Source organism: Micromonospora sp. RL09-050-HVF-A (genome assembly GCF_019374995.1).
GTDB classification, from domain to species: domain Bacteria; phylum Actinomycetota; class Actinomycetes; order Mycobacteriales; family Micromonosporaceae; genus Micromonospora; species Micromonospora antibiotica.
On sequence record NZ_JAGKQP010000002.1, the window covers coordinates 3170383 to 3228053 of the forward strand.

General features: G+C 72.3%; 47 protein-coding genes and 1 pseudogene (1 of these 48 running past the window's edge). 22 read left to right on the top strand and 26 right to left on the bottom strand.

What is annotated here, in order from left to right:
• Positions 1-88 precede the first annotated feature (88 nt).
• Positions 89-1072 carry a B12-binding domain-containing protein gene (locus tag J7462_RS13685; protein WP_219464403.1) on the top strand — a complete coding sequence of 328 codons (984 nt, stop codon included), beginning with the start codon at positions 89-91 and terminating at the stop codon, positions 1070-1072.
• Between the two features lie 10 nt (positions 1073-1082).
• Here J7462_RS13685 and J7462_RS13690 read toward each other — a convergent pair whose 3' ends face one another.
• Entirely contained in the window at positions 1083-1595 is a 513-nt protein-coding gene (locus tag J7462_RS13690; RefSeq protein WP_208568506.1) for a MarR family winged helix-turn-helix transcriptional regulator, read from the bottom strand.
• Positions 1596-1688: 93 nt separating this feature from the next.
• On the opposite strand from J7462_RS13690, the gene J7462_RS13695 reads away from it, so the two are divergent.
• Entirely contained in the window at positions 1689-2822 is a 1134-nt protein-coding gene (locus tag J7462_RS13695) for a PP2C family protein-serine/threonine phosphatase (RefSeq protein WP_219464404.1), read from the top strand.
• Positions 2823-2879: 57 nt separating this feature from the next.
• Here J7462_RS13695 and J7462_RS13700 read toward each other — a convergent pair whose 3' ends face one another.
• From J7462_RS13700 to J7462_RS13730, 7 genes are all read right to left on the bottom strand, one after another.
• Positions 2880-4367 (bottom strand): sugar transferase, encoded by a 1488-nt coding sequence (locus tag J7462_RS13700; RefSeq protein ID WP_219464405.1) that lies wholly within the window; start codon positions 4365-4367, stop codon positions 2880-2882.
• 218 nt (positions 4368-4585) lie between these two features.
• The gene (locus tag J7462_RS13705; protein ID WP_219464406.1) at positions 4586-6328 is read right to left on the bottom strand and encodes a VWA domain-containing protein; all 1743 of its coding nucleotides are present in this window, start codon (positions 6326-6328) and stop codon (positions 4586-4588) included.
• 168 nt (positions 6329-6496) lie between these two features.
• Positions 6497-7528, bottom strand: coding sequence for a lactonase family protein (locus tag J7462_RS13710; RefSeq protein ID WP_219464407.1), 1032 nt, complete (start codon positions 7526-7528; stop codon positions 6497-6499).
• A 108-nt stretch (positions 7529-7636) separates the two neighbouring features.
• On the bottom strand, positions 7637-8239 hold the full coding sequence (locus J7462_RS13715; protein ID WP_208568448.1) for an ATP/GTP-binding protein: 603 nt from the start codon (positions 8237-8239) through the stop codon (positions 7637-7639).
• A complete protein-coding gene (locus J7462_RS13720; RefSeq protein ID WP_208568447.1) occupies positions 8220-8609 on the bottom strand; it encodes a DUF742 domain-containing protein in 390 nt (129 codons plus the stop codon). The genes J7462_RS13715 and J7462_RS13720 overlap by 20 nt, the downstream gene beginning before the upstream one ends.
• Positions 8599-9021: a roadblock/LC7 domain-containing protein gene (locus J7462_RS13725; protein ID WP_219464408.1), complete on the bottom strand. Its 423-nt coding sequence runs from the start codon at positions 9019-9021 to the stop codon at positions 8599-8601. The genes J7462_RS13720 and J7462_RS13725 overlap by 11 nt, the downstream gene beginning before the upstream one ends.
• On the bottom strand, positions 9021-11363 hold the full coding sequence (locus J7462_RS13730) for a nitrate- and nitrite sensing domain-containing protein (protein ID WP_219464409.1): 2343 nt from the start codon (positions 11361-11363) through the stop codon (positions 9021-9023). The genes J7462_RS13725 and J7462_RS13730 overlap by 1 nt, the downstream gene beginning before the upstream one ends.
• Before the next feature lie 419 nt (positions 11364-11782).
• On the opposite strand from J7462_RS13730, the gene J7462_RS13735 reads away from it, so the two are divergent.
• From J7462_RS13735 to J7462_RS13755, 5 genes are all read left to right on the top strand, one after another.
• Positions 11783-12376, top strand: a complete 594-nt coding sequence (locus tag J7462_RS13735) for a hypothetical protein (RefSeq protein ID WP_219464411.1) — start codon at positions 11783-11785, stop codon at positions 12374-12376.
• A 13-nt stretch (positions 12377-12389) separates the two neighbouring features.
• Positions 12390-13508 carry a hypothetical protein gene (locus tag J7462_RS33625; protein WP_219464413.1) on the top strand — a complete coding sequence of 373 codons (1119 nt, stop codon included), beginning with the start codon at positions 12390-12392 and terminating at the stop codon, positions 13506-13508.
• A gap of 251 nt (positions 13509-13759) precedes the next feature.
• On the top strand, positions 13760-15418 hold the full coding sequence (locus J7462_RS13745) for a sodium:solute symporter family protein (RefSeq protein ID WP_219464414.1): 1659 nt from the start codon (positions 13760-13762) through the stop codon (positions 15416-15418).
• 31 nt (positions 15419-15449) lie between these two features.
• Positions 15450-15755 (top strand): hypothetical protein, encoded by a 306-nt coding sequence (locus J7462_RS13750; RefSeq protein WP_208568441.1) that lies wholly within the window; start codon positions 15450-15452, stop codon positions 15753-15755.
• A 73-nt stretch (positions 15756-15828) separates the two neighbouring features.
• Entirely contained in the window at positions 15829-16203 is a 375-nt protein-coding gene (locus tag J7462_RS13755) for a hypothetical protein (protein WP_219464415.1), read from the top strand.
• Between the two features lie 217 nt (positions 16204-16420).
• On the opposite strand, the gene J7462_RS13760 is transcribed toward J7462_RS13755, so the two are convergent.
• Complete coding sequence (locus J7462_RS13760) at positions 16421-18220, bottom strand: glycoside hydrolase family 6 protein (protein WP_219464416.1); 1800 nt, start codon at positions 18218-18220, stop codon at positions 16421-16423.
• A 548-nt stretch (positions 18221-18768) separates the two neighbouring features.
• On the opposite strand from J7462_RS13760, the gene J7462_RS13765 reads away from it, so the two are divergent.
• Positions 18769-19863: a hypothetical protein gene (locus J7462_RS13765; protein WP_219464417.1), complete on the top strand. Its 1095-nt coding sequence runs from the start codon at positions 18769-18771 to the stop codon at positions 19861-19863.
• Positions 19850-20587 carry a class F sortase gene (locus tag J7462_RS13770; protein WP_208568437.1) on the top strand — a complete coding sequence of 246 codons (738 nt, stop codon included), beginning with the start codon at positions 19850-19852 and terminating at the stop codon, positions 20585-20587. Before J7462_RS13765 ends, J7462_RS13770 begins: the two co-directional genes overlap by 14 nt.
• 100 nt (positions 20588-20687) lie before the next feature.
• Here J7462_RS13770 and J7462_RS13775 read toward each other — a convergent pair.
• Positions 20688-25762 (bottom strand): annotated as a pseudogene (locus J7462_RS13775) (NAD-glutamate dehydrogenase).
• A gap of 339 nt (positions 25763-26101) precedes the next feature.
• Between J7462_RS13775 and J7462_RS13780 the strand changes: the two are divergent.
• Complete coding sequence (locus J7462_RS13780; protein WP_219464418.1) at positions 26102-28063, top strand: penicillin-binding transpeptidase domain-containing protein; 1962 nt, start codon at positions 26102-26104, stop codon at positions 28061-28063.
• 62 nt (positions 28064-28125) lie between these two features.
• On the opposite strand, the gene J7462_RS13785 is transcribed toward J7462_RS13780, so the two are convergent.
• The 4 genes from J7462_RS13785 to J7462_RS13800 form a co-directional block, all read right to left on the bottom strand.
• The gene (locus J7462_RS13785; RefSeq protein WP_308290896.1) at positions 28126-29211 is read right to left on the bottom strand and encodes an arginase family protein; all 1086 of its coding nucleotides are present in this window, start codon (positions 29209-29211) and stop codon (positions 28126-28128) included.
• A gap of 65 nt (positions 29212-29276) precedes the next feature.
• Positions 29277-30200 (bottom strand): tetratricopeptide repeat protein, encoded by a 924-nt coding sequence (locus J7462_RS13790; protein ID WP_219464419.1) that lies wholly within the window; start codon positions 30198-30200, stop codon positions 29277-29279.
• Positions 30201-30311: 111 nt separating this feature from the next.
• Positions 30312-32000: a methylmalonyl-CoA mutase gene (locus J7462_RS13795; RefSeq protein ID WP_219464421.1), complete on the bottom strand. Its 1689-nt coding sequence runs from the start codon at positions 31998-32000 to the stop codon at positions 30312-30314.
• 122 nt (positions 32001-32122) lie between these two features.
• Entirely contained in the window at positions 32123-32461 is a 339-nt protein-coding gene (locus J7462_RS13800) for a hypothetical protein (protein WP_219464423.1), read from the bottom strand.
• Between the two features lie 330 nt (positions 32462-32791).
• Between J7462_RS13800 and J7462_RS13805 the strand changes: the two genes are divergently transcribed.
• Positions 32792-33295, top strand: coding sequence for a hypothetical protein (locus J7462_RS13805; RefSeq protein WP_208568431.1), 504 nt, complete (start codon positions 32792-32794; stop codon positions 33293-33295).
• Between the two features lie 194 nt (positions 33296-33489).
• On the opposite strand, the gene meaB is transcribed toward J7462_RS13805, so the two are convergent.
• Together meaB and J7462_RS13815 are read right to left on the bottom strand one after the other, a co-directional pair.
• Positions 33490-34425 carry a methylmalonyl Co-A mutase-associated GTPase MeaB gene (gene meaB / locus J7462_RS13810; protein ID WP_255598571.1) on the bottom strand — a complete coding sequence of 312 codons (936 nt, stop codon included), beginning with the start codon at positions 34423-34425 and terminating at the stop codon, positions 33490-33492.
• Between the two features lie 236 nt (positions 34426-34661).
• The gene (locus J7462_RS13815; protein WP_208568429.1) at positions 34662-35855 is read right to left on the bottom strand and encodes an acetyl-CoA C-acetyltransferase; all 1194 of its coding nucleotides are present in this window, start codon (positions 35853-35855) and stop codon (positions 34662-34664) included.
• 63 nt (positions 35856-35918) lie between these two features.
• Between J7462_RS13815 and mce the strand changes: the two genes are divergently transcribed.
• The 4 genes from mce to J7462_RS13840 all read left to right on the top strand — a co-directional run bounded on the left by mce (position 35919) and on the right by J7462_RS13840 (position 42189).
• Entirely contained in the window at positions 35919-36395 is a 477-nt protein-coding gene (mce, locus tag J7462_RS13820) for a methylmalonyl-CoA epimerase (RefSeq protein WP_208568428.1), read from the top strand.
• Between the two features lie 485 nt (positions 36396-36880).
• On the top strand, positions 36881-38146 hold the full coding sequence (locus J7462_RS13830; RefSeq protein ID WP_219464425.1) for a DivIVA domain-containing protein: 1266 nt from the start codon (positions 36881-36883) through the stop codon (positions 38144-38146).
• 177 nt (positions 38147-38323) lie between these two features.
• Positions 38324-40465, top strand: coding sequence for a hypothetical protein (locus tag J7462_RS13835; RefSeq protein WP_219464426.1), 2142 nt, complete (start codon positions 38324-38326; stop codon positions 40463-40465).
• A gap of 449 nt (positions 40466-40914) precedes the next feature.
• The gene (locus J7462_RS13840; protein WP_374197579.1) at positions 40915-42189 is read left to right on the top strand and encodes an AI-2E family transporter; all 1275 of its coding nucleotides are present in this window, start codon (positions 40915-40917) and stop codon (positions 42187-42189) included.
• Positions 42190-42412: 223 nt separating this feature from the next.
• Here the strand turns inward: J7462_RS13840 and J7462_RS13845 are convergent, their stop codons facing one another.
• The 4 genes from J7462_RS13845 to J7462_RS32965 all read right to left on the bottom strand — a co-directional run bounded on the left by J7462_RS13845 (position 42413) and on the right by J7462_RS32965 (position 46480).
• On the bottom strand, positions 42413-43213 hold the full coding sequence (locus tag J7462_RS13845) for an alpha/beta hydrolase (protein WP_219464427.1): 801 nt from the start codon (positions 43211-43213) through the stop codon (positions 42413-42415).
• 139 nt (positions 43214-43352) lie between these two features.
• Positions 43353-43679 carry a hypothetical protein gene (locus J7462_RS13850; protein ID WP_219464428.1) on the bottom strand — a complete coding sequence of 109 codons (327 nt, stop codon included), beginning with the start codon at positions 43677-43679 and terminating at the stop codon, positions 43353-43355.
• Positions 43680-43790: 111 nt separating this feature from the next.
• On the bottom strand, positions 43791-45575 hold the full coding sequence (locus tag J7462_RS13855) for a 3-hydroxybutyryl-CoA dehydrogenase (RefSeq protein ID WP_219470323.1): 1785 nt from the start codon (positions 45573-45575) through the stop codon (positions 43791-43793).
• A 437-nt stretch (positions 45576-46012) separates the two neighbouring features.
• Positions 46013-46480: an FHA domain-containing protein gene (locus tag J7462_RS32965; RefSeq protein WP_219464429.1), complete on the bottom strand. Its 468-nt coding sequence runs from the start codon at positions 46478-46480 to the stop codon at positions 46013-46015.
• Between the two features lie 193 nt (positions 46481-46673).
• Between J7462_RS32965 and J7462_RS13865 the strand changes: the two genes are divergently transcribed.
• Positions 46674-48173 carry an aldehyde dehydrogenase family protein gene (locus tag J7462_RS13865; RefSeq protein WP_219464430.1) on the top strand — a complete coding sequence of 500 codons (1500 nt, stop codon included), beginning with the start codon at positions 46674-46676 and terminating at the stop codon, positions 48171-48173.
• Positions 48174-48320: 147 nt separating this feature from the next.
• On the opposite strand, the gene nucS is transcribed toward J7462_RS13865, so the two are convergent.
• Positions 48321-48980 carry an endonuclease NucS gene (nucS, locus tag J7462_RS13870; RefSeq protein ID WP_219464431.1) on the bottom strand — a complete coding sequence of 220 codons (660 nt, stop codon included), beginning with the start codon at positions 48978-48980 and terminating at the stop codon, positions 48321-48323.
• Between the two features lie 71 nt (positions 48981-49051).
• Between nucS and J7462_RS13875 the strand changes: the two genes are divergently transcribed.
• Positions 49052-49669, top strand: a complete 618-nt coding sequence (locus J7462_RS13875; RefSeq protein WP_208568503.1) for a DUF4126 domain-containing protein — start codon at positions 49052-49054, stop codon at positions 49667-49669.
• A 66-nt stretch (positions 49670-49735) separates the two neighbouring features.
• On the opposite strand, the gene J7462_RS13880 is transcribed toward J7462_RS13875, so the two are convergent.
• Positions 49736-50332, bottom strand: coding sequence for a hypothetical protein (locus J7462_RS13880; protein WP_219464432.1), 597 nt, complete (start codon positions 50330-50332; stop codon positions 49736-49738).
• A gap of 737 nt (positions 50333-51069) precedes the next feature.
• Between J7462_RS13880 and J7462_RS13885 the strand changes: the two genes are divergently transcribed.
• The 3 genes from J7462_RS13885 to J7462_RS13895 all read left to right on the top strand — a co-directional run bounded on the left by J7462_RS13885 (position 51070) and on the right by J7462_RS13895 (position 53357).
• Positions 51070-51366: a DUF1540 domain-containing protein gene (locus J7462_RS13885; RefSeq protein ID WP_208568419.1), complete on the top strand. Its 297-nt coding sequence runs from the start codon at positions 51070-51072 to the stop codon at positions 51364-51366.
• Positions 51367-51612: 246 nt separating this feature from the next.
• Positions 51613-52515: an ABC transporter ATP-binding protein gene (locus J7462_RS13890; protein WP_219464433.1), complete on the top strand. Its 903-nt coding sequence runs from the start codon at positions 51613-51615 to the stop codon at positions 52513-52515.
• Positions 52515-53357 (top strand): ABC transporter permease, encoded by an 843-nt coding sequence (locus J7462_RS13895; protein ID WP_219464434.1) that lies wholly within the window; start codon positions 52515-52517, stop codon positions 53355-53357. The genes J7462_RS13890 and J7462_RS13895 overlap by 1 nt, the downstream gene beginning before the upstream one ends.
• A gap of 95 nt (positions 53358-53452) precedes the next feature.
• Here the strand turns inward: J7462_RS13895 and J7462_RS13900 are convergent, their stop codons facing one another.
• Together J7462_RS13900 and murA are read right to left on the bottom strand one after the other, a co-directional pair.
• Complete coding sequence (locus J7462_RS13900; protein WP_219464435.1) at positions 53453-54301, bottom strand: 3-hydroxyacyl-CoA dehydrogenase family protein; 849 nt, start codon at positions 54299-54301, stop codon at positions 53453-53455.
• Between the two features lie 128 nt (positions 54302-54429).
• The gene (gene murA, locus J7462_RS13905; RefSeq protein ID WP_219464436.1) at positions 54430-55869 is read right to left on the bottom strand and encodes a UDP-N-acetylglucosamine 1-carboxyvinyltransferase; all 1440 of its coding nucleotides are present in this window, start codon (positions 55867-55869) and stop codon (positions 54430-54432) included.
• Between murA and J7462_RS13910 the strand changes: the two genes are divergently transcribed.
• Together J7462_RS13910 and J7462_RS13915 are read left to right on the top strand one after the other, a co-directional pair.
• Positions 55868-56440, top strand: coding sequence for a cob(I)yrinic acid a,c-diamide adenosyltransferase (locus J7462_RS13910; protein ID WP_208568414.1), 573 nt, complete (start codon positions 55868-55870; stop codon positions 56438-56440). The two genes, murA and J7462_RS13910, sit on opposite strands and share 2 nt — an antisense overlap.
• The gene (locus tag J7462_RS13915; protein WP_208568413.1) at positions 56416-56838 is read left to right on the top strand and encodes a VOC family protein; all 423 of its coding nucleotides are present in this window, start codon (positions 56416-56418) and stop codon (positions 56836-56838) included. The genes J7462_RS13910 and J7462_RS13915 overlap by 25 nt, the downstream gene beginning before the upstream one ends.
• 106 nt (positions 56839-56944) lie before the next feature.
• Here the strand turns inward: J7462_RS13915 and J7462_RS13920 are convergent, their stop codons facing one another.
• Entirely contained in the window at positions 56945-57400 is a 456-nt protein-coding gene (locus tag J7462_RS13920) for a DUF2550 domain-containing protein (protein WP_208568412.1), read from the bottom strand.
• A gap of 12 nt (positions 57401-57412) precedes the next feature.
• Positions 57413-57671, bottom strand: partial view of a F0F1 ATP synthase subunit epsilon gene (locus tag J7462_RS13925; protein ID WP_219464438.1) — the 3' portion only. It continues 20 nt past the right edge of the window; only the last 259 of its 279 coding nucleotides appear in the window; the start codon falls outside the window, past its right edge — the gene reads right to left on this strand; its stop codon occupies positions 57413-57415.

Below are 57671 nucleotides of genomic sequence, written 5' to 3' on the forward strand. Positions count from 1 at the left end.
GGGCCGGGCGACCGGCGAGGAACCGGCCGGTACGCGCCGACCGCCACCGGAAGATCCTGGGCGGGTCACACCGGACGGACCGGGGCGGGTGGCCCCGGGTGTCGTCCAGGCCTACCTCGGCTGCCTGGACCGGGCCGACCTGGTCGGCGCCATCCGGCTCGCGACCGGGCTGCTGGACGCGGGTGCCTCGGTGGCCGACGTCCTGGTGGACCTGGTCGCCGTCGCGCAGCGCGAGGTGGGGCTGCGCTGGCTGTCCGGCCGGTGGAGCATCGCCCAGGAGCACGCGGCCACCCACGTCAGCGAGCAGGTGGTCGAGGCGGTCGCCGCCCACACCGCCCCGACGGACGACCGGGGCCACGTGGTCCTGGCCTGTGTCGAAGGCGAGTGGCACGCGCTGGCCGCCCGGATCGTGATGGAGGTGGTCCGCGCCGCCGGCTGGCGGGTCACCTTCCTCGGCGCCAGTGTGCCGGTCCGGCACCTGGTCTCCTACCTGCATCAGACCGGCCCGGACGCGGTGCTGCTGAGCTGCGTGCAGCCGAGCCGGTTGGTGCGGGCGGGGCGGATGGTCGAGGCGTGCCGGGCGGCCGGGGTGCCGGTGGTGGCCGGCGGGCCCGGTTTCGGCCCCGAGGGCCGCTGGGCCACCGCGGTCGGTGCCGCCGGCTGGGGCGCCACCGCCCGGGACGCCGTCCGGCTGCTGTCCGGCCCGCTGCTCGCGGCCCCGCACACCGGTGCCGCGCCGACGGCCGGCTCCGACGAGTACGTACCGGTGCTGCGTCGCCGTCGGGAACTCGTCCAGCTCGTGCTCCGCGAGGTCACCCCCGCGGCGGAACGGGCGGAGGAGGTCGCCGGGGTCGTCGCCCAACTGGTCGACGCGCTGGCTGCGGCGATCCGGATCGGCGACCCGCAGCTGCTGGTCGAGTTCGTCCGTTGGCAGGCGGGGGTGCTCGACACCAGGGACGGGGCCCGGCTGGTGGACGACGTGCTGCGGGTGTGTGCCACCGCGCTGACCGAGCATCCCCGCTCGGCCGACCACCTGCACCGGGCCCGGACCGCACTGGCCACGCCACCGTGACCGGCCCGGGTCAGGCCGAGCGGGCCGCCGGTGGGTCGGCGGAGCCCGGACCGGGCTGGGTGGGTGGGTGCGGTGCCGACCGGAACTCCACCGCCGGCCCGGTCTCCCCCTCCCGGGCCCGCGCCACCCGGTCGAACTCCACCAGACCGCGCAGCAGTGCCTGCCGCCCCTCGCCGCTCATCCCGGCCAGCACGTCGGCGAGCCGTTGCCGGCGGTCCCGCCGCAGCTCAGCGAGCAGGCGGATGGACTCCGGGGTCAGGTGCAGGGCGATCTCCCGTCGGTCCGACCGGCCCGGCTCCCGCTCCAGCATGCCGGCGGCGACCAGTCGGTCACAGAGCCGGCTCGCCGAGGAGAGCAACATGTTCAGCAGGGCGGCGAGCCGGCGCAGGTTGATCCCGTCGTACCGCTCGACCACCATGACGGCGCGCAACTGCGCGCCGGACAGCCGGCTGGTGGTGTTCTCCCGGGCCGCCTCCCACACAGACAGCAGGGTCCCCGTCGCGCCGTCCAACTCGGCGGCCATACTCACGTCTGATCCGTAAGGACCACTCTCTTCGGCCATGGTGGGCCCGAGACTACCCCCCGTACCAGGGGATCTGCGCTTTCAGGAGGCGTGATGACGAGCGGACCCGAGGCCCGGGCCCGGCAGGTGCTGACCGAATCTCCGGCGGACCTGCTGCTGGACCGGCTCGCCGGGGAGCTGACACGGGCCTATCGGATCACCGACGTGGAGCTGTTCCAGGTCGACTACCGGTTGTCGGTGCTGCTGCCGCTGGCCGGTGGGGAGCCCGTGAGCGGCCCCGGTCACCCGGCCTGGCGCTGCTTCGACCACCAGCAGCCGGTGCTCACCGAGGGGGTGGGCTGGTTCCCCGTCGGGATGCGGGGTGAACGGCGCGGGGTGCTGCGGTTGGCCCCGGTGCCCGACGACCGGGCCACCGTCGGCGAGTTGGCCCGCATCGCCACCGCCCTGGGGCACGAGTTGGCCGCCGTCACCGCCGGCACCGACGTGTACCGCACCTCGCGCCGGGCCCGCCGGCTCACCCTGGCCGCCGAGATGCAGTGGGAACTGCTGCCGGGACGCAGCCGGGACCGGCCGTCGTTCCGCCTCGCCGGCCAGCTCGAACCGGCGTACGCGGTGCGCGGGGACAGTTTCGACTGGTCCGACGACGGCGACCGGCTGTGGCTGTCGACGATCAACGGGACGGGTGAGGGGGTGGCCGCCTCGATGCTCACCGCGTTGGCCACCCACGCGCTGCGCAACGCCCGCCGGGGCGGACTGGGCCTCGCCGACCAGGTCGCCCTCGCCGACCAGGCGATCTATGCCCTGCACGGGGGTGAGCAGCACCTGTCCGCCCTGGTCATGGAGCTGGATCTGGGCAGCGGTGTGCTGACCGCGGTGGACGCCGGGTCGCCCCGGTTGATGCTGCTGCGCGACGGCGAGGTCACCGAGCAGGTGCTGGACAAACAGTTCCCGTTGGGCATGTTCGACGGCACCGACTACCAGCACCAGCGTTTCGAGCTGCGCCGCGGTGACCGGCTCTTCGTCCTCAGTGACGGCGTGCTCGACGCGACGGACCGGCACGTCCGGTACGGGGAGACGGCGCTGGAGCGCTTCCTGCGTCGTACCGGACCGATGACGCCGCTGGACGCGGTCCGCTCGCTCATCGGTGACCTGCGCGCCTTCGTGGCCGGTGACCTGGTCGACGACGCGGTGGTCGTCTGCCTGGACTGGACCGGCCCGCAGCCGTGAGCCGGGGCCCGGCTGCGGGCCGCCGTTCGGGGTGCGGTGCGGGCCTGGGGCCGGGGCTCAGTAGGCCCCGCGCCCGCGCAGCACCGCGCCGAAGGTCTTCCACAGGATGGTCAGGTCGGCGGCGAGTGACCAGTTCTCCACGTAGTAGAGGTCCAGCCGGATGCCGTCCTCCCAGCTCAGGTCGGACCGGCCGCTGACCTGCCAGAGGCCGGTCATGCCGGGCTTGACCAGCAGGCGGCGGGCCACGTCGCCGTCGTAGCGGGCCACCTCGGAGGGCAGCGGCGGACGGGGGCCGACCAGGCTCATCTGCCCGAGCAGCACGTTGACCAGCTGGGGCAGCTCGTCGGCCGACCACTTCCGCAGCAGGCGGCCGATCCGGGTGACCCGCGGGTCGTCGCGCATCTTGAACATCAGCCCGTTGGTCTCGTTGCGGGCCGCCAGTTCGGCGAGGAGCGCGTCGGCGTTGACCACCATGGTGCGGAACTTCAGCACCCCGAACTCCTGGCCGCCCTGCCCGACCCGGGTCTGCCGGAACAGCACCGGGCCCCGGCTGTCCAGCTTGACGGCTAGCGCGATCACCGCCACCAGCGGCAGCAGCAGTGCCAGCGCCACCGCGGCGGCCGACCGGTCGACGAACTCCTTGACCAGCTTGCGGGCCCCCCGGAACTCGGGCGCCTCGACGTGGATCAGCGGCAGCCCGGCCACCGGCCGGGTGTGGATGCGCGGCCCGGCCACGTCGGTGAGCGCCGGGGCGACCACCAGGTCGATCCCGGTGCCTTCCAACTGCCAGCCCAGCCGGCGCAGCCGGGTCGCGGTCAACTCGCCGGACGCGGTGACCGCGACGGTGTCCGCGCCGATCGCGGCGGCCGCCTCCGGGATGCCCCGCAGGGAGCCGACCACCGGCACGTCGCTGAGCCGTTGCGGCACGGGGGCGAGCAGCGCGTCGGGGATGCACGCGCCGACCACGTGGTAGCCGGCGTACGGCTCCCGACGCAGGGTGTGCACCAACTCCAGCACGTGTGCGGTGTCCCCGACGACGAGGACCCGACGGGACCATCCGTCGCCCCGGCAGCGGGCCCGGTGCAGCGCCTTACGGGCGGCGAACCGGGTGACCACCAGCCCGACCGTGCCGACGGCGAAGGAGATGCCGAGGAAACCCCGGGAGACCCCGGCGTCGAAGATGTAACCGGCGATCGCGACCCCACCGGCCAGGCGCAGGCTGGCCCCGCTGACCCGCCGGTACTCGTCGGCCCCGTAGCCGAGTACCCGGTCGTCGTAACAGCGCAGTGCCTTGAGCGAGACCAACCAGACCAGCACCAGGGCCGGTGCCACCACCACGTACGGGATCTCGGAGCCGCGCGGCACCGCGTCGCCGAAGCGGGTGGCGTAGCCGGCGAGGACCGCCAGCGACAGCACGGCGGTGTCCAGCACCACCAGGGTGCGGACGTAGCCCCGCTGGTTGGCCTGGGAACGGGTACCCGCCGATCGGCGACCTGGCGCCGACGGCGGGGTACGGACGGGCGTGGACAGCGTTGCCGAGGTCACCCAACCTCCCCCACATCACACTTGTCGGCTCCGAGCCCGATGCTCACCTCTGGCGGGGCCTGCCGGCCGGAGCGCTCCCGACATCCTGCCCCACAATGATGCTCACCTATTGCTTCGGACGCATTACTGTCAGTTTTCTTTCGCCGCCGAGATGGCGGAATCCCATCACCGCATTATTTCTCACCGAATGCAGCGATTCGTTTGCCCTGTGCGACGGCTCAACGCGGCGCGTTCGGACGCAACGCGATGGCCTTCAGGAAGATGTCACCGATCTTGGAGGGGTCCTCGGTGACGAAGGCGCCACCACCGGTGACGCTGGTGATCGACTGGAGTTCGGTCTTGGAGACCTCACTGCCGATGCCGATGATGACCACCTGCACCGGACGCTCCGGATCGTTGAGCTGCTTGAGCCGGGTGATCAATCCGCTCTGTGAAATGCCGTTCTTGTCCTCGTTCTTACCGTCGGTGAACAGCACCACCGAATTGACCCGGCCGGGCTCCCAACCGTCCTGGACCGTCTTGTACGCCGCCAGCATGGTGTCGTACAGGCCGGTGTCGCCGTTGGACGGGCGGATGCCGGCGAGCCCCTGCTCCAGTTTGGCCCGGTTGCCGGAGAGCGGGTTGATCGGCTCGATCTCCCGCCAGTCCCGCGAACCGACCAGTTCGGTGGAGAACGTCCACAGCCCGATCGACCAGGAGTCGTCGAAGAGGTTCAGCCCCCGGCTGGCCGCCGCCACGGTCACCTGTTCGCGGCTGGCGTTGTTGGCCGACGGGACCGGGGCCTTCATCGACCCGGAGACGTCGATGACACAGAGCATCCGCCCGGACTGGGTGGCGATCGACCAGCCGGAGACCGCACGGTCTATGGCCACCGGGTCCAGGCCACCCGCGGCGGTCCCGCCGGACGGCGGCACCGCCGTACCGCCGCCGGCCGGGCTCGGCGCACCCTGCGGTGCCTTGAAGCCGTCACCCCAGTTGCCGTCCGGGGCACGCAGCGACTGCACGGCCAGCCGGTTCTTGAAGCCCTGCGTGGTGAGCAGCTCGAAGAGCACCTTCGCCGCCGACGCCTTGGTCTGGTCGATCCCGGGCAGCACCGCGTAGGGGTAGTCCAGCGGCATCGGCGACGGCTCCAGATAGAGCGCGGCCAGCGGGATCGGCGGCTTGGTGTTGTTGTAGGCGATGACGTCCTCCTCCGACAGCGCGGCGGCGCCGAGCGCGCTGGCGATGGAGGTCGGGTCGTTGGAGCGCGGGAACCGGGCCAGCAGGTCCTGCCGCAGCGCCGACCGGCCGGTGGCCAGCGCCCGCAGGGCGGCCGTGGTCGCCTGCTGGGCGTCGCCGCCTCCGCCGCTCGCGGCGGCGGTCAGGGAGAGTAGGCCGGAGAGCCCGGCGGCGTCCTGGGTCGGCTCGACGATGCCGGCCCGCAGCGGCTTGTCACTGCGGACGGCGCGCAGCATGTCGTTCCAGGTGAGCTTCTTGTCCGGCCAGCCGAACTTGGTGGTGGCGACCGGCTGCGGCATGGCCACCACGACCGGGCTGCGGGCGATGGAGGCGCCGTTGCCGGGCGCGAACGCGGTGGCGCCGCCGCTCTTGAGGCGCAGCAGCCAGGTCGACGAGTCCGGGATCCAGACGTCGGGGGTGACCGCGGTGCCGCTGGCCTGTCCCACCCCGGCGAGGCTGGCCCCGTGCTTACTGGCCACCGCGGCGGCCACCTCCACCGGCTCGGAGGCGGCGACGTTCACCTTGATGCAGGTGCCACCGACCGCCGCGCCGTCCGCCACCCACTGGGCCGCCGCCGCCTCGACGGCCGGTGCCACCTCGGGCGCGGCGGCCACGCCGAGCTGGATCCCTCCTGAGCAGGACGGTCCGGCCAGCTGCTGGTAACCGACCCAGGAGCCGCCGACCACGACGACGAGCGCGGTCGCCGCCGCGGCGGCGCCCGCTCCACGGATACTTGAACGCATGCGATGGCGGCCAGACACGCTGACCATCTTGCGTATCTCGTGCGCTTACTGCCACAACCGTTCGGACGAAAGTTACGCAGGAGAAACAGTTGATCACTATTTTCCCACTCTGCGTAATCAGACCGTTTCGTGACGTGGCCCGAATCCACCCTGGACAACCGGCATCTGTCAGGGCAGTACGCAGGTCGGGCTGCCGGTCGACACCGGCTCACCCACCGGCGACGGCACGCCCGAGTCCGGGTCGACCCAAAACACCCGGATCATGTCGGCCCGTTCGTCGGCCACATAGAGGTGCCGCCCGCTCAACGTAAAGTGCCGGGGCCACTCCCCACCGGTGTCCACCTCGTCGACCAGCCGCGGCAGGTCCCCGTCGAGAGCGAAGACCGCCACCGTGCCCACCCCGCGGTTGCCCACGTAGAGGAACCGGCCGTCCGGCCCCACGGTGATCTCCGACGGCTGGACGTGGCCGGCCCGCGCGCTCGCGTCCACCCGGCCCCGCTGGTGCAGCACCCCCTCGGCGGTCACCTCGTAGGCGGTCACCGTCGCATCCAGCTCACCGGCGAGCCAGCAGCGCCGCCCGTCGGGATGCCGGGCCAGGTGCCGGGGACCGGTGCCGGGGGCCGTCCGCACCCGGGGGGCCCGCGGCGTCAGCCGGCCGGAGGCCGCGTCCAGGTCGTACCGGTAGATCGAGTCGGTGCCCAGGTCGACGACGAGCAGCGGGCCGGCGCCGGGGTCGGGCGACACCATGTGGCAGTGCGCCTGTTCCTGCCGCTCCGGGTCCGGACCGTGCCCCTGGTGGATCACCAGGTCGGTGCGTTCCCCGGGCACCCCCCGCCCGTCCAGCGGCAGGACGGCGACGCTGCCCCCGCCGTAGTTGGCGACGAAGAGGTGCCCGCCGTCGGGAGCGACCGCCAGATGGGCCGGCTCGGCACCCCCGGTCGACCACACCCCCAGCGGGGTCAGCCCGCCGTCAGGGCCGACGTCGAAGGCGCTCACCTGCCCCTCGGGCAACTCGTTGACGGCGTACAGCACCGGCCGGGCGGGGTGGCGGGCGAGGAAGGACGGCGACGGGGTCGACGCGACCGTGCCGAGCAGGGTCAACTGCCCCGACTCCGGATCGCGTCGGGCGGCGACGATGCCCTCCCCGCGCCCGCCCGACCGTGCCGTGTAACCGCCGATGTGGACGATCGTGCCCGTCACCGAACCACCCTCCGCCGAATCCGCCGTCGATCTCCAGGCTTCCCGCAATCCCCGGCCGTCACCCCTGATTTCCGGGTTTTCCTCACCGGCGGGACCCGGCCGGCCGGTTCAGCCCACCGGCACCGGTTCCCCACGCTGGCGGGCCACGTGCTCCACCAGCGAGATCAGCACCAGCTTGCCGGACTGCCGGTCCCGGGCGTCACAGAGCACCACGGGCACCTCCGGCTCGATGTCCAGCGCCTGCCGGACCGCCTCCGCGCCGAACCGACGGGTGTCCTCGAAGCAGTTCACGCCCACCACGAACGGGATGCCGCGCTGCTCGAAGTAGTCGATCGACGGGAAACAGTCGGGCAGCCGGCGGGTGTCGGCCAGCACCACCGCGCCGAGCGCGCCGAAGGCCAACTCGTCCCAGAGGAACCAGAACCGATCCTGCCCCGGGGTGCCGAACAGATAGACCTGGAGGTCGTCGGTGATGGTGATCCGACCGAAGTCCATCGCCACCGTGGTGGTCGATTTGCCCTCCACCCCGGAGAGGTCGTCGGTGCCGATGCCGGCGTCGGTCAGCACCTCCTCGGTCTGCAACGGCCGGACCTCACTGAGCGCACTCACCAGCGTCGTCTTGCCGGCACCGAAGCCACCGGCGATGAGGATCTTGAGGGCCAGGGGCAACCGGGCCGGTGAGGGGTCGCGCTCAGAGCGCACGTAGTCCACTGACCACCGCCTTGAGAATGTCGTTGTCGGGAAGGCCGGCGGCGGCCGGCGGTTCGTGCACGGTGACCAGCCCACGGGCGAGCAGGTCACCGAGGAGGACCTGGACCACGCCGAGGGCGAGGTCCAGGTCGGCGGCGAGATCCACGACCGCCACCGGTTGCCGGGCGCACTCCACCAGCCGGCGGTGCTCGGGTTGCAACCCCGGCTGGCCGTACGGGTCGACGCCCGCCGCGGCCAGCACGAAGGCCACCAGGTCGAAGCCGCCGACGGCAGGCCGCACCCGACCACCGGTGAGGGTGTACGGGCGTACGACCGGCCCGGCTGCGCCGTCCAACCACTCGTGCTGGTGACCCGGCTGCTCAGCCCGCATCGGCGATCCCCGCCGCCGCCCTGGCCGGCGCGGTCAGGTTCTCGCCGACCCGGACGACCAGCATCGCCATCTCGTACGCCACCAGGCCGATGTCCGCGTCCGCCGCGCAGGCCACCGCCAGGCAGGCCCCCTGACCGGCGGCCGTCACGAAGAGGTACGCCTCCTCCATCTCCACCACGGTCTGCCGGACGCCACCGGCGGCCAACTGCCGGCTGGCCCCCTTCGCCAGGCTGGAGAAGCCCGAGGCCAGTGCGCAGAGGTGCTCGGCGTCGGAGCGGTCCAAATCGGCGGACGCGCCGAGCAGCAGGCCGTCGGCGGAGAGGATCACCGCCTGCCGGGCCGCCGGCACCCGTTCCACCAGCTCGTCGAGCAACCAGCCGAGATCAGCGTTCTGCCGTGTCGTGTGCACCACTAGGCGTCCCTCTCAGTCGCGGTCGAATCGGACGTCGCCGCCGGGCCGGCCGGTGACGGTGGCACCCCGACGCCGTCGGTCCGTCCCGGCTCGTCGCCGGCGGTCGGGTCGGGCCGGGCCGGCGGCGCCGGGTGGACGCCGCTGCTGTCCAGGCGCCCCCGGGCGGTACCGGCCTGGAGGGCCGACATCTGCCGGCGTACCTCCTCGGGAGAGCGGGCGGCGGGCGCGTCCTGACTGGCCGGGGGCAGCTGGTGGGCGGCCGGCCCCCGACGGCGGACCCGACGGGGCAGACCGTCGCCGTCGGGGGCGGCCTCCACCGACGAGGTACGGGCCGGGGCGAACGGCAGCACGGTCTGCTCCGGCCGTTCCCGGGTGGTCCGGGTGGTCCGTGGTCGGGGCAGCGTGGTCAGCCGGGACACCGACGCCGCCGGGCGGTCCCGGGTGGGCGCGGCGATCGGCGGCTCCTCGGTGACCAGGTCGGCGGGGATACGCACCAGCGCGATGAGCCCGACCGGCGTGCCGGCCCGCAGGGTGACCTTGACGTCGTGCCGGGCGGCCAGCCGGGACACCACGAACAGGCCGAGCCGGGCGCTGTCGGCCGGATCGAACTCCGGCGGGGTGGCCAGCCGCCGGTTGGCGTCCTCGATCGCCTGGGGCGACATCCCCAGCCCGTGGTCGGTGATCTCGACGAGGTAGCCGTCGACGACGGGCGTCCCGGTCACCTCGACCCGACGCTCGGGCGGGGAGAACGCGGTGGCGTTCTCGATCAGCTCGGCGAGCAGGTGGATGACGTCGGCGACGGCCCGGCCGAGCAGTCCGGCCGGGCCGACCCGGCCGATGTCCACCCGGTCGTACGCCTCGACCTCGGAGATCGCGCCGCGCAGCACGTCCAGCAGGGCGACCGGCTGCCGCCAGCCCCGCCCCGGGGCCGCGCCGGCCAGGATGACCAGGTCCTCGGCGTGCCGGCGCAGCCGGGTGGCGAGGTGGTCCACGCGGAACAACTCGGCCAGTTCGTCCGGGTCCTCGGCGCGGCGTTCCATCCGGTCGAGCACCGCAAGTTGCCGGTGCACCAGCCCCTGGCTGCGCCGGGCCAGGTTGAGGAAGACCTCGTTCAACCCCCGTCGCAGCGTCACCTCGTCGATCGCCGACCGGACCGCCACCCGGCTGACCTCGGTGAACGCCCGACCGACGTCGCCGATCTCGTCGGCGCCGTAGGACAGCGGCGGGGCCTCCCGGGCCACGTCGACCTGCTCACCCCGGCGCAACCGGGTGACCACGTCGGGCAGCCGGTGCTCGGCCAGTTCCAGCGCGGCGGCGCGGACCGCGGACAGCCGGCGGGCCAGCGTCCGGCCGACCCGGACGGCGACCAGCAGCGACGCCACGATCGCCGCCAGCCCCAGCACCCCGGCCACACCGAGCCGGGCCAGGATCGTGACGGCGACCGGCACCGAACGCTCGGCCAGCCCGTCGGCCTGGCTCAGCTCGAAGTCGCGCAGCTCCTGCTGCACCGCTTCCTGACTGGCCTGCCAGGTCCGGGCGTCGATCGGCGGGACGGCGGACGGCCCGACGGTCAGCAGCTGCTCCTGCATGGTGCGCAGCCGGACGAACGCCTCCCCCTCCACCAACCGCTGGTAGGCGGCCCGGTCGGCGGCCGGCAGGTCGGCCACGGACGCCTCCGCGACGAACCGCTCGTTGGCGATGGTCTGCACCAGCCGCAGGTGCTCGCCCTCGGTGAACCGGCCGGTTACGAACGCACCGGCCAGCACCGCGTCGGTCTGGCCGAGCAGCTCGCGGGAGCGGCCGAGCGCGGTCAGGGCGAGCGCCTGCCGGTTCAGCTCCGCGTCGGGCAGGGCCGCCGTGGCGGCGAACGCCTGGAACGCCGAGGAGATCATGCCGCTGTAGAGCCCGATCGCGCCGGCCCGGTCGACCTGCCGCCGGTCGATGAACCCCCGACCGGCGGGCAGCGCCTCCAGGGCGGCGCCGAGCGCGTCCAGCCGGGCGTTGAGCAGGTCGCCTGCGGCGTCGCGTAGCTGCTCCCCGGCCATCAGCCGACGCAGCTCGACGATCGCCTCGTCGGTGCGGCGCCGCTGTTGCGCCAGGGCGGGCAGGGTGTCGGTGCCGGCCAGGTGGATCACCGAGGCCCGGCGCTCCCGTTGCAGCTCGGCCACCACCTGTTCGCCGGGCCGACCGAAGTCCGACAGCAGGGTCCGGGCGGCGAGCAGGTCGAGAGCCGGCCCGAAGGTCAACGTCGTGGCAAAGATCCAGAGCGCCAGCAGGGCGGCCACGGGGGTGACGACCAGGGCGGTCAGCTTGGCGCGGATCGGCCAGTCGCGGGTGTCCATGATTCCTCGCCCGGGCGGGAGTGTCGGCGGTGACGCCGGTACCGGCCGGGCGGTCCGGCATCGACGCCGGGCACCGGCGCGGCGCCTTGGGCAGGATACGTAATCCTGACGCTCAGCACTACCGTGCGTCTCCCGCCGTCACCGCTGCGTCGCCGCCGCCGGACCCGCCGTCGCGGCCCGGCGGATCGGGTCGCACCCGGGTTGATCAGGCATCGACGACACCCACGACCACCGACGACCCGTCGGCTGGCCCCGGGTACCGGCGGAAAAAACGTGACCGGGCCGCCCGCCCCGATCGACCCCGGACGTACGACGTGACCGGTTCGTCACGGTCCGGTGCGAACCGGCGAAGGAAATTCGCCGGATCGGGATTGGTGATCAGTGCGGGGAGGGAATACCGGAGGGTGAAGGAGGAGGCCATGTCGCCCACGCAGATAGTCCTACTGGTTCTCGTCGTCCTGGTGGTGGCGGCGCTGGTCGCCGTGGCCGTCGTGGCCAACCGACGACGCGCCCTCAGGTCCCGGTTCGGCCCCGAGTACGACCGGGTGGTCGCGGAGCAGGACAGCCGCAGCGCCGCCGAACGCGAACTGCGCGAGCGGGAGCGCCGGCACGCGGAGCTGACCCTGACCCCGCTCAGCCCGCAGGACCGGGCCCGGTACGCCGCCGCCTGGGAAGAGTTGCAGGTCCGCTTCGTCGACTCGCCGGCCGAGACCGTCGGCGACGCCGACGAGCTGGTCAGCCAGCTGATCACCGACCGGGGTTACCCGACCGGCGAGTTCACCGAGCAGGTCGCCCACCTCTCCGTGGAGCACGCCCGCACGCTGACCCACTACCGGGAGGCGCACGAGATCCGGCTGCGCAACGAGCGCGGTGAGGCCGGCACCGAGGACCTCCGCCAGGCCGTCGTCCACTACCGGGCGCTCTTCGCCGACCTGCTCGGCGAGGACCCGGTCGGGCACCGCCCGGCGCAGCAGCAGCACCCGGACCGCCCGCAGGACGCCACCACCCGCTGAGGAGAACCCCACCATGCGCCAGGACGAGCAGCAGCTCCACACCGACCACCCGGAGGTCGTCCGGTCCACCCCGGTGGCGGTGCCACCCCCGGACGCGGAGGACACCGACACCGCCGGCCGGCACGGCCGGGACCGGCACGCCGGGACGCCCGAGGACGCGCTCGACGACCGGGGCATCTTCGACGACCCGGGGGCCGACGGCGACCTGGACACCACCCGCCCGTACCCCGTGGACGACGCCGACCGGGACGGGCTGGACGACCGGCACGACCGGGACGCGCTGAGCGACCGGGACGCGCTGAGCGACCGGGACGACGTGACCGGTCCCGACGGTGACCGGCGGCCGGAGTTCCACGAGCCGGCGCCCCTGCCGACCGCCTTCGGCGCGACCAGCGTGGGTGACGCGGTGGCCGCCTCGGCCCTGGCCGGCGGGCGACCGCAGGACGAGCGGGACGCCCGGGACGAGGACACCGTCGCGCCCGGCGACGGGGCGCCGGGGCAGACCGGGCCGTTCGACGACGAGCGGGCCGACCCGACCGCGGCGGACCGGATCCACGACCGGGACCGTTGGTCGTCCGGGGCCACCGACCCGCACCCCACCGCCGAGGACACCGACCTCCCGGCCGCCGACCGAGCCACCACCGCCGACCCGGACACCACGACGGACCGCGCCGCCGCCGACCTGGACACCACGGGCGGCCCGGACATCACGGGCGGCCCGGACATCACGGGCGGCCCGGACACCACCGCCGCGCCGGGCACCACGGCCGGCGGCGTCGTGACGGCGGCGGCAGCAGGCGGCGCGGCCGGCGCGGTCGCCTCGGCCGACGCCGGCCGGTCGGCGAACAGCACCGTGCCCAGCGACGCCGCCACGCTGTTCGAGGCGGACGCCGCGCAGGGCTTCCGGGACCGCTGGCGCGACGTCCAGCTGCGGTTCGTCGACGATCCCCGGGCGGCCGCCGGCGAGGCGCAGTCGCTCGTCGAGGAGGCGATCGGGGCGCTGTCCAAAGCGCTCGCCGCGCAGAAGGAGAAGCTGGGGGGCTGGCAGGGTGCCGGCGAGGCCGACACCGAGCAGCTCCGGGTGGCGGTCCGTCAGTACCGCGACTTCCTGGACCGGGTGCTGGGCCGCTGAGCCGACCCGGGACAGCCGGCCGCCACCCCGCGCGACCATTGCGCCCCGGCGGCGGACCGGGCCACCCGGGCCCGACCCACCGACCAACCCTGACGACCACCGCGGCACCACTCGACGCCCCGGCCGGAGCACTTCCGGCCGGGGCGTCGTCGGAATCACCGCCGAATCCACACGGACGGTGTGAAACCCCGCACGGTGGGTAATAGCGCGCTCGGCGGGTGCCGACGGCGCGATCAGAGGGGTGGCGGGCGATGGACGGTGCCGGGCTCAGACTGAACATGAACGTGCTGGACTACGGAATCCTGGCGCTCTACTTCGTCACCGTGCTGGGGGTCGGCTTCGCCGCCCGTCGGGCGATCCGCACCAGCGTCGACTTCTTCCTCTCCGGGCGTTCGCTGCCCGCCTGGGTGACCGGCCTGGCCTTCGTCTCGGCCAACCTGGGCGCCCTGGAGATCATCGGGATGGCCGCCAACGGCGCGCAGTACGGCATCATGACCGTCCACTACTACTGGATCGGCGCCGTACCGGCGATGATCTTCCTGGGCATCGTGATGATGCCGTTCTACTACGGCTCCCGGGTCCGCAGCGTCCCGGAATACCTGCGACTGCGGTTCAACCGGCCGACCCACCTGCTGAACGCGATCAGCTTCGCGGTGGCCCAGGTGCTGATCGCCGGGGTCAACCTCTACGCGCTGGCGCTGATCATGCAGGCGCTGCTCGGCTGGCCGCTCTGGCTGGCGATCGTCATCGGGGCGGCGATCGTGCTGGCCTACATCACCGTCGGCGGACTGACCGGCGCGATCTACAACGAGGTGCTCCAGTTCTTCGTCATCATCGCCGGGCTGGTGCCGATCACCGTCATCGGCCTGGTCAAGGTGGGCGGCTGGGCCGGCCTGATGGACTCGGTCCGCGACTCCAAGCTGGGCGAGGCCGGGCTGCACGCCTGGGAGGGCACCGGCAGCACCGCCAACCCGCTCGGCGCACACTGGCTGGGCATCGTGTTCGGGCTCGGTTTCGTGCTCTCCTTCGGCTACTGGACCACCAACTTCGCCGAGGTGCAGCGGGCGCTGTCGGCCAAGAACATGAGCGCCGCCCGGCGTACGCCGATCATCGCCGCGTACCCGAAGCTGGTCATCCCGGTGGTGACCGTGGTCCCGGGCCTGATCGCGCTGGTCACCGTCAAGGGGCTGGGGGCCGAGTCCGGTGACCTGGTCTACAACAACGCGATTCCGCTGCTGATGCGCGACCTGCTGCCCAACGGGGTGCTCGGGATCGCGGTCACCGGCCTGGTCGCCTCGTTCATGGCCGGCATGGCGGCCAACGTCAGCGGCTTCAACACGGTCTTCACCTACGACATCTGGCAGGCGTACGTCCGCAAGGAGCGGTCCGACGACTACTACATCCGGGTCGGTCGGATCGCGACCGTGGCCGGGGTGGTGGTGGGCATCGGCACCGCGTTCATCGCCGCCGGGTTCAGCAACATCATGAACTACATCCAGGCGCTGTTCTCCCTGTTCAACGCCCCGCTGTTCGCCACCTTCATCATCGGCATGTTCTGGCGGCGGATGAGCGCCCTGGCCGGTTTCTGGTCGCTGCTGGCGGGCACCCTGGCCGCGCTGGCGACCTACCTGCTCTACAAGGCCGGCGTGGTGCACTTCAACTCCGACCTGGAGGAGAGCTTCTGGGGCGCGGGCATCGCCTTCGTCACGGTCGCCGTGGTGGCGGCGGTGGTCACCCCGCTGACCCGACCCAAGCGGGCCGAGGAGTTGCAGGGTCTGGTCTACGGCATGGGCGGGATCGACCTGAAGGGCGACGTGCTCGCCGGGGACCAGGTCTGGTGGCGTTCGCCGGTGCTGCTGGGCGCGATCGCGCTGGTGCTGGCCGTGCTCTTCTACATCCCGGTCTTCTGAGCCCGGTCTGTCACGAGAGGGAGGCGCAGGCGTGGACCAGCACAGCGAGCGGGCGAACGACCCGCAGGTCGTCGAGACGGAGAACGAGCGCAAGCGGTCCGCCGCCGCCCGGCTGTTCGACATCCGCCGGGTCATCGGTGGTCTCTTCGTGGTGTACGGGGTGATCGTCGGCCTGGTCGGTCTCTTCGACTCGGCTGCCGAGATCGACAAGGCGCAGGGCGTCCGGATCAACCTGTGGGCCGGGCTGGCGATGTTGGCTTTCGGGCTGTTCATGCTGGCCTGGCAGTGGCTGCGGCCGGTGGTGCCGCCCACCACCGAGGAGGCCCGGGAGGTGTGATCCGCCCCGGCATGGCGTCGCCCGGACGGGGTACCCGGGGCGCGGAAGGCGTCTGGGACAGGAGGGCGGCACCATGACCGATCGTGACCCGAACCGACCGTTGGAGGAACGCCCGGAGGTGGCCGCCGCGGTGGACGACGACTCCACCGTGCCGCAGCTGGCGCGGGGCGGCGGCGGGCCGGCCGACCCGTCGTTCGTCGCGCCGGGTGACCAGCCCGGCGCGTCGACCGAGGAGCTGATCGGTGACCCGTACGCGGCGGGCACCGGGGCCACCGGGACCGGCACGGGGGCCGGTGGGGACAACATCCGCACCGGGGCCGAGCAGCCCTGGGAGCCGGAGGACCTGGTCATGGCGCGCGGGCAGGACCTGACGCCGCAGAACCTGGAGCGGGCCCGCCGGGACCTGGCCGAGTTGGGCCGGGCGGCGGTGGAACGTACCGTGCCCTGAGTCCCGCCTCGGTCGCCTCGCGCCCGGTGGGGTGTGCGGCGACCCGGGGCCGGGAGACCGGGACCGGGAGACCGGGGGCCTCACATGACGACCGTCCGGTCCCGGACCGGGGCCCCGGGGACACGGGTGGGCCCCCGGCCCGACCTCTCGGTCGGACCGGGGGCCCGGGTGCGCCCGCCGCGTCAGTGCCTCACTCCAGCCGCGGCGGGCTGGTTCGTCAGAGCGCCGGGTAGGCGTTCTTCATGAGCTCCTGGAACTGGGCGGAGAACCAGGCGCCGGAGATCGGCGCGTTGGGCAGGGCGCCGCTCATGCTGTTGCCGTTACGGGCGTTACCGGTGTAGGTCGGGTCGCACATCCGGTCGAAGCCCTTGCCCTCGTTGTTCGGGATGAGGGAGCTGGAGCCGTCGGACTCACCCGGGGGCTTCACCCAGACGTAGGCGTCGATGCCCGGCTCGGGGTTGGCCTTCGGCCGCTCGCCGAGACCCGCACCGACCTGGTTGCACCAGTTGCCGGCGTGGAAGCGACGGTCGACACGACCACCGTTGACGTAGGTGTCGACGCTGGTGGTCGCACCCGGGCCGGTGGGCCGGGCGGTGCCGCCCCAGCCGTTACGGGAGGTGTCGATCAGCATGCCGATGTTGCTGTTGAAGCCGACCGAGACCAGCTTGTCGCGGAACGCCTGGGCGAACGACAGCTCGTCGACGTAGAAGTTCCAGTCGATCCACTTGGACTGGCGGACGGTCTGGCCGTTCACCGAGTCGGTGATCTTGATGTACGGCTCCTTCAGGGCGGAGTAGTTCGCCGTGTTGGTGATGAAGCCGTGCACGTAGTTCACGTTGCTGCCGGAGGCGACGGCGGCGGTCTTCAGGATGTCGGCGGTCGGGCCGAAGTTGGTGTCCCAGCCCAGCCAGCCGTGGTGACCGGCGTCGATGTAGTTGTAGACGTTGCCGATCGCGCCCAGCTTGGCCAGGGCGTAGCCGACACCGTTGACGTACGCGCCGTTGGCTTTCACCACGTCACACTGCACCGTGCCACCGGCGTTGCCGGAGGTGTTGGTGACCAGGTTCGGCAGCGAGTCGATCTCGACGATGTTGATGATCCGCAGGCTGGCGTACTTGGCCTGGCTCTGGATCGCGGCGATCGGGTCGATGTACTCCGACTTGTACCGCGGCAGTTCGTCGGCGGCCAGCTCACCGTTGGAGGCGAGCGCCGAGCAGTCCCGGCCGGGCAGGTTGTAGATCACGAACTGGATGTAGCCGGCACCCTGGGCCAGCGCGGCGTCCAGGTGGTCCTTGACGCCCATCGCACCGTTGGAGCTGCTGTCGGTGGTGCCGTTGATCGCGGCGATCCGGTCCAGCCACACGGCGGTCGGGTTGTTGGAGACCCGGCTGCCACCAGGCTCGGCGTCCGCCTTGGCCTTCCACTCCGGGTTCACGTAGCCCTTGACCCCGACGTAGGGGTTGTCCACCTTCTGCCCCGGCGGGGGCGTGGTGGGCGGCGGGGTGGTGGGCGGCGGCGTCGTGGGCGGCGGGGTGGTGGGCGGAGGCGTGGTCGGCGGAGGCGTGGTGGGCGGCGGCGTCGTCGGCGTGACGCCGCCACAGACCACCCCGTTCAGGGTGAACGAGGCCGGCTTGGGGTTGCTGCCGCTCCACGAGCCGTTGAAGCCGAGGGTGGTGCTGCCGCCGCGACCCAGCGAGCCGTTGTAGGACTCGTTGGTGGCGGTCACGTTCTGGCCGCTCTGCGACCACTTGGCCGACCAGCCCTGGGTGACCCGCTGGCTGCTGTTGGGGAAGGTGAAGCCGAGGGTCCAGTTGCTGATCGGGTCACCCACGTTGCGGATGGTGACGTTCGCGGTGAAACCGCCGGACCAGTCGTTGGTGCTGTAGTCGATGCTGCACTGGGTGGCGGCCTGCGCCGCGGTGACCGGGATGGTCACCAGCCCGCCCGCGACCAGCACGCTCGCCCCGGTGAGGGCGAACGCCCGGCGTCGGGCGGACAGACTTCTCCACAGATTCATGCCTTTTGCACTCCTTGGGCGAGACCGGCACCGCGTGGGGACCGGCAAGTGGCGCGTGAGCGTCCTGGGGTACGGACGACCCCGGCGCCAACGGGACATCTCGGGGGGTGCCCGACCCGGAGGGCGGGCGTGGTGGTGGCGAGCTGCACCGGCCCCGTGGGACCGGTCGGCGGCGACGTCGTCCGGTGCACCGGTTGCCCTCGACATCTGCCGTGCGCGGTGTGGCTCCCCGAACCGCGTGCAGCGATTCTTGCATGGGAGCGCTTCCATGGCAATGGCTCGATACTTCGCGGCAACCTGGCGGCAACGCCCGGACCGACACTCGGGGCCCTGGCGAGCCTATCCCCGCCCAGCTCGGCCGGCAGTGCACCAACCACCCCCCGAGGCGGCAAATGACGACACAAGCGCTCTAGCTCCCTTAAGCCCCGCATCATCGGTAAAGCCGAAAACACGAATCTTTCCCCGAATAAGTCGTGAAACGGTCTAACGTCGGTCATAGCTCGACTGTCGTCGGGCTCAGGACAACAGGGGATGGAGTGACGCAGGTCATGGCTAACAAGATGCTCGGGAAGGTTGTCGCGGGTGCCGCTCTCGGTGGCGCGTCCCTTCTGGTGTTCACGCCGGGGATCGCGTTCGCGGACGGTCACCACGACGGCGAGAGCCGGGACGGCAAGGTCATCGCCAAGCCACACGTCGTCAAGCCCGGCGACGAGGTCAAGCTCATCGAGATCTGCCCGGAGGCACAGGAACACGCCTTCGTCTGGTCCGAGGTCACCGGCAAGGTCAAGCTCAAGCCCGAGGGCCGCGGCGAGGACCACGGCAAGGGCGACGAGCACGGCAAGGGCGAAGAGGGCAAGGGCGAGGACCACGGCAAGGGCGAAGAGGGCAAGGGCGAGGACCACGGCAAGGGACCCGACGGGAAGGGCCCCGACGACAACGGCCCCAAGCCGCAGCCGCCGGCCGAGGGTGGCCAACCCCCGGCTGACGGCGGGCAGCCGCCGGCCGACGGCCGGGGCGGTGGCTTCATGGCCGCCGACCAGGGGCCGGACCATGGCGACAAGGGCGACGAGGGCAAGGGCGAGGAGCACGGCAAGCCCGGCGAAGAGTCCGGCGAGCACGGCAAGCCGGGCGAGGAGTCCGGTAAGCCCGGCGAGCACGGCAAGCCCGGCGAAGAGTCCGGTAAGCCTGGCGAGCACGGCAAGCCCGGCGAAGAGTCCGGCGAGCACGGCAAGCCCGGCGCCGAAGAGGAGCACGGCAAGCCGGGCTACGGCGAGGAGTCCGACGAGGACGACTGGCTGGGCCACGACGAGTACGGCCAGGACGAGGAGTACGGATACGGCAAGGGCGAGGAGTCCGACCACGGCAAGGACGAGGGTGGCTGGGAGCACAAGAAGGACTTCGTCTACTACGGCGAGGCCGAGGTCTCCGAGCACGCCCGTCCGGGCCGGTACGAGCTGAAGGGCTCGTGCGGCGAAGGCGAACTGGTCGTCCTGCCGAAGGGCCACGTCGATGGCGGTGACGGTGGGATGACCACCACCGCCGCCGACCGGAGCATGGCCGTCGGCGGAGTGGGCATGATCGGCGCGGCTGCCCTCGGCGGCATCGTGCTGATGCGTCGGCGTCGGGCCGATGAGCTCGGCTGACCCGACGGCGACACGGGCCGGCGGCCGTCACGGGAGACCGTGGCGTGCCGCCGGCGCGGCCGTCGTCGTCCTGCTCGCCATGGCCGGCTCCGGCATGGTCGGCGCGTCACTGCGCACCACGCCCCCGCCGCGTCCCCCACAACCGGCGGCCCAGGCCGCGCCGCAGACCACCCCGGCGACCACCCCCGCCGGGGAGACCGGGCCGGTCGACGACCCGGACGCCCAGGTCCCCGCCGACGCGAGCGTGCCACCGGGCCCCGATCCGCTGCTCCGGGCCGCCCCCACCGCCATCGTGATCCCGCGGATCGGGGTCGACGCGGAGATCATGCCGCTGGGCACCAACCCGGACGGCACGGTCCAGGTGCCCCCGCTGGACCAGGCCCAGCGCGCCGGCTGGTACGAGCCGGGCGTCAGCCCCGGGGAGACCGGGAATGCGGTGATCGTCGGGCACGTCGACTCGGCGAAGCTCGGGCCGGCGGTCTTCTTCCAACTCGGCGCGCTCCTGCCGGGCGACACCATCACGGTGTCCCGGGCCGATGGCGGCGTCGCCATCTTCACCGTCGACGAGGTGCGTTCCTATCCCAAGGACCAGTTCCCCACCGAGCTGGTGTACGGCCCGAACGACCGACCCGGACTGCGGGTGGTGACCTGCGGCGGCCAGTTCGACCAAGGGGCCGGCAGCTACCAGGACAACGTGATCGTCTTCGCCACCCTGACGTCCTGACCCCTACCGCACCTCCCGGCGGGACACCGCCGGCCGACCACACCGGTGCCGCGCCTGCGGCGGGACGAGGATCCCACCGCAGGCGCGGCCGGTGTCACGGTCAGGCGGCGGCGGACGTCCGGACCAGGGTGCGGATCTGCCGCAGCAGCACCGACAGCGAGGCGAGGTCCGCCCGCGACTCGTCGAACTCCCCCATCGCCCGGTGCGCCCGGTGGATCGAGGTGGCGTTCGACTGTTCCCACTGGAGCACCCGCTCCTGCGGCGGCAGGTCACCCGAGGTGGAGTCGAGCACCTCCCCGGTGAGCGCGGCCAGCGCGGCGTACAGGTCGTAGCGCAGCGCCATCCGGGCCAACGTCTGCCAGCGGTCCTCGCGCGGCAGCAGGGAGATCTTCGACAGCAGCGAGTCGACCCGGAACCGGTCGGAGAGCACGAAGTAGACCGAGGCCACCTCACCGACGTCGCGGCCACTGGTCCGCGCCGTCTCCACCACGTCCAGCAGACCGAAGCTGTACATCAGCCGGGTCGCCTGCTCGGCCAGGCCGGCCGGCAGCCCCGGGCGGTCATCGCGTCGATGTGCTCCCGCAACGACTCCCGCTCGCTGCCGTGGAACCGGTCCTGGAGGTCGGGCAGTAGCCGGGCCACCCCGTCGCGGAGCCGCTCGATCTCGGCCGGCACGTCGATCGGCGAGCGCCGGTTGGTCACCAGCCAGCGCACCGCCCGGTCGAGCAGCCGCCGGGTGTCCAGGTAGACGCTGGTCTGCAACTCCGGCGAGACCTGGTTGTCCAGCGCCTCGACCGCGTCCCACAGCTCCCGCAGCCCGAAGACCTCCCGGACCACCACGTACGCCCGGATGACGTCGGCCGCCGACGCGGCCGTCTCCTCGACGACCCGGAAGACGAACGAGATGCCGCCCCGGTTGATCGCCTCGTTGACCAGGACCGTGGTGACGATGTCCCGACGCAGCCGGTGCTGGGCCATCCGGTCGGCGAACCGCTCGCGCATCGGCGTCGGGAAGTAGTCGACCAGCACCCTGGTCGTCCACTCCTCGTCCGCGAGGCCCTCGGCGAGGATCTCCCGCTCCAGCACGATCTTGACGTACGCGAGCAGCACCGCGAACTCCGGCGCGGTCAGCCCGGACTCGGTGCGTACCGCCAGCTCCTCGTCCGGGGGCAGCGCCTCCAGCGCCCGGTCGAGCTGACCGGCCCGCTCCAGTTCGCTGATCATCCGGCGGTGCACCGGCAGCAGCGAGGCGGCCTGGGCCTGCGAGTTGTTGATCGCCCGTGCCTGGTCGTAGTTGTCCCGCAGGACCAGCTCGGCGACCTCGTCGGTCATCTGGGCCAGCAGCTCGTCACGGGCGGGGACGTCCAGCGCCCCGTCGGCGACCGCCGTGTTCAGCAGGATCTTGATGTTCACCTCGTGGTCGGAGCAGTCCACCCCGGCGGCGTTGTCGATGAAGTCGGTGTAGATCCGGCCGCCGGTAGACGCGTACTCGATCCGGCCGAGCTGGGTGCAGCCCAGGTTGCCACCCTCGCCGACGACCCGGCAGCGCAGGCTCTTGCCGTCCACCCGGATCGCGTCGTTGGACTTGTCGCCCGCCTCGGCGTTGGTCTGGCTGGACGCCTTCACGTAGGTGCCGATGCCGCCGTTCCAGAACAGGTCCACCGGCGCGGTGAGGATCGCCTTCATCAGCTCCGGCGGGCTGAGCTGGGTGACGTCGTCGGCCAGGCCGATGGCCGCCCGCACCTGCGGGGTGATCGGGATCGACTTGGCCCCGCGCGGGAAGATCCCGCCGCCTTCGGAGATCAGCTTCGGGTCGTAGTCCTCCCAGGACGACCGGGGCAGCCCGAACAGCCGCTGACGTTCCCGGAAGGAGGTGGCGGCGTCCGGGTCCGGGTCGAGGAAGATGTGCCGGTGGTCGAACGCGGCCACCAACCGGATGTGTTCGGAGAGCAGCATCCCGTTGCCGAACACGTCGCCGGACATGTCGCCGACGCCGACCACGGTGAAGTCAGCCGTCTGGGTGTCGTGGCCCAGCTCGCGGAAGTGCCGCTTGACCGACTCCCAGGCACCCCGGGCGGTGATGCCCATCTTCTTGTGGTCGTAGCCGGCGGAACCGCCGGAGGCGAACGCGTCACCCAGCCAGAAGCCGTGCGCCGCCGAGATCTGGTTGGCGATGTCGGAGAACGTCGCGGTGCCCTTGTCCGCCGCGACCACCAGGTACGGGTCGTCGGGGTCGTGCCGCACCACGTCCACCGGCGGCACGATGTCCCCGGCGACGATGTTGTCGGTGACGTCGAGCATCGCGCCGACGAACTCCTGGTAGCAGGCGACCGCCTCGTCCCGGTCCCCCGGCTTCTGCTTCAGCACGAAGCCGCCCTTGGCACCCACCGGCACGATCACCGCGTTCTTCACCATCTGCGCCTTGACCAGGCCGAGCACCTCGGTGCGGAAGTCCTCCCGCCGGTCGGACCAGCGCAGCCCGCCCCGGGCCACCGCCCCGTAGCGCAGGTGCACGCCCTCGAACCGGGGCGAGTAGACGAAGATCTCGAACTTGGGTCGGGGCGCCGGCAGGTCCGGGATGGCCTGCGGGTCCAGCTTGAACGCCACGTACGGCTTGGGTCGCCCGTCGGCGCGCTTCTGGTAGAAGCTGGTCCGCAGGGTGGCCTGCATCAACGTCAGGTAGGCGCGCAGGATGCGGTCCTGGTCGAGGCTGGCCACGTCGTCCAGCGCGACACCGATCGCGTCGACCAGCTCGCCGCTGCGTTCCCGGCGTTGCTCCGCCTCGCGCCCGTCCGGGGCGAACCGCACCTCGAACAGTTCCACCAGCAGCGCCGCGATCCGCGGGTACGCGATGAAGGTCTGCTCCATGTACTCCTGGGAGAAGACCGCCCCGGTCTGCCGCAGGTACTTCGCGTACGCCCGCAGCACCACCACCTGCCGCCAGGTCAGGCCGCCGCGCAGGACCAGCTCGTTGAAGCCGTCCACCTCGGCCTCACCCCGCCAGGCGGCGGCGAAGGCGTTCTCCACGTGCGGGCGCACCTCGGCCAGCTCCTGGTGCCCCTCGGGCAGGCGCAGCCCGAAGTCGTACAGGAAGACCCGGCCGTCGATCCGGTCCACCTCGTACGGGTGCTCGTCGACCACCCGTACGCCCAGCGAGTGCAGCACCGGCAGCACGGCGGAGAGCATCATCGGCTCGCCGTACCGGTAGACCTTGAACCGGACGTCCATCGCCTCGTCGGCCCCGGCGTCGCGCTGCCCCGGCCGGGGCGCCCACTGCTTACGGAACAGGTGCATCTCCAGCTGGCCGGGCTCCTCCAGCAGCTCCAGCTTGGCCAGGTCCTTCATCGCCTCGTACGGCGTGTGCCCGTCCTTGTAGCCCTCCGGGAACGCGTCGGCGTACCGGACGAAGAGCCGTTTGGACTGTTCGTCGCCGAGCTTGCGCTCCAGCACCAGCCGGTAGTCGTCGTCCCAGAGCCGGGTGGCGTCGGCCAACTCCTCGGCGAGCAGGTCGGCGTCGATCTCCCCGGGCGGCCGGTTCGGATCGGTCCGGACGATGAAGTGCACCCGGGCCAGCATCGACTCGGTGACCCGGGTGGTGTAGTCCACCCCCACCCCGTTCAGCTCACGCAGCAGGATGTCCTGCATGCGCAGCCGGTTCTGGGTGGTGAACCGGTCCCGGGGCAGGTAGATCAGGCAGGAGATGAACCGCCCGTACGCGTCGCGGCGCAGGAACACCCGCAGCTGCCGGCGGCCGGCCATCCGCAACACCCCGACCACCGCGTGGTACAGGTCGTCGGTCTTGATCTGGAACAGCTCGTCGCGCGGGTAGGTCTCCAGGATCTGGAGCAGGTCCTTGCCGGAGTGGCTGCGCTGACTCAGCCCGGACCGGTCCAGCACCTCGGCCACCTTGCGGCGGACCACCGGCAGCTCCCGCACGCTCGTCCGGTAGGCGGCGGTGGAGAACAGGCCCAGGAACCGCCGCTCGCCGACCACCCGGCCGGCCTCGTCGAAGATCTTGAAGCCGATGTAGTCCAGGTAGGCCGAGCGGTGCACGGTGGCCCGGGAGTTCGCCTTGGTGATGATCAGCAGCCGCTTCTCCATCACCTTCTCGTGCGCCTCCGGCGTCATCGACGACAGCGCGCGCGCCTCGGGCGAGTCCGACCGCAGGATGCCCAGGCCGGTGCCGAGCACCGCCTCCAGCGCCGGGCCGCCCTGCCCGCCGGAGTCGACCAGCCGGTACTCCCGGTAGCCGAGGAAGGTGAAGTGGTCGTGGGCCAGCCAGCGCAGCAGCTCCACCGAGTCGGTGATGTCCTTTTCCGGCACCGGTGGGCGGTCGTTCGCCGTCCGGGCGGTGGACAGCTCGTCGGCGAGCGCCAGGGCCCGCTGCCGCATCTTCGGCCAGTCCTCGACGGCCTCCCGCACGTCGGTGAGCACCCGCTGCAACTCGCGGCGCAGCTTGTCCCGCTGGTCGGCGTCCCGGACCGGGTCGATCTCGATCCGCATCCAGCTCTCGACCAGGTCACCGGCGATCGCGTCGTCCGGCTCCACGTCGGCGGAGACCTCGGTCAGCCGGCCCAGCGGCTCCCGCCGCACCACCACCAACGGGTGCACCAGCAGGTGTACGTCGAGGTGGTGGGCGTTGAGCAGGGCGGTCACCGAGTCGACCAGGAACGGCATGTCGTCGGTGACGATCTCGACGACGGTGTGGTGCTGGTCGGCGTCGGGGGGCAGGATGCGCAGCTTCAGCTCACCCGGCACCCGCTGCTGGGCGAGGTCACGGTGGGCCCGGGCGGCGTCGAGCATCTCCTCGGCGGTGAACCCGATCAGCTCCTCGTCCGGCGCGAACCGCCAGAACCGGCCCACCAGGGTCGCCGCGTCGTGGTCGTCACCGGCCAACGCCACCGCCTGGGCCACCAGGCGCTCCGCGTTGGGCACCGGCTCGTCGAGCTCGGCGTCCTCCACGTCGTCACCGAGCGCTTCCACCGGAAGCCCCAGGTCGTAGAGGGTGTCGATGCTCGAACCGGTCAACCCGGTCACTCCTGTGTCGAGTCGACCGTAGCCGTCCCCGTCGATCGGCGGGCTGTCCCCGTCGGTCACCGAATCGAAGCTGTCGTCCCGGCCGGTGTCAGTCTGCCGGAGGTCGGGTCCCGGTTTGATCGCCGGACGCCGGTCCATGGGTGCCACTCCCCTCGACGACCCACCGCGTTGTGGGTCACTCTGCCGCCCCACCTTAGGCCCTGCCGTTCCGGTCATCGGTCGGCGGACCGTCGGCCGGACGTCCGGTCCGCGACTCTGGGCCGGTCGCCTGTTGCAGATCCACGTCGGCCGGCTGCCGAGTACCCCGCTGTGGGATGTTCACAACACCCGGGGGCCCACCTCTTCGCCCTGCCCACCGGGGCGGGAAGGGCGTCGACCGCTCCCGCCCGGCGACCCGGTCCGGCCGCGCGGGGCGGTACGGGCGCCCGCCGCGTACTAGCGTGCAGGGCAGCCCGCCACCCGGAAGGTGCCAGCTCCATGCCCCTGTCGTACCCGTACCACCGCCCCGGCACTCCCCTGCGGCGGGCTCTCGCGGCCGTGGCCGCCACGGTGCTGGCGGCCGGTGCCCTCGTCGGCTGCTCCGGCGACGACGACCCGGCGGGCAGCGTGGACGCGTTCCTCGCCGGCTGGCGCAGCGGCAAGCTGGACAAGGTGGGATTTGTCGACCCGACCGGCGCGAGAGTGCCCGCCGCGACCGTCACCGAGCAGATCAAGGCACTCTCCGGCGATCTCGCCACCACCGTGCCCACCCTGGGTCGCGCCGGGGACGCCGAGGTCACCAAGAACCTCGCCACCGCGAAGGTCGACATCAGCTGGGCGTTGCCGGGCGGGGCCACCTGGGCCTACCAGCGGCCGGTCCGGCTGCGGCAGAACAGCGGCGACGACCGGTGGCAGGTGATCTGGGAACCCCAGGTGCTGCACGAGCAACTGGAGAAGGGCGACCGGCTGGCGCTGCGGCGGACCGCCGCGCCCCGGGCCGGGGTGCTCGACGGCGCGGGGCAGCCGATCGTGGCACCCCGCCCGGTGGTCCGCATCGGCGTGCAGCCGGGCGAGGTCACCGACGCCAAGGCCCTGGTGGGAGGGCTCGATGCCGCGTTCAAGGCGGTCAAGCCGCCGATCAGCCCACCGGTGGACCTCAGCGACCTGCCGCAACGGCTGCGCGACGCCGATCCGGGCGCCTTCGTCGAGGTGGTGACGTTACGCGACGAGGCGTACCGGCAGATCCGGCCCCGGATCTACGACCTGCCGGGGACGAAGTTCCGGGCCGAGAAGCTCGACCTGGCCCCCACCCGGGAGTTCGCCCGCGCCCTGCTCGGCACGGTCGACCAGGCGCAGGCCGACGACCTGGCCGCCCACCCCGACCGGTACGCCAAGGGTGACCTGGTCGGCCACGGTGGTCTCCAGGGCCGCTACGACGAGCGGCTGCGCGGTGCTCCCGGCACCATCGTGGAGATCCGCCGACCCACCCCGGAGGGCGGCAGCACCGTCGTCACCGAGGCGTTCCGGCAGGACCCGACCGCCGGTGAGCCGGTCCGCACCAGCCTCGACGTGGCCGTCCAGAACGCCGCCGACGGCGCGTTGCGGGCGGAGAAGCGACGGTCGGCCCTGGTCGCGGTGCGGATCAGCGACGGCGCGGTGCTCGCCGCCGCCAACGGCCCCGGAGCGGCCGGGGAGAACCTGGCCTTCACCGCCCAGGTGCCGCCGGGCTCCACCTTCAAGACGGTCAGCGCCCTCGCCCTGCTGGACAAGGGCGCGGTGACCCCACAGACCATCGTCGACTGTCCCAAGACCCGCGCGGTGGACGGTCGGCCGTTCAAGAACTCCGACGACTTCGTCCTCGGCAAGGTGCCGTTCCGCACCGACTTCGCCAAGTCCTGCAACACGGCCTTCGTGGCGCTGGCCCCGCAACTCGGCCCGGACGGGCTGGCCGCCACCGGCCGTACCCTCGGCCTGGAGGGCAGCTGGGACCTCGGCGCGGACGTCTTCACCGGCAAGGTCTCCACCGGCGGCGCCCCCACCGAGCAGGCCGCTGCGGCGATCGGTCAGGGCACCACCGTGGTCAGTCCGCTGGCCATGGCCGGCGCCACCGCCGCTGTCGCCCGGGGCCGCTGGGAGCAGCCGAAGCTGGTGCTCGACCCGGCCCCGGCCGCACCCGCCGAGGCCGGCCCGTCGTTGAAGGCCGAGTCGGTGGCGGGGCTCAAGACGATGATGCGCGAGGTGGTCACGGCCGGCACCGGCAAGGCGCTGTCCGACGTGCCCGGTGGCCCGGTGTACGGCAAGACCGGCACCGCCGAGTACGACAACGACCCGGCGCACACCCACGCCTGGTTCGTCGGTTGGCGGGGGGACGTCGCGTTCGCCGTCTTCGTCGAGCAGGGCGGGTCGAGTACGGCCAGCGCCGTCCCGATCGTCGAACGCTTCCTGCGCGCCCGCCCCTGACCCGCCCCGGCGGGCGCTGTCGGGGCGGTGGAGCGCAACGTCGACCCTTCCGGGGATCGTGCTCAGGCGACCGGCTCTTCGGCACGCCCCGGCACGTCGGCCGGCCCGGAAACAGCCGGCCCGGAGGCGAAGGGCTCGGGAACGGACGGCCCCGGGACGGATCGTCCGGAGTGGGACGGGCCGGGATCGGTGGGGTGTGGCTGGGGTGGCAGCAGTCGGGGCGCGACGGCGTCCGGGGCGACCACCGGGGCCAGTCCGGCGACGACCGTGTTGACGATCTCGGCGGCGTACGCACCGTCCGGGTCGTAGTCGGGGTCGAAGACGGTCAGCTCGACGCCGAGGCAGTGTGGGGTGTCCACCAGCCCGGCGAGCAGGATCTCCAGCTCGGCGAAGGCGATCCCGCCGGGGTCGGGGGCGTCCACGGCCGGCATCACCGCCGGGTCGAGCACGTCGACGTCGATGTGCACCCAGTAGCCGGCGCAGTCGGCCAGTTGCTCGTGCGCCCACTGGGCGCTGCGGGCGGCCCCCTCGGCGCGCAGGGCCGGCACCGGTCGGGTGGTGATCCCGGCGGCTTGGAGGTCGAGCCGGTACTCGTCCTGTGCCCGGATGCCGAGCACCACCACGTCGATGTCCCGGAAGTACGGTCGACGCCCCTCGATCGCGGCCAGGTCGGCCTGGCCGCGCCCGGTCACCAGGGCGAGGTCCTCGCCGGCTGCCGCACCCACGTAGGAGGCGTTGCCGGGGTGCCGGAAGTCGGAGTGGCCGTCGACGAAGACCAGCCCGATCCGCCCGCCGACCGCCTCGCCGAGCCGGTGCATGGCCAGCGCCGAGCCGAGCAGCACCGAGCAGTCCCCGCCGAGGACCAGGGGGAACTCGTCCCGGTCGATGATCGCGCTGATCCGGTCGGCCAGCGCCGTCGAGTAGCCGGAGATCTCCCGGGCGTGGCAGACCCCGTCACCGGGCCGCCAGTCGCCCGGGTCGTACCGGGGGGCGGTGAGGCAGCCGGCGTCCCGGGCGCCCAGTCGGGCCAGCAGCCCGTGGTCGCGCAGCGCGCCGGGGGCCTTGCCGCAGCCGGGGACGGAGGTGGAGGTGGGTGGGCGCAGACCCAGGTTGGTCGGCGCGTCGAGGACGGCGATTCGGCGCATCACAGGCTCCCGTCCTCGATGGGTGGCGGGCCGGCCGGGGGGCCGGCCCGCGCGGGGATGTCAGGGGTTCAGAACAGGGCGCTGGCCAGGGCGCGTCGGGCGGAGGCCACGGCGGGGTCGTCCGGGCCGGCGATGCTGAACAGGGCGATCAGGTGTTGGCGGGCCTTGTCCCGGTCGTCACCGGCGGTCCGCCGGACCACCCCGACCAGCCGCGCGTACGCCTGCTCGGCCATCCCGCTGAGCACCTCGATGTCGGCGGCGAGCAGTTGGGCGTCGACGTCGTCGGGGTTGGCCTGCGCGGCGGCGAGGGCGGCCTGCGGGTCCGCGCCGGCGACCCGCCGGGCCACCCCGACCTGGGCCAGCCCGGCCTCGGCCGCGGCGTCCGCCGGGGACTCGGCGAGGATCTTGCGGTACGCCTGCTCGGCGGCGTCCAGGTCGCCGCTCATCAACGCGTCGTCGGCCTCGTCGAGGCGCGGGTCCTCCGGCTCGGCCACGGTGACGCCACCGGCCTTGAGCACGGCGGCGAGCCACTGGCGCAGCTGGGGCTCGGGGATCACCCCGGGGAAGGCGTCGATGGGCCGCCCGCCGACGATCGCGTAGACGGTGGGGATGGCCTGGATCTGGAACATCTGCGCGATCCGCGGGTTTTCCTGGACGTCGACCCGGGCGAGGACCCACTGGCCGGCGCCCTCGGCCGCCAACCGCTCCAGCACCGGGGCGAACTGGTCGCTGTCCGGGTAGCCGGCCGCGCCGAAGAAGACCACCACGGGTGTGGTCATCGACCGTTCCAGCACCTCGGACTGGATGTTCGCCTCGGTCACGTCGAGCGCGGCGGCGGCGCCACCTGTGGCGGGACCGCCCGCCAGGCCGGTGGAGGCACCGGTCTGGCTCGGTGTGGCGGGACGGGAACTGGCCGGGGCGGTGCCGCGCAGCGCGCTGAGGTCGACCGCGCCGCGGGTGAAGATCGACGAGGTGATCCGTGGGTCGCTCATGGTTATCTAGTCTCGCACGATCCCCACCGTCCCCGGCTCAGCCACAACGCCCACAGTTGCCACTCTCACCTCCCGTTCTCCCCCTCCCACCCCCCACCCCCACCCCGGGGGTCAGAAGCGGGCGGGTTCGCGGTAGGTGCCCCATTCGGCGCGCAGGGCGTCGCAGATCTCGCCGAGGGTGGCTTCGGCGCGGACGGCGTCGAGCATGGGCGGGATCATGTTGCCGCCGGTGCGGCTGACCTCGATCATGCGCTGCACCGCCGCCGTCACCGCGGCGTCGTCACGGGCGGCCTTGCGCTCGGCGAGGACCCGGCGCTGCTCCAGCTCCACCTCGTGCGAGATGCGCAGGATCTCCAGTTCCTTGGCGGTCGTGCTGGTGTGGCAGTTGACCCCGACGATCTTCTTGTCGCCCTTCTCCAGCGCCTGCTGGTAGACGAAGGCCGACTCGGCGATGTGGCCGGTGAACCAACCGTCCTCGATGCCGCGCAGGATGCCGGAGGTCATCGGGCCGATCTGGTGCGGGCCCTCGCCGCCGAGCTGCCGGATCCGGGCGAAGATCGCCTCCGCCTCGGCCTCGATGGCGTCGGTGAGCGCCTCGACGTACCAGGAGCCGCCGAGCGGGTCGGCCACGTTGGTCACCCCGATCTCCTCCATCAGCACCTGCTGGGTACGCAGGGCGATCTCGGCGGATTCGTCGGTGGGCAGGGCCAGGGTCTCGTCGAGGGCGTTGGTGTGCAGCGAGTTGGTGCCGCCGAGCACCGCGGCGAGGGCCTCCACTGCGGTGCGTACCACGTTGTTGACCGGTTGTTGCGCGGTCAGCGACACCCCGGCGGTCTGGGTGTGGAACCGCAGCCAGAGGGCCTTCTCGCTGGTCGCGCCGTAGACGTCGCGCAGCCAGCGGGCCCAGATCCGGCGGGCGGCCCGGAACTTGGCGATCTCCTCGAAGAAGTCCAGGTGCGCGTCGAAGAAGAAGCTCAGCCCGGGGGCGAAGACGTTGACGTCCAACCCCCGCGAGAGTCCCAGCTCGACGTAGCCGAACCCGTCGGCCAGGGTGTACGCCAGCTCCTGCGCGGCGGTGGAACCGGCCTCGCGGATGTGGTAGCCGGAGACCGACAGCGGCTTGTAGCGGGGGATCTCGGCGGCGCAGTACTCCATCAGGTCGCCGATCAGGCGCAGGTGCGGCTCGGGGTCGAACAGCCACTCCTTCTGCGCGATGTACTCCTTGAAGATGTCGGTCTGCAACGTGCCGTCCAGCCGGGACAGGTCGACGCCCTGCCGCTCGGCGGCGACCAGGTACATGCAGAACACCGGCACCGCCGGCCCGGAGATGGTCATCGAGGTGGTGACGCCGGCCAGGTCGATGCCGTCGAAGAGCGTCTCCATGTCGGCGGCGGTGTCCACCGCGACCCCGCAGTGGCCGACCTCGCCGAGCGCCTGCGGGTCGTCGGAGTCGCGCCCCATCAGGGTCGGCATGTCGAACGCGACGGAGAGCCCACCGCCGCCCGCGCCGAGGATCATCTTGTACCGCTCGTTGGTCTGCTGGGCGTTGCCGAAGCCGGCGAACTGTCGGATCGTCCAGGCCCGCCCCCGGTAGCCGGTCGGGTGCAACCCCCGGGTGTACGGGAACTCGCCCGGCCAGCCGATCCGTTCGAACCCGGGGTAGGCGGTGCCCTCGGGTGGCCCGTACACCGGTTGCACGGTGGCTCCGGACAGGGTGGTGAAGTCCGCGTCCCGCTTGCGCGCGGCGTCGTACCGGGCCTGCCAGCGTGCCCGTCCGGCGGCGATCTCGTCGGCGTTCATCCGCGGGGCTCCTCCTCGAGTCCTCGACCGAACCCCGAGTGTAGAACGAAGCCTGAACGATCGCTAAGGAAGCTCGTACCCGCCGGTAGCCCGCCGAGCACCGTGAAGGGAGGCGAGCGGAGTCAGGCCGCCGGCAGTGCGGGCACCTCGAAGTCGTAGGTGAAGCTGTCCAGCGCTACCTTGACGAGCACCCGACTCGCCTTCGTGACCTTCTCCCTGCCGGCACAGATCAATTCCGTCTGCCAGTTGGAAGTCGCCGGCAGGCCCGCCGGGCGGGACGCAACTTCGCCCAGCTCCACCTGACGGCACTCACCCTTCTTTCCGGCCGCGTCGCGCAGGCCGTACCGGGCGCCCTTCGGGCCGACCACGTCGAAGCGCACTTCGGCCGAAGCACTACGCACGGCCACGACACGGACGGCGTCGGGGCCGAAGACGGGAAGCTCGCTCGGGACCTCGGACACCGCCTGCCGGGGAGTCTCCGAGACTTCCGTGGCGGGCGAAGAATCAGGATAAGCATCTTCCGGTCCCGCGGAACAACCCACGAGGGAAACGGTGACGCTAAGCGACAATCCACATAAAAGCAAGATCCCCGAAACTCTGTCTTTCATTGTCACCCGTTTCGCATTAATAGCTTTTTCGCGATGATACAGAATGGGCCTGAGCAAGTCAAGGGACAACGATGCCGACCTTCCCCTGATATCTTGGCGGCATTCGCGGCGGCCTAATCAAAGAGCCGCCTCGCGCATCCACGGGGAGACAGCTTGAACTTCAGGAAACGTATGTTGAGTGTCGTGTCGGCGATTGCGGTTCTGCCGCTGCCCGTGGTGGCCCTCCAGGCCCCGGCCCTGGCAGGTCCGCAGGGCTGCCCGGCCGAGGGTGAGAACCCGCTCTACACCTTCACCAACATCAGCAAGTCGACGCGGCCGACCGACGTCTACAGCGCCTACATCACTGGCCCCGGCACCATCTCCTACAGCGAGAACGAGACCGCCAACGTCGCCGCGACGGCGTCGGCGACGGTATCCGCCGAAGCCGGCGTCGTTTTCGCGAAGGCGAGCACGTCCATCGGGGTGTCGGTGACAGCCGGACGCTCGTGGACTGCCGGCTTCAGTTACGCGCTGGAAGTGCCGAGTGGGCAACGTCGCAGGATGCGGCTCTTTCAGGAGTCTCGCTCTTTTGTGGTGAAGAAGCAGACCTGGAACGTCGCGCAGTGCAAATTCCTCACCAACTATTCGGGAGCCAGCGCGAACGCTCCCCGAACCGCCCGGGTCGACGAATGGAAGCTCGAGTCCTGAGGACCGGCCGCTGACCCTGACAGATCATTGCCAGCGGAAGCAGAAATGCAGCGAGGGTACGGCTGATCGGCCGGAAATGCTCCGGCGACCGATCGGCCGTACCCTCGTGCCGGACCACTTCCGCGTCAGATCCTGCGTGGCCCGGGCACCACCGAATTCCACCGTGTGTCAGGCGCGTGCCCCGGGTGGACGGCTCAGGTGCCGATCTGGGCGAGCAGTTCGTCGGCCGCCGCGTACGGGTCGAGGGCCCCCTCGGCGACCTTCGCGGCGAGCGCCGGCAACTCCGTACCGTCGCGTAGGGAACCGATGCGGGCGCGCAGGGTGCCCAGCGCGATCGCCTCGATCTCGGCGGCGGCCCGCTTCTCCCGACGTAGGCGGAGCTGGTCGTGCTGCTCAAGCCAGGCACGGTGCTTGTCGATCGCGGCGGCGATGTCGTCGATCCCCTCGCCGCGCGCGGCGATCGACCGCACCACCTGCGGACGCCACTGCCCCGGCCCCCGCTCACCCAACGCGATCATGCCCTGGATGTCCCGGACGGTGTTGTCCGCGCCGTCCCGGTCGGCCTTGTTGACCACGAAGACGTCGGCGATCTCCAGGATGCCGGCCTTGACCGCCTGGATCGCGTCACCCATCCCCGGGGCGAGCAGCACCAGCGTGGTGTCGGCGAGCGACGCCACCTCGACCTCGGCCTGGCCGACCCCGACGGTCTCCACCAGCACCACGTCGCAGCCGGCGCCCTCCAACACCCGGACCGCCTGCGGGGTCGCCGACGACAGCCCACCGAGGTGCCCCCGGCTGGACATCGACCGGATGTAGACGCCCGGGTCGGTCGCGTGGTCCTGCATCCGGACCCGGTCGCCGAGGATCGCCCCGCCGGTGAACGGGCTGGACGGGTCGATGGCCAGCACCCCGACCCGGTGCCCACCCGCCCGCAACGCCCGGACCAGCTCGTTGGTGGTGGTCGACTTGCCCACCCCCGGGGAGCCGGTCAACCCGACCACCTGGGCCTGCCCCGCATAGGGCGCGAGCGCCGCCGCCACCTGCGGCAGCATCTCGTCACCGGACTCGACCAGGGTGATCAGCCGGGCCACCGCCCGGGGGTCACCCTCGCGAGCCCTCTCCACCAGCATCGGTACGTCCCGACTGCGGCGCACCGGGACAGCGGCGGGGGTGGGGGCGCTCTCGACACTCACCGGGTCACCTTCGCCCACGACTGCGGTGCTCGCCAACCCCACTCACTCCTCGCACTCACACGCCCACCTCGCCCGACGACCGTGAGCTGGGAAGTTCCCGCCCCCGACCGTTGTCTTCGCCGCACCGACCCGGACCCGCGACCACGCTCCGCGCCATCCGGCCCGACGGCCGGTCAGTTCCCGGTGTCGGCGGGTACGTGGATGATCAGGGCGTCACCCTGGCCACCGCCGCCGCACAGCGCCGCCGCGCCGGTGCCACCACCACGGCGCTGGAGTTCCAGCGCGAGGGTGAGCACCAGCCGGGCCCCGGACATGCCGATCGGGTGGCCGAGCGCGATCGCCCCACCGTTGACGTTGACCTTGTCGGTGCTGACGCCGAGGTCCCGCGTGGACTGGATGCCGACCTGGGCGAACGCCTCGTTGATCTCGATGAGGTCGAGGTCCTCGACGCTCAGGCCGCCCTTCTTCAGGGCGTGCTGGATGGCGTTCGACGGCTGCGAGTGCAGGGAGTTGTCCGGGCCGGCCACGTTGCCGTGCGCGCCGATCTCGGCCAACCAGGTCAGGCCCAACTCGTTCGCCTTGGCTTTGCTCATCACCACCACGGCCGCCGCGCCGTCCGAGATCGGCGACGAGGTGCCGGCCGTGATCGTGCCGTCCTTGGCGAACGCCGGGCGCAACTTCGCCAGCGACTCGACGGTGGTGTCCGGGCGGATGCCCTCGTCCTCGCTGATCACCAGCGGGTCGCCCTTGCGCTGCGGGATGACCACCGGGGTGATCTCGTCGGCGAAGTGACCGTTCTTCTGCGCGGCGGCGGCCCGCTGGTGGCTGGCCGCCGCGAACGCGTCCTGCTCCTCGCGGGTGATCCCGTGCCGTCCGCCGAGCCGCTCGGTGGACTCCCCCATCGAGCAGCAGTCCCAGGCGTCGCTGAGCCCGTCGTGGGCCATGTGGTCCTTGACCGTCACGTCGCCGTACTTGTAACCGGCGCGCTGGCCGAGCAGCAGGTGCGGGGCGTTGGTCATCGACTCCATGCCACCGGCCACCACGATGTCGAACTCGCCGGCCCGGATGAGCTGGTCGGCCAGGGCGATCGCATCCAGGCCGGAGAGGCACACCTTGTTGATGGTCAGCGCCGGCACCGACATCGGGACGCCCGCCTCCACCGCCGCCTGCCGGGCCGGGATCTGCCCCGCACCGGCCTGGAGCACCTGACCCATGATCACGTACTGCACCTGGTCCGGGGCCACCCCGGCGCGCTCCAGCGCCGCCTTGATCGCGATGCCGCCGAGCTTCGTCGCCGGGAGGTCCTTGAGGTTGCCCAGCAGCCGGCCCATCGGGGTCCGCGCGCCGCTGACGATCACCGATGCCACTGCCTGCCTCCGAGGGGGGTACCAACCTGTACGCCTTAACGCCTGTTCGGCCAGACTAGCGGCATGGCTGAAAACTCCTCCGTCGAGCCCGCTGCCGACTACGTCACAGACATCGGGCTGCTCCGTATCGATCACGTCGGGGTCGCGGTCGCCGACCTCGACGCCGCGATCGACTTCTATCAGCGCACCTTCGGGATGCGCTGCATACACCAGGAGACCAACACCGAGCAGGGGGTACGCGAAGCGATGCTGGCCGTCGGCCCGACCGCCGAGGGCGGCTGCGTGCAGCTGCTCGCCCCGTTGTCGCCGGAGTCGACCATCGCCAAGTTCCTCGACCGCAACGGACCCGGGGTGCAGCAGGTGGCGTACACGGTCGCCGACATCGACGCGGCCTGTGCGACCCTGCGCGAACGTGGCGTACGACTGCTCTACGACACCCCGAAGCGCGGCACCGCCAACTCCCGGGTCAACTTCGTCCACCCCAAGGCCGCCGGCGGCGTCCTCGTCGAACTCGTCCAACCCGCCACCACCCCCCACTGACCCCACCCCCCCGCTCCCCCACCCCACCCCACCCCACCCCGCCCCACCCGGCCCTGCCTCGCCCCGCCCTGCCTCGCCCCGCCCTGCCCCGCCCCGGTGATCAAGAGGTTTGCGTCAGATCTGAAGATCAAAGTGACCTAAACCTCTTGATCACCGGGGCCTGGCCGGGTGGGCCGGGTGGGCCGGGTGGGCCGGGCGGTTGGGGGTGTGGGTGGGAGGGGTGGTGGGGTGGGGTGGGATTGGGTTTTGGGCGGGGGTGGTGGGCGTATTGCGGTGGCTTGCCAATTGGGGGTGGTGGAAAGGGCACCGGGGGCGGGGGCGGGGCCTCAGTTTCGTTACTTCGCGTGACGGCGGGTCCGCCCGGACCTGCCAAGATCGCCGTTTGGGCGGGGCCGACGGGACGACCCGGTGGACCCTGTAAAGAGGACAGGAAAGCTCGGCACCGCTCTTGCGAACGACCCCGGGGGGTCTGCAAGTATGTCCCAATGCCCCAGCAGCAGTCCTCCCCTCTCGCGTTCTTCGATAACGCGAACTCGCAGCCGGACTTCACGGTCGGCCTACGCGGCTACAACACCCACCAGGTCGACGACTTTCTCGGCCGGATGACGGCCGCGCTGACCCAGTCGGAGCAGGCCCGCGCCGAGGCCGAGCAGCGGATGAACGACGCCCAGCGTCGACTTCGCCAGGCCGAGCAGCGGCAGGCCGCGCTCGAGCAGAAGCTCACCGACACCAACAAGCAGCTCGAGGAGAACAGCCGGCCGACCCTCTCCGGTCTCGGTACCCGGGTCGAGCAGATCCTCCGGCTGGCCGAGGAGCAGGCCAACGACCACCGCAACGAGGCCAAGCGCGAGTCGGAAGGGATCCTCTCCGCTGCCCGGCTGGAGGCGCGGGAGATCACCGACAAGGCGCGCGCCGAAGCCGCCGCGATGAAGGCCACCGCCGAGCGGGAGGCCGGCACCGTCCGTACCGCCGCCGAGCGGGAGGCCGCCGAGGCCCGGGTGCAGGCCCGCCGGGAGGCCGACACGCTGCGCGCCGACGCCGACCGGGAGACCAAGCAGCTGCGTACGGTCACCGCGCACGAGGTGGCCGAGCTGAAGTCGACCGTCGAGCGGGAGGTCGCCACCCTGCGCGCCACCGCCGAGCGGGAGATCACCCAGCAGCGGGCGAAGGCCGCCCGGGAGGCCGAGGAGAAGCGCGCCGAGGCGACGAAGCTGCTCACCGACGCCCGTGACAAGCGGGACAAGGACCTCCAGGCCCTGGAGCTCCAGCTCGCCGAGCGCCGGGAGAAGGCCGAGCGCGAGGAGTCCGAGCGGCACGCCGCCCAGGTGGCGCAGACCCAGAAGCTGGTCGGCGAGGCTGAGCAGCGGGCCCGGGCCGCCCAGGAGCGGGCCAAGGAGATCGAGCAGCGCGCCGAGGCCCGCCGGGTCGAGTCCGAGCGCACCGCCAACGAGACCGTCGACAAAGCCAAGGCGCTGTCCGAGAAGACCCTCAACGAGGCCAAGGCCGAAGCGAAGCGGCTGCTCACCGAGGCGCGCACCGAGGCGGACCTGACCACCCAGGCGGCCCGCCGCGAGGTGGAGGACCTCACCCGCCAGAAGGACGCGGTCACCTCGCAGCTCGGTCAGATGCTCTCCGGCCTGGCCGGGATCGTGCCGGGCGTTCCGGCCCAGCAGCCGGCCGCCGCGCCGGCCAAGTCGGAGCCGGCCAAGGCCGACGCCGACTCGCGGGCCACCGCGGAGACCGCCAGCTGACCGGCTGCACCGACGGGGCATGTGTCACGGCGCGGGATGACACCGGGTAACCGGTGGACCCCCGCGCCGTACGCGTTCCGGCCCTGTGACACCCTGTCGCGCGACCACAGTGAAACAGCTCCCCACAGCGGCGTCCGTATCGCCCCCGGAGGGCAGGATGCGTGTGAGGATGGGGGCATGTCGCACGGCGAGGAACTGTTCGCTCTCGGCGGGGACGTGACGACGGAGCCCAGCTTCGAGTCCGCCCTGCGTGGATACGACAAACGACAGGTCGACCGGTACGTCGCTCGTGCGGAGCACGAGATCACCACCCTGACGGGTGAGCGGGAGCAGGCGTACACCCAGATCCACAAGCTGGCCGGCCAGGTCGAGCATCTCCAGCGGGATCTCGCCCAGGTGCGCAAGCAGATCGGCGTGGTGGACCGGGCCTCCTTCAAGCACCTCGGCCCCCGGGTCGAGCAGATCCTCGCCCTCGCCGAGGAACAGGCGGACGCCATCCTGGCCGCCGCCAACGAGGAGATCGAGGCCCGCCGGGCCGCCGCCGAACACATCATCGACGAGGCCCGTGAGCAGGCAGCCCGGGCGCTCAAGGACTTCGAGATCGCCCTCGCCGCGCGGCGTGCCGAGGAGGAACGGCACACCACGGCCCGCAAAGCCGAGGCGGACGCCGCCGTGCGTACGGCGAAAGAGGAGGCCGCCCGGCTGCGGGCCACCGCCAAGGACGAGTCGACTCTGCTGCGGGCCACCGCCGAGGACGAGTCGAACCGGCTGCGGGCCACCGCCCAGGAGGCCCTGAGCCGCGCCCAGCAGGAGGCCACCCAGCTGCGCGACACCGCTCGGGAGATCCACACCCGGGCCCAGCAGGAGGCCGCGAAGCTGCGTGAGGCGGCCAAGGCGGCGCTGGCCACGGCCCAGAAGGAGGCCACCGACCTGCGTGAGGCCGCCAAGGAGGTGCACACCAAGGCGCAGCAGGAGGCCCGGCGGCTCACCGAGTCGGCCACCGAGGCCAGCCGGGCCACCCGAGCCAAGGCGCTCCAGGAGGCCAAGCAGGTCACCGACGACGCCGAGGGAGCGGCGAAGGCGACCCGGACCCGGTCCCAGCAGGAGGCGCACCGGCTGACCACCGAGGCGACCGAGGCGGCGCAGCGCAGCCGGGCCGAGGCCGAGGCGTACGTGCAGCGGATGCGCACCGAGACCGAGGCGTACGTGCAGCAGTCCCGCGCCCAGACGCAGCAGGAGCTGGGTGCCTGGCGCGCGGGGGTGGAGCAGGAGGTCAACGGCCGGCGGGAGGCCGCCGACCGGGAGCTGGCCCAGCGTCGCGCCGCCGCCGAGCAGGAGTTCGCCAAGCGCCGCGACGAGCTGGACCGCAAGCACCAGACCCGGCACAACGAGCTGGAGCAGCAGCACCGGACCCGGCAGGAGGAGCTGGAGCGGGAGTGGGCCGCCCGGCGTGACGAGATCGAGCAGGGCGCGGCGGAGATCCGCCGCGCCGCCGAGGCGGACGCGGCGACGCTGCGCCGGCAGGCCGAGCAGGAGACCGGCGAGCTACGTCGGCGGGTCGAGCAGGAGACCGCCGAGCTGCTCGACCGGGCCGAACGGGAGAGCGCCGACAAGCGTCACCAGGCCGACGAGCACGTCGCCGCCTCGCGTCGGCAGTTCGACGAGTACGCGGCCACCACCCAGCAGCACCTCGCCACCACCCAGCAGCACCTCGCCACCACCCAGCAGGAGGCGGCGGCCGGCCGGCAGCAGCTCGCCCGGGTGATGTTGGAGATCGCCCAGGCTCAGCAGCAGCTCGCCGACCTGCGTCAGGAAACCTGGCAGGCGCGGCAGGAGCACGACGAGGTGCAGCGGGACGTCACCGCGCTCCGGATGCACGCCGCGACGCCGGTGGGCCCCGACGCGGTGGCACCGTCACCGGACGGCGACCGGCCCGGGACTGGCGTACGCGGCAACGGCACGAAGCCGAAGCCGACCCCTGGCACCGGCGAGCCGGCACCGGAGCCGGTGGGTGCCGGCGGCAGGCCGGATTCGGCCGTGGCGGTCACGAAGCCGGCGGGTGCCCCGGCCGCCAACGGCACCCGACCGGATGGCACGGGTACGAAGCCCAAGGCGGAGCCGGTGACCACGGTGGACGGTGGGACGGCCAGCGCGGGGGTGGACGGCGAACCGACCGTCGCCGCGGTCCCCGGCACCGCCGGCCGGGAGGCCACCCCGACAAAGATCACCAGTACCGGTGAGAACGGCAAACGACCCACCAAGCCGACCACCGACGAGCGCAGCGCCACCCCGAGCACGGTGACCGTCGAGTCCGAGTGACCACGAACCGCGCGACCACGAACCGCGCGACCACGAACCGCGCGACCACGAATCGGGTGACCACGAACCGCGCGACCGCGAACCGCGCGACTGCGCACCGGGTGACTGCGAACCGTGGGTGCGCTGTCGGGTGACCCGGGGTGGCTGGCGGCACCGGACCCCACTACCCTGCGGGCGGAGGCCCGTACGGTAGGTGTTCACCGGACGGGCATGGTGATCCACTCCGGTGAGCAGCGCCGGGGCGGAACTGGGGAGGCTCGGTGGCACAGCACGACCCGGCACGCGACGACGTGACCGGGGACGACACCCCTACCGGCGGACCGTCGGACCGTTCGGGGGTGGCACCGGCCGCGGAGCGTTCGAGGGCTGTACCGGCGGCGGACCGCACCGGTACGACGGACCGCACCGGTACGACGGACCAGATCACGGGCGGGGCGTCCTCCACCGCCCTGGCCGGCGCGGCGAGCCCCGGGCCGGTCGCCGACTCCCGCACAGCTTCCGACACCACCGAAGACCCCACCACCGCCGAGGACACCGGCACCGCCAGGGACACCGGCACCGCCAGGGACACCGGCACCGCCGAGGACACCGGCACCGCCGTCAGGGCGAAGGCAGCGGCGGGTGCCGCGACGGAGCAGGTCGAGCCGGGGGAACCCGGGTCGGTCGCCACCGGTTCGGGACGGTTCGGTCGGCCCGGCCGGCCACTGCGCCGCAGCAGCTTCCTGGTCGGCTTCACCGGCGCGCTCGGCGTGCTGCTGGCGTACACCGTGTTTCTGGGCATCCGCAATGCCAGCGGGATCCTGGTGCTGGTGGTGATCGCGCTCTTTCTGGCGGTGGGGCTCAACCCGGCGGTGGTGCGGCTGCGCCGTTGGGGGCTGCCGCACGGCCTGGCCGTGACGGTGGTGGTGCTGACCCTGGTGCTGCTGATCATCGCGGGGCTGGTGGCGTTGGTGCCGCCGGTGGTGACCCAGACCGGGCAGTTCATCGAACAACTACCCAGCTATGTCGAGGAGCTGCGCCGCAACCGTACCGTCAACGACCTGGTGGTGCGGTACGACGTGATGCAGCGGGTGCAGGAGCTGGCCAACGCCGACACCGTCGGTCGGGCGCTCGGCGGGGTCCTCGGCGGCGCCCAGTTGATCTTCGGCACCCTCTTCCGGGTGCTCACCGTGCTGGTGCTGACCATCTACTTCCTGGCCTACTTCGACAAGCTGCGCGACCTCGGGTACGCGCTGGTGCCGAGGTCCCGCCGGCAACGGGTCAGCCTGATCGGCGACGAGATCCTGACCAAGGTCGGCGCGTACATGGTGGGGGCGCTGAGCATCGCCGTGCTGGCCGGCGCGACCACTTTCGTCTTCGCCCTGGTCGTCGAGCTGCCCTACCCGTTCGCGCTGGCCGTGGTGGTGGCGGTGACCGACCTGATCCCGCAGATCGGGGCCACCCTCGGCGCGGTGATCGTGAGCCTGGTCGGGTTCGCCACCGGGCTGCCGGTCGGCATCGCCTGCGTGGTCTTCTTCGTGCTCTACCAGCAGGTGGAGAACTACCTCATCTACCCCAAGATCATGCGAAGGTCGGTGGAGGTCAACGAGGTGGCCGCCCTGCTCGCCGCACTGCTCGGGGTGGCGCTGATGGGTGTGGTCGGCGCGTTGATCGCCATCCCGGTGGTGGCCGCCCTCCAACTGATCCTGCGCGAGGTGGTGCTCCCCCGCCAGGAACGCCGCTGACCAGGCCCACCCCGACCCGCCCCACCCGGACAACCCCCACGCCCAGCCCGCCGGGTTCCGGCCACAACAACAATGTTGTAGTGGCATTCTCCGGCCAGGAGGCCACTACAACATGGATCGAGCACGATCTTGGACCGTCGCGCGCGGTCAGGGGAAGGCGGAGCGGGCGGCAGGAGGGGCAGGGCGGCAGGAGGGCAGGGCAGCGGGAGGGGTGGGGCGGGCCTCAGCCGGCGGCGGGACCCGGCACGGGGGTGTCGGCGAAGGCGGCCACCGTGCGGTCGGCGTACGCGCTGACGTCGCCGGTCTCCATCGGGCCGTCCCAGCTTGTCGGCAGCGGCAGCGGCACCGCCGGGTTCACCCGCCGGACGATCTCGTCGAGCACCCGCTCGGCGTCGCCCACCCAGAGGTGCTTGGCCCCGGGCACCCCGACCACCTCGGCCTGCGGCACCGCCGCGAAGCGTTCCCGAGCCTCGTCGGGGCGCAGGTAGTCGTCGAACTCGGGCACCAGCGCGGTCAGCGGCCGGCCCGACTCCGCCCAGACGGCCAGGTCCGCGGGGTTCGAAAAACGCAACGGCGGGGAGAGCAGGATCGCCCCGGCCACCGCCGGGTCGCAGCCGTACTTGAGGGTCAGGTCGGTGCCGAACGACCAGCCCACCAGCCAGACGTTCGGCAGCTCGTGGAACTCGGCGTACTCGATCGCGGCGGCGACGTCGAAGCGCTCGCCCACCGCGTTGTCGAAGGCCCCCTCGCTGGTGCCCCGGACGCTGCTGGTGCCCCGGGTGTTGAACCGGAGCACCGCCAGGTCGGCCAGGGCGGGCAACCGCCAGGCCGCCTTGCGGAAGACGTGGCTGTCCATCATCCCGCCGTGGGTGGGCAGCGGGTGCAGGCAGACCAGGGTGCCCACCGGGTCCCGGTCGGCCGGGCGGGCCAGCTCGCCGACGAGGCGCAGGCCGTCGGCGGTGTGCAGCTCGATGTCCTCCCGGTGGCCGGGCAGGATCGACGACGCGCGGATCGGTGTGCTCACCGCCCAAGTCTGCCGCGAAGTCGGCGCCGCCGCGCGCCCGGGGCGCAACCGGGGTGACCAGGATCGCCCGACCGGCCCCACCGGCCGCCGCCCACCGGAATCCGCCGGCCGGCGGGCAGCACCTCGTCGGCCGGGCCGGTCAGCCGTAGCGGGGTGCGCCCCGGCCGCGCAGCAGGTTGGGCCCCCGCCGGTCCCGGGCCCGCCAACAGCCGCTGTGCCAGTGCCGCCGGTCGGTCAGGTCGCCCGCGCCGTCGGCCGGCCAGGCCACCAGGTGCGCCACCCCGGGTCGGATCTCCTGGTCACATCCGGGGCAGCGGTACGTCTTGACCGACGCCCCGCCGCTGATCCCGCGTACCTGCCACTCGCCGTCGCGCCACTGCTGCACCGATTCCACGCCGTGGCGGGCCCGGCCGGCGTCCAACTGGGTGGTGTCCTCGCGGCGGGGACGGTTGCGACGGGGGCTCACCTTGCCAAGGTTACGGTCAGTTCCCGGGCTGCTGCGCGGTGAGGTACGCCGCCCGGCCCGACAGCGGTGCGGCGGCCCGGATCAGCGGCGGGTGGCCGACCGTCGCCCCGGTCAGTGCCCGGAGTGGTCCCGGAAGCCCTGGCCGGACCGGTGACCCAGGTGACCGGCGGTGACCAGGTGTTCCAGCAGCGGCGCGGGGGCGAGGCCCGGCTCGCGCTGCTCCCGGTATACCGCCCGCTGGCCCGCCAGCGCCACGTCCAGGCCGATCGCGTCGAGCACCTCGAACGGGCCCGTCGGGTACCCGCAGCCGAGCTTCATCGCGTGGTCGATGTCGTCGACGGAGGCGTAGCCCGCCTCCAGCATCCGCACCGCGTCGTTCAGGTAGGGCAGGAGCAGCGCGTCGACCACGAAGCCGGCCCGGTCGCCACAGACCACCGTGGTCCGGCCGAGCGCGGCGCAGACCGCGGTGGCGGTGGCGGTGGCCTCCGCCGAGGTACGGATGGTGCGTACCACCTCGACGAGCGGTCGCCTCGCCGCCGGGTCGGGGAAGTGCAGGCCGAGCACGTCGGCCGGACGCTGGGTGGCCATCGCCACCTCGATCACCGGCAGCGACGAGGTGGTGGTGGCGAGCAGCACGCCCGGCTTGCAGACCTCGTCGAGGCGGGCGAACAGGGCCTGTTTGACGCTCGACTCCTCGGCCACCGCCTCGACCACCAGGTCGACGTCGGCGAGCTGTTCCAGGGTGGCCGACCAGGTGATCCGGGCCAGGGTCGCCTCGTGGTCGGCCGCGTCGAGCTCGCCCCGGGCCACGTCCTCGTCGAGCGCGCTCCGGACCGCGCCGGAGATCCCGGCCGACGAGCCGGTGTCGCCGTCCACCGAGAGCACCGGGTAGCCGGCCCGGGCGAAGACCTCGACGAGGCCGGCCGCCAGCGCCCCCGCCCCGACCACGCCGACCGTGGTCACCGGCGCGCTGTCGGGCGCCGTCCGCGTCGGGGCCGGCGTCTGCCCGTCGGGTACGACCTTCGGAGAGCCCGGTTTGTCATAGGTGTAGAAGCCGCGTCCGGACTTGCGCCCGAGCAACCCGGCGGTGACCATCTGCCTGATCAGCGGTGTCGGGGCGTGCCGCCGGTCCCGTCCGCCGTGCCGGTACATGGTGTTGAGGATCTCGTACGCGGTGTCCAGGCCGATCAGGTCCAGCAGGGCGAGCGGGCCCATCGGCAGGCCGCAACCGAGCTTCATCGCGAGGTCGATGTCCTCCCGGGTGGCGTACCGGGCCTCGACCATGCTGACCGCCTGGTTGAGGTAGCCGAACAGCAGGGCGTTGGCGATGAAGCCGGCCCGGTCGCTGATCGTGACGTCGACCTTGCCGAGCCGGGCGCAGAGCGCCTCGACGTCGTCGACCACGTCGGCGGCGGTGACCACCGTGCGAACCACCTCGACCAGCTTCATCACCGGCGCCGGATTGAAGAAGTGCAGGCCGACGACCTGCTGGGGCCGGTCGGTGGCGACGGCGATGTCGGTGACGCTCAGCGAGGAGGTGTTGGTGGCCAGGATGGTGTCGGGCTGGCAGATCCGGTCCAGCTCGGCGAAGAGCCGTCGCTTCAGGTCGAGGTGTTCGGGCACCGCCTCGACCACCAGATCCACCGCGTGCAGCGCCTCCAGCCCGACCTGGAAGTCGACCCGGGAGTGCAGGGCGTCCCGGTCGTTCTCGGCCAGCTTGCCCTTGGCCACCGCCCGGTCGGTCGACCGCGCGAGGGTGGCCCGACCCCGCGCCAGGGCCGGCTCGGAGATCTCCACCGCGACCACGTCGACACCGTTGCGGGCGAACACCTCGACGATGCCGGCACCCATGGTGCCCAGACCGACCACGCCCACCCTGGTGAACTCCCGCGCCACGACCGGCCTCCCCTGGTTGACTCCGCCGCCGCCGACACGGACGGACGCTGCGCACATGAACGAACGCTAAGGTTATCCGTCGGAGTGTGCCACGCGGCGGTGCGCCGTCGCGACGCCCTGGGAGATTTCCCGCACCCGGCCGGGCCGCCCCGCCGCACCGGCCGGGCCGCGTCGTCGAACCCATCGGGGCCGCGTCGTCGAACCCATCGGGCCACGCCGCCGCACCAGTCACGGCCACGCCATCGCACCAGTCACGGCCATGCCGTCGCACCAGTCCGCGCCGTCGCACCAGTCAGGGCCGTCGCACCAGTCAGGGCCGTCGCACCAGTCAGGGCCGCGCCGTCGCACCGGCCGGGGTAGCGCCGTCGAACCCGAGGCGGCAACCGGTCAGGCCGGCCCGGCGGCGGAAGCCCCGGCGGTCGGCCGTGTCCCCGCGGTCAGGTGTCGACGCCACGTACCGCGGCGACGGGGCGACCGGCCACGGCGTCGGCCGGGCCGGGGGCACGCGGCGGCAGCGGCAGCGTGGGCCGGTGGTCCCGACGGCCGCCGAGGCCCCCGGTGAAGCTCAGGCCGACCGGGTCGGTGGTGGCCAGCCCGGGGTCGAAGTAGCGCAGCTCGGTACGGCCCAGCCGGATCACGTCGCCGTCGGTGAGCGGCTCGGCGTCGGTGATCCGCCGGTCGTTGAGCCAGGTGCCGTTGGTCGACCCCAGGTCGACCAGGACCACCCCGTCCTCGGTCAGCCGCACCTCGGCGTGCCGCCGGCTCAGGTGCGCGTCCGCCACCGGGATGTCGACGTCCGGCGCCCGGCCGATCACCTGCGGTCGGGGCCGGACGCGGAAACTCGCCCCCCGCATCGGCCCGCCGGCCACCGTCAACAGCGGCATCAGTTCCGGATGATCCTGCATGGACAGTCAGCTCCCCATCCGCCGTCGCCTCGCGCCCAGCCTGCCAGCTCCGCGTGACCAGCTCACCACCCGCCCGGCCACCTCCGCGACCCCTGGCGGACATCGACCGTCCACCGAACAGGCGGCGGCGGAAGCAATAGACGAGCAGCACTCACAACTACCAGCTGGTAGCTTCCGGGTCTAGACTTCCGCCATGACGGCTGTACAGGTCCCGGGTACCCCGGTAGTCACCGATGGTCAGTTGGTTTCGACCAGCCCGGCCACCGGCGCGGAAGCCGGCAGGCTGCCGGTCGCCACCGCCGAGGAGGTGCAGCGCGCGGTCGACCGCGCCCGCACGGCCGGGCAGTGGTGGGCCGGGCTCGGCTTCGACGGCCGCCGGACGCGCCTGCTGCGCTGGCGGGCCCTGCTCGCCCAGCGGATCGAGGAACTGGCCGAACTGCTCCACGTCGAGGGCGGCAAACCGGTCGGTGACGCGGTCGTCGAGATCCTCACCGCCATCGAGCACATCGACTGGGCGGCCCGCAACGCCCGCCGGGTGCTGGGGCCGCGCCGGGTCCGGTCCCGGTTGATCCTGGCCGAGTTCTCCGGCCACCTGGAATACCAGCCGCACGGCGTGGTCGGGGTGATCGGCCCGTGGAACTACCCGGTCTTCACCCCGGTCGGCTCCGCCGCGTACGCGCTGGCCGCCGGCAACGCGGTGGTGCTCAAGCCCAGCGAGTACACCCCGGTGGCCGGTCAGTGGCTGGTCGACGCGTTCGCCGAGGTGGTGCCGGAGCAGCCGGTGTTCACGGCGGTGCACGGCCTGGGCGACGTCGGCGCGGCACTGTGCCGCTCGGGCGTCGACAAGGTGGCGTTCACCGGCTCCACGGCGACCGCCCGTGCGGTGATGGCGGCCTGCGCCGAGTCGCTGACCCCGGTGCTGCTGGAGGCCGGCGGCAAGGACGCGATGATCGTGGACGCCGACGCCGACCTGGACGCCGCCGCCGACGCCTGCGTCTGGGGCGCGCTCACCAACGCCGGCCAGACCTGCATCGGCATCGAACGGGTCTACGCGGTGGCACCGGTCTACGACGAGTTCGTCGCCCGGGTGGTCGCCCGCGCCGGACGGCTGACCGTCGGCGCGGACTCCGCCGACCTCGGCCCGATCACCATGCCGAGCCAGCTCGACGTGATCCGCCGGCACATCGACGAGGCCATCGCCGCCGGGGGGCGGGCGGTGCTGGGTGGCCCCGCCGCCGTCCAGCCGCCGTACGTGCATCCGACGGTGCTGGTGGACGTCCCCGAGTCCGCCTCGGCCATCCGCGAGGAGACGTTCGGCCCGACCGTGACCATCAGCCGGGTCGCCGACGCCGACGAGGCCGTACGCCGGGCCAACGCCCTGCCGTACGGCCTGGGGGGTTCGGTGTTCGGTCGGCGTGACGCGGTGGCGATCGCCCGGCGGCTGCGGTCGGGGATGGCGTCGGTCAACTCGGCGCTCACCTTCGCCGGGATGTCCACGCTGCCGTTCGGCGGGGTGGGCGACTCGGGCTTCGGCCGGATCCACGGCGAGGACGGGCTGCGCGAGTTCGGGCGGGCCAAGTCGGTCACCCGACGGCGGGCCCGGTCGTTGCTGCCCTCGATGACCTTCGAGCGGACCCCGACCGACGTGGCCCGCCTCGTCAAGGTCGCCAAGGCGCTCTACGGCCGCCGCTGACCGACCGCACGGGCGGTGCCGGGCCGCACAGCGCAACGCCAGCCGCACGGGCGGTGCCGGGCCGCACGGGGTACGGGGGTGCTGGCCACCGGGCCGCGTGCCCGGCGGGGCGGTGGTGCCCGCAGCGCGCCGACGCCAGCCTCACAGTCAGAACAGGGTCAGCTCGTCGCGCACGATGCCCCGCAGCCGGTCGTAGTCGACGACCACGCAGCGGATGCCCCGGTCGGTGGCGAGGACCCGGGCCTGCGGTTTGATCTCCTGAGCGGCGAAGACACCGGCCACCGGGGCGAGCAGCGGGTCCCGGTTCATCAGTTCGAGGTAGCGGGTGAGCTGCTCGACGCCGTCGATGTCGCCACGCCGCTTCACCTCGACGGCGACCGCGCTGGAGTTGGCGTCCCGGCAGAGCAGGTCGACCGGGCCGATCGCGGTCATGTACTCCCGCCGGACCAGGGTGAAGCCCTCCCCCAGCGTCTCCGGGTTGGCGGCCAGCAACTCCTGCAGGTGCGCCTCGACGCCGTCCTTGCGCAGCCCCGGGTCGACGCCCAGCTCGTAGGAGGTGTCCTGGAAAATCTCCGCCAGGGTGATCCGCAACTCCTCGCCGGCCTTGTTGACCACCCGCCACACGCCGGGGGCCTCCTCCAGCCGACAGGGCGGGCTCATCCAGTTCAACGGCTTGTACGCCCGGTCGTCGGCGTGGATCGACACCGACCCGTCCGCCTTGACCATGAGCAGGCGGGTGGCCAGCGGCAGGTGCGCCGAGAGCCGTCCGACGTAGTCCACCGAGCACTTCGCAATCACCAGACGCACCCGACGAGGGTAGCCGAGGACCGGCCGGTCACCGTCGCGCGGCACTGGCGTGCCGGTGCGATGCTGAGATGGTGCTCGAAGTCCTCACCGGTACCGGTCTCGCCGCCTCGGCGGGCCTCAACGCCTACATCCCCCTGCTCACCATGGGTCTGCTCGCCCGCTACACCAGCCTGATCGACCTGCCCAGCGGCTGGCAGTGGCTGGGCAACGGGTGGGTACTGGCGATCCTCGCCGCACTGCTCGCGGTCGAGGTCGTCGCCGACAAGGTGCCCGTGGTCGACCACGTCAACGACGTCGTGCAGACGGTGGTCCGGCCCACCGCCGGCGGGCTCGCCTTCGGTGCCGGTTCGGGCTCCGAGACGGTGACGGTCAGCGACCCGGGCGGGTTCTTCTCGTCCCACCAGTGGGTGCCGGTGGCCGCCGGGGTCGCCATCGCGCTCGGCGTACACCTGTTCAAAGCAGCGGCCAGGCCGGTGGTCAACGCGACCACGGCGGGCTTCGGCGCACCGGTGGCCAGCACCGCCGAAGACGCGACCAGCGTGCTGATGTCCCTGGTGGCGATCATCCTGCCGGTGCTGGTGCTGGCGTTCCTGCTGGGCATGGTGGCGTTCGTGGTCTGGTTCCTGCGGCGACGCCGGGAGCGACGCCGGGACCGCGAGGCGGCCCGCGCCGCCGGCTACCGGGTCTGACCCGCCGCCGCACACGTCGATGGCCGGCACCCCGGGCGGGGTGCCGGCCATCGTGTCGTACGCGGGTCAGCTGTTCCAGTGCTGGGCGACGAGGTCGGCGGCCTGGGTTTCCCACTGGGCGTAGTGGTCGGGGTACGCCGACACCTGGACCGTCTGGGCGGCCTTGGTCAGGGGCATGTCCTGCCAGCCGTCGACCTGCTTGAGGCCCTTGAGGAACGCCAGGGTGGCGTACTCGGGGTCGGTGATCTGCTCCACCGTGCCCCAACCGGAGGACGGGCGCTGCTGGAACAGACCCTGCGAGTCGTGGTCGTTGCGGTCGCCCAGGTGGCCGAGGTTCTCCAGCTTCGACTCCTGCAGGGCGGTGGCGATGGACACCACGGCGGCGCGTTCGTCCATGCTGGCCTTCTTCGTCGCGGCGATGATCGCCTTGACGTTGCCGGTCTGCTCGTCGCCCAGGTCGATGCGGGACTGCTCGCCCTGCACGCCGTGCGGGATCAGCTTGCCCTTGTCCACGGCCGGCTTGTCGGCCTGTACCACGGCCACGGTGTGGTCGGTGGCGGTCGACTCGGCGGTGCCGTGGTTCAGCGGGCCGGCGGCCAGACCACCGGCGACGGCCAGACCGGCGATACCGAGGACACTCTTACGCAGAATGGTGGTCTTCATGGGGGATGCTCCTTCGAGGGGGTCGACGCCCCCCGGACCGGTCGGGGGACCGGAACACCGGCGGAACCGGCGGAGGGGCGTAAGCACCACGACGAGGCGCTCATGAGGGAGAAGTCGTCGGTCTCCGGTGGGGCCTGCCGCCCATGCCGGAACCAGATGTAACGACCGGGGGCCCCGCATCATTCCGGGGCGCCCACCCACTTCCGGGCTGGCCGGGCGGGGTGCTGCTGCGGTCGTACAGAGGGTGTAACGACCGCTGGCCGGCCAGCATTCCGCCGCAGGGGTGCCGCCGGTCACGGGACACCCCCACCCGGTCGCCCCCACACCGGACACCGGTGACGCCCCGACCGCACCAAACCGGACATCCAGACCAGATGCAACGCCCCCAACCGGTCGACCGCAGACCCGCCAACCCACCCCCACCCACCCCGACCCACCCAGCCGGCCCCGCCGAGCCGCCCGCTGGGCCGCCCGGTGGGCCGCCCCGGTGGGCCGCCCCGGTGATCAAGAGGTTTGCGTCATCGAGAGCGCTCTCCCTGCCGCAATTCTCTTGATCACCGGGGCAGAAGGGCGGGGCGGGGCGGGGCGGGGCGGGCGGGGCGGGGCGGGGCGGGCGGGGGCGTTGGGGCGCGGGCACCGTGGGGTGGCTTCCTACGGGGGGATCAGTGGTGGAACGGCCCGCGCCCGCCGGAACGATGCCTATCATTTGTGGCATATCTACCGAAAGTGAGGTTGTCATGACCGCAGCGCTGGAAATGCCCCGGGTTCAGGAGTGCGCGGCCTCGTCCTGCGCGTACAACCACACCAACGACTGCCACGCGTTCGCCATCACCATCGGCAGCACCGACCATGCCCACTGCCACACCTTCGTGGAGCTTCCGGTACGTGGCGGCCTCGACCGGCTGATCGCCCAGGTCGGCGCGTGCAGCCGGGCCGACTGCCAGCACAACGCCGAGCTGGAGTGCCGCGCCCCGGCGATCACCGTCGGCCCCGACAACGACCTGGCCGACTGCATGACCTACCAGCGCCGCTGACCGACCGCCATCGGGGCCGGGGCCACACGCCCCGGCCCCGGCCCCGGCCCCGGCACGGCCGAATATCCCTCGCACCGCCGGACCTCCCTCGCACCGCCGGACCTCCCTGGCCCGGCCGGCCACGCCCGGCCGGGCAGCACCTCACCGGTCCGCACCGGGCGCGAGCGGGCCGCCGCGACGCGCCCCGACCGGCACCGGCACACCCCGGACCGCCGCGCCGGACGGCCTGGTCGCACACTGGACGCCATGGAAGACGAGCTCGCGATCTCCGTACGGGGACTGCGTAAGGCGTACGGCGACAACGTCGCGGTGGCGGGGGTGGACCTCGACGTCCGCCGGGGCGAGGTGTTCGCCCTGCTCGGCCCCAACGGCGCGGGCAAGACGACCACGGTGGAGATCCTGGAGGGCTACCGGCAGCGCGACGCCGGTGAGGTGAGCGTGCTCGGCAGCGATCCCGGGCTCGTCCTCGGGTCGAGACCGCGGGGATCGCGGGTGGGATCGTCACGTACGCCCCGACGCGGGGCGGCCGACTGGCGTTCCCGGGTCGGCATCGTGCTCCAGGGCACCGGCGAGTTCGACGAGCTGACCGTGGCCGAGGTGGTGCGGCACTTCTCCGGCTTCTATCCCGAGGCGGACGACCCGGACAGGGTCGTCGAGCGGGTGGGGCTGGGTGCCAAGGCCAACGCCCGCACGCACACCCTCTCCGGCGGGCAGAAGCGACGGCTCGACGTGGCGCTGGGCATCATCGGCCGCCCCGAGCTGCTCTTCCTCGACGAGCCCACCACCGGTTTCGACCCGGAGGCGCGGCGCGAGTTCTGGGAGCTGATCCGGGACCTCGCCGCCGCCGGTACCACCATCGTGCTCACCACCCACTACCTGGACGAGGCCGAGTCGCTCGCCGACCGGGTCGGGGTGATCGCCGCCGGCCGGGTGATCGAGGTGGCCCCGCCGAACCTGCTCGGCAACCGGCAGGACGCCCTGGCGACGGTCTCCTGGCGTACGCCGGACGGGACGCCGGAGACGGCGCAGAGCGCGACGCCAACGGCGCTGGTGGCGGAGCTGGCCGCGCGTTTCGGTGGCGAGGTGCCCGGCCTGACCGTGACCCGGCCGACCCTGGAAGACGTCTACCTGAGCATGATCGGACACTGATGACGACCACCACCAGGCCGGGGAACCCGGTCGCCGCCGGCAGTCGACGGCTCGGGCCGGGCGCACTCGCCCTGCGCCAGGGCCGGTTGGAGATCACCCAGTTCCTGCGCAGCCGGGAGTCCGTCGTGTTCACGATGGGCTTCCCGATCATCATGATCCTGATCTTCGCGTCGATCTTCGACGGGACGATCGGCGGCGGGGTGAAGTTCACCCAGTACTTCATCACCGGCATGATCGCGACCGGCCTGATGACGGTGAGCTTCCAGAACCTCGGCATCTGGATCCCGATCGAACGGGACCGGGGCGTGCTCAAGCGCTACCGCGGCACCCCGATGCCCAAGTGGGTCTGGTTCGCCGGCAAAGTGATCATGGTGGTGGCGATCGGCGTCGCCGAGACCGCGCTGCTGCTGGCGGTCGCCGTGGCGCTGTTCGACCTCGACCTGCCGGCCACCGCCGCCAAGTGGTTCACCTTCGGCTGGGTCGCCGTGCTCGGGGTGACCGCCTGCACCCTGTGCGGCATCGCCATCTCGTCGCTGGCCCGCACCGCACGCAGCGGCTCCGCCGTGGTCACCCCGGTCTCCCTGGTGCTCCAGTTCATCTCCGGGGTGTTCTTCGTCTTCACCGACCTGCCCAGCTGGATGCAGCAGGTGGCCGCGCTCTTCCCGCTGAAGTGGATGTGCCAGGGCCTGCGCGCGGTGTTCCTGCCGGAGAGCTTCGGCGCCCAGGAACCCGGCGGTTCCTTCGAGCTGGGCCGGGTCGCCCTGGTCCTCGCCCTGTGGTGCGTGATCGGCCTGGTCCTCTGCCTGACCACCTTCCGCTGGACCACCAAGCGCGACGGCTGATCCGCCACCCCGGCCAGCGTGATCGACGCGGTTGTGCCGATACTGCGGTGCCCGTCGACGGGAGACCGCAGTATCGGCGACCGTGTGCCCCGGGATCAGTAGGAGTAGAAGCCCTGGCCGGTCTTGCGGCCCAGGTCACCGGCGGTGGCCATCCGCTGGAGCAGCTCCGGCGGGAAGAACTTCTCGTCGGCGGTGTCGGTGTAGATGTTCTTCGTGGCGTTCAGCAGGACGTCCACGCCGGTCAGGTCGACCGTGGCCAGCGGGCCCATGGCGTGACCGAAGCCCAGCTTGCAGGCGGTGTCCAGGTCCTCGGCCGACATCACCCCGGACTCGACCAGCTTGACCGCCTCCATGGCCAGCGCGCAGATCAGCCGGGTGGTGACGAAACCGGCGATGTCCCGGTTGACCACCACCACCGTCTTGCCGATCTCCTCGGCGAACGCCTTCGCCGTGGCGAGCGTCGCATCGCTGGTCTTGTAGCCACGGACCAGCTCGCAGAGCTTCATCATCGGCACCGGGGAGAAGAAGTGGGTGCCCACCACCGACTCCGGCCGCTCGGTGGCCGTGGCGATCTGGGTCACCGGAATGGCCGAGGTGTTGGTCGCGAGCACCGCGTCGGACTTGCAGACCTTGTCCAACGCACGGAACACCTCGTGCTTGATCTCGATCTTCTCGAAGACCGCCTCCACCACGATGTCCGCGTCGGCCGCCGCCTCCAGCTCGGTGGTCGGGGTGATCCGGGCCAGGGTCGCCTCGACCTCGGACGGGTCGATCTTGCCCTTCTCGGCGAACTTCGCCAGCGACTTCCGGATGCCGTCCAGCCCTCGGGTGGTGGCCGCGTCGTCCACGTCCCGCATGGTCACCTGCCACCCGGCCTGCGCCGCCACCTGGGCGATGCCGGAACCCATCAGCCCGGCCCCGACGACCGCGAGTCGACCCGCCATCTGCTTCTCCCTCGCTGCGATTGAGTGTCTGCCAGCACCCTAGTCGGCGAGCCTGAACGACCGCTAAGCCCCCGACCGGGGCAGGGCGAGCTCGGGCGGCAGGTCAGCGCGGGTCAGGTGGTGCGGGGTCAGATGGTCAGCTCCGGGGCCTCCGGGGCGGTGCCGCGTTCCACCTTCACGCCGAGCGCCCGCAGGTCGGCCACGAAGTCCGGGTAGCCCCGGTCCACGTGGTGCACGTGCGAGACCTCGGTGACTCCGTCCGCGCAGAGCCCGGCGATGATCAGCCCGGCACCGGCCCGGATGTCGGTGGCGCGTACCGGGGCGCCGGAGAGCCGGTCCCGACCCCGTACCACCGCGTGGTGGCCGTCGGTCTTGATGTCGGCGCCGAGCCGGGTCATCTCGTTGGCGAACATGAACCGGCCGTCGAAGATGTTCTCGGTGATCAGCGACGCCCCGTCGCTGACCGCCGCCAGCCCGATCGCCATCGGCAGCAGATCGGTGGCGAAACCCGGGTAGGGCAGGGTGACCACGTCGACGGCGGTGGGCCGGTCGTCGGCGCGTACCCGGAAGGCGTCGCCCCGGGTCTCCACCAGCGCGCCGGCCGACACCAACTTGTCCAGCGCGACCTCCAGACAGGCCGGGTCGATCCCGGTGACCGTCACGTCCCCCCGGGTCATCGCCGCACCGAACGCCCAGGTGCCGGCCACGATCCGGTCCCCCACCGTGGCGTGGCGCACCGGGTGCAGCGCAGGCACCCCGGCGATACGCAGGGTGGAGCTGCCGCAGCCGGAGATCCGGGCGCCCATCCGGTTGAGCATGGTGCAGAGGTCGACGATCTCCGGCTCCCGGGCCGCGTTGTCGATCACGGTGACCCCCCGGGCCAGCACCGCCGCCATCACCAGGTTCTCGGTGGCCCCCACGCTGGGGAAGTCCAGCACGATCTCGGCACCCCGCAGGCCGTCCGGGGCGGCGGCGATGACGAAACCGTGCTCCCCGGAGACGTCCGCGCCCATCCGGGCCAGGCCGGCGATGTGCATGTCCAGGCCCCGGGAACCGATCGCGTCCCCGCCCGGATGCGCCACCCGCACGTACCCCCGGCGGGCCAGCAACGGGCCCAGCACGCAGATCGACGCCCGCAGTCGCCGTACCAGGTCGTAGTCGGCGTCCGCACCGGGCTGTTCGGGTACGTCGATGACGACCGACCGGGACCGGGCCTGCCCACCGTGGCCGACCATCGGGTCCACCGGGTCGTCCGCCTCGAACCGCACCAGGCAGCCGAGCCGGCGCAGCACCTCGCCCATGATGGCGATGTCGGTGATCCGGGGGACGTTCGTGATGACCGTCCGTCCCGGTGCCAGCAGCGCCGCCGCCATCAGCTTCAACGCCGAGTTCTTCGCCCCGACGACGTGCACCGTGCCGGCCAGCCGGGCGTCCCCGCCGACCCGGATCACCTCGACGTCGTCGACCGCCGGGTCACCGGCGTCACCCGGCCCCACCCCCATCGGCCACCCGGTCGGGGCCGGCCGGGCCGGGATCGTCAGGTCCGGTATCCGTAGGCTGTGCGTCATGGCCGTCCACCTCACGCGCATCTACACCAAGGCCGGCGACGCCGGCATGACCAGGCTGAGCAACAACGAGCAGGTGCCGAAGACCGATCCCCGGATCGCCGCGTACGCGGATGTCGACGAGTGCAACGCCGCGCTCGGCGTGGCGCTCGCCCTGGGGCAGCTCGACGACGGGCTGCGGGCCGTGCTGGAGTCGATCCAGAACGACCTGTTCGACGTCGGCGCCGACCTGGCCACCCCCGTCGAGCCGGACCCGGCGTACCCGCCGCTGCGGGTCACCGAGGAGTACGTCGAACGCCTCGAAGGCTGGTGCGACGAGTACAACGGGCGACTGGGCAAGCTCGACTCCTTCATCCTCCCCGGCGGCACCGCAGGCGCGGCACTGCTGCACGTGGCACGGACGATCGCCCGGCGCGCCGAACGGACGGCCTGGGCCCTGGTCGCCCACGATCCGGATCGCACCAGCTCCCTTCCGGCAAAGTATCTCAACCGCCTCTCCGACCTGCTGTTCATCCTGTCAAGAACGGCCAATCCGGGCGGCGATGTGCTATGGGTGCCGGGCGGCAAGCGCTGAGCACGGGCGGGCTGCACCACGTCGAGGTCTGGGTGCCCGACCTGGCCGCCGCGCAGCGGAGCTGGGGCTGGCTGCTCGGTGCGCTCGGCTGGACGCCGTACCAGGACTGGCCGGCCGGTCGGTCCTGGCGGCACGGCCCGACGTACCTGGTCATGGAGGAGTCCCCGGCGCTGTCCGGGCGGATCCACGACCGGCTCGCCCCAGGCCTCAACCACCTGGCGTTCCACGCCGGTCCGCCGGACGCGGTGGACCGGCTGGTGGCTGCCGCACCGGCCCACGGCTGGACGCTGCTCTTCGCCGACCGTCACCCGCACGCCGGTGGCCCGGACAGCTACGCCGGCTACCTCACCGACGAGCAGGGGTACGAGGTCGAACTGGTCGCCGCCACGCAACCGTAGGACCACCGGTCCGGCGGCGGGCATCGACGGTCCCGGCGGTGCGCAGCCCCTCGGTCCCGGCGCACCTGGCCGGGCGCGATCCCGATGGCCGGGCCGGCCCGGGGGGTCAGGCGGCGGGCCAGTCCTGGGACGCCATACGTGGCGAGGCCGCCCCGGGCGGGGCGGCCTCGAGCCAGGAGGAGAATCCGGTCACCGTGGAGCGGGCCATGGCGATCTCGACCGGCGCGTGTTGACTGGTACAGCGGAGGATCACCCAGTCGGACGGCATGGAGAGCCGTTCCTGCCCCTCGGGGAGACGCCGTCGTTCCACCACCAGTTCCTTGCGGGAGAGCACCCGCTTGGGCCGGAGGGCGAAGCTGAACATCCGGTACCACCGCAGTTGGTCGCCGACGAAGCGGGCGAAGCCCGGGGACCAGCCCCGACCGTCCAACACGGTGGTGACCCGGACGCTCAACCGGATGATGCCGCCGCTACGGGTGACCAGTGCCCGCCGGACGAAGAGGATCAGGACCGCGACCAGGATCACCGCGATGCCGATTGCGATCCCTTCGACGATCTCCATCGGCGGGTGGGCTCAGCGGGCCGGAGTGGCCGGGGTGGCGCTCTCGGCGAGCACTGTCACGCTCTGGGCGCCGACCGACAGGAATCCGCCGGTGATGTCGTAGGCGACCTGCTGGCCGCCGGCCTGCTTGATCCGGATCTGGCTGGGCTCGGCGAGCTGGCCGAGCAGCGGCGCGTGCCCCGGCAGCACACCCAGCTCGCCCTCGGTCGTGCGGGCGACGACCATCTCGGCCTCGCCGGACCAGACCTTCTCCTCGACGGCTACGAGGTCG

What these genes read in the sequence shown, in the direction of transcription:
- J7462_RS13690 (WP_208568506.1), bottom strand. Translation starts at nt 1,595, where the DNA reads ATGGCCGCCGAGTTGGACGGCGCGACGGGGACCCTGCTGTCTGTGTGG.
- J7462_RS13695 (WP_219464404.1), top strand. Translation starts at nt 1,689, where the DNA reads ATGACGAGCGGACCCGAGGCCCGGGCCCGGCAGGTGCTGACCGAATCT.
- J7462_RS13705 (WP_219464406.1), bottom strand. Translation starts at nt 6,328, where the DNA reads ATGCGTTCAAGTATCCGTGGAGCGGGCGCCGCCGCGGCGGCGACCGCG.
- J7462_RS13720 (WP_208568447.1), bottom strand. Translation starts at nt 8,609, where the DNA reads ATGCGGGCTGAGCAGCCGGGTCACCAGCACGAGTGGTTGGACGGCGCA.
- J7462_RS13730 (WP_219464409.1), bottom strand. Translation starts at nt 11,363, where the DNA reads ATGGACACCCGCGACTGGCCGATCCGCGCCAAGCTGACCGCCCTGGTC.
- J7462_RS13735 (WP_219464411.1), top strand. Translation starts at nt 11,783, where the DNA reads ATGTCGCCCACGCAGATAGTCCTACTGGTTCTCGTCGTCCTGGTGGTG.
- J7462_RS33625 (WP_219464413.1), top strand. Translation starts at nt 12,390, where the DNA reads ATGCGCCAGGACGAGCAGCAGCTCCACACCGACCACCCGGAGGTCGTC.
- J7462_RS13745 (WP_219464414.1), top strand. Translation starts at nt 13,760, where the DNA reads ATGGACGGTGCCGGGCTCAGACTGAACATGAACGTGCTGGACTACGGA.
- J7462_RS13755 (WP_219464415.1), top strand. Translation starts at nt 15,829, where the DNA reads ATGACCGATCGTGACCCGAACCGACCGTTGGAGGAACGCCCGGAGGTG.
- J7462_RS13760 (WP_219464416.1), bottom strand. Translation starts at nt 18,220, where the DNA reads ATGAATCTGTGGAGAAGTCTGTCCGCCCGACGCCGGGCGTTCGCCCTC.
- J7462_RS13765 (WP_219464417.1), top strand. Translation starts at nt 18,769, where the DNA reads ATGGCTAACAAGATGCTCGGGAAGGTTGTCGCGGGTGCCGCTCTCGGT.
- J7462_RS13770 (WP_208568437.1), top strand. Translation starts at nt 19,850, where the DNA reads ATGAGCTCGGCTGACCCGACGGCGACACGGGCCGGCGGCCGTCACGGG.
- J7462_RS13780 (WP_219464418.1), top strand. Translation starts at nt 26,102, where the DNA reads ATGCCCCTGTCGTACCCGTACCACCGCCCCGGCACTCCCCTGCGGCGG.
- J7462_RS13790 (WP_219464419.1), bottom strand. Translation starts at nt 30,200, where the DNA reads ATGAGCGACCCACGGATCACCTCGTCGATCTTCACCCGCGGCGCGGTC.
- J7462_RS13795 (WP_219464421.1), bottom strand. Translation starts at nt 32,000, where the DNA reads ATGAACGCCGACGAGATCGCCGCCGGACGGGCACGCTGGCAGGCCCGG.
- meaB (WP_255598571.1), bottom strand. Translation starts at nt 34,425, where the DNA reads ATGCTGGTGGAGAGGGCTCGCGAGGGTGACCCCCGGGCGGTGGCCCGG.
- mce (WP_208568428.1), top strand. Translation starts at nt 35,919, where the DNA reads ATGGCTGAAAACTCCTCCGTCGAGCCCGCTGCCGACTACGTCACAGAC.
- J7462_RS13830 (WP_219464425.1), top strand. Translation starts at nt 36,881, where the DNA reads ATGCCCCAGCAGCAGTCCTCCCCTCTCGCGTTCTTCGATAACGCGAAC.
- J7462_RS13835 (WP_219464426.1), top strand. Translation starts at nt 38,324, where the DNA reads ATGTCGCACGGCGAGGAACTGTTCGCTCTCGGCGGGGACGTGACGACG.
- J7462_RS32965 (WP_219464429.1), bottom strand. Translation starts at nt 46,480, where the DNA reads ATGCAGGATCATCCGGAACTGATGCCGCTGTTGACGGTGGCCGGCGGG.
- J7462_RS13865 (WP_219464430.1), top strand. Translation starts at nt 46,674, where the DNA reads ATGACGGCTGTACAGGTCCCGGGTACCCCGGTAGTCACCGATGGTCAG.
- J7462_RS13880 (WP_219464432.1), bottom strand. Translation starts at nt 50,332, where the DNA reads ATGAAGACCACCATTCTGCGTAAGAGTGTCCTCGGTATCGCCGGTCTG.
- J7462_RS13885 (WP_208568419.1), top strand. Translation starts at nt 51,070, where the DNA reads ATGACCGCAGCGCTGGAAATGCCCCGGGTTCAGGAGTGCGCGGCCTCG.
- J7462_RS13890 (WP_219464433.1), top strand. Translation starts at nt 51,613, where the DNA reads ATGGAAGACGAGCTCGCGATCTCCGTACGGGGACTGCGTAAGGCGTAC.
- J7462_RS13895 (WP_219464434.1), top strand. Translation starts at nt 52,515, where the DNA reads ATGACGACCACCACCAGGCCGGGGAACCCGGTCGCCGCCGGCAGTCGA.
- J7462_RS13900 (WP_219464435.1), bottom strand. Translation starts at nt 54,301, where the DNA reads ATGGCGGGTCGACTCGCGGTCGTCGGGGCCGGGCTGATGGGTTCCGGC.
- J7462_RS13910 (WP_208568414.1), top strand. Translation starts at nt 55,868, where the DNA reads ATGGCCGTCCACCTCACGCGCATCTACACCAAGGCCGGCGACGCCGGC.
- murA (WP_219464436.1), bottom strand. Translation starts at nt 55,869, where the DNA reads ATGACGCACAGCCTACGGATACCGGACCTGACGATCCCGGCCCGGCCG.
- J7462_RS13915 (WP_208568413.1), top strand. Translation starts at nt 56,416, where the DNA reads ATGGGTGCCGGGCGGCAAGCGCTGAGCACGGGCGGGCTGCACCACGTC.
- J7462_RS13920 (WP_208568412.1), bottom strand. Translation starts at nt 57,400, where the DNA reads ATGGAGATCGTCGAAGGGATCGCAATCGGCATCGCGGTGATCCTGGTC.